Origin of the sequence: Nocardia carnea NBRC 14403 (genome assembly GCF_000308515.1) — a bacterium.
In the GTDB taxonomy this organism is placed as follows: domain Bacteria; phylum Actinomycetota; class Actinomycetes; order Mycobacteriales; family Mycobacteriaceae; genus Nocardia; species Nocardia carnea.
The window spans coordinates 1-56641 of sequence record NZ_BAFV01000046.1 but is presented as its reverse complement, the minus strand read 5'-3'; the positions used below and the strand labels follow the sequence as shown (position 1 = coordinate 56641).

Below are 56641 nucleotides of genomic sequence, written 5' to 3'. Positions count from 1 at the left end.
GGCGTACCGGTGCATCAGCTACTCGGTGGAGCGGTCCGCGACCGGGTACGCGTGTACGGCTGGGTCGGCGGCGACGAACCGAACGAGGTCGCCGATGCCGCCCGCGCCCAGATCGACGCCGGTCTGACAGCACTGAAGATGAACGCGTGCGGACGATTCGGCCGGTTGGCGACGCCCGCGGAACTGGATGGCGTCGTCGCGCGCGTCGGTAAGGTCCGGGATGCGATCGGCGACCGCAACGATATCGCGGTCGATTTCCACGGGCGCGTCGGAGTTGCCGACGCGCGCCGGCTCGTACCGATGCTCGAGCCGATGCGGCCGCTGTTCGTCGAGGAACCGGTCCTGCCCGAACTGAGCCACCGGTTACGCGATGTGGTGGAGTCGACGACCGTGCCGATCGCGACCGGTGAGCGCCTGTACTCCCGCACCGAATTCCTGCCGGTGCTCGAGTCGGGCGTCGCGATCGTACAACCGGACCTCTCGCACGCCGGCGGTATATCCGAGGTCCGGCGCATCGCGGCCCTGGCCGAAACCTTCGGCGCCCTGCTCGCCCCGCACTGCCCGCTCGGCCCGCTGGCGCTGGCGGCCAGCCTGCAGGTCGCGCTCGCGACACCGAACTTCCTGCTGCAGGAGCAATCCATCGGAATCCACTACAACGAGGGCAGTGCCGAGCTGCTCGACTACGTCCTGGACCGCTCCCCGTTCCAGTTCGTCGACGGGCATATCGAGCGCTGGGACGCACCGGGTCTCGGGGTCACGATCGACGAGGCCGCGGTCCGTGCCGCCGACGCGGTCGCCACCAGCTGGCACGGACCGATCTGGCGCCACCCCGACGGGTCCTTTGCCGAATGGTGACCCCACCCGGCGGCAGCCGGCGATACGAGAACCGACGAAATCGAGGCATCTGATGACCCTGCTCGACGACCTACGCGCACACCGGCTCCTCGGCATCATCCGTGGCACCGACGCCGCCGCGTCCATCGATACCGCACTGGCGCTCGCCGACGAAGGCCTCCGGCTGTTCGAGGTCTCCCTCACCTCGGTCGACGCGCTGCGGGTGATCGAGGAGGTCGCGACGAGGCTCGACGGACAGATCCAACTCGGCGCGGGGACCGTCCTCACACCCGGCGACGTGATTCGGGCGCGGGACGCCGGCGCCACCTACATCGTCACACCGGGCCTGGCGCCTTCGGTGCCCGCCGCGATCGAAGACGGCGTCCCGGTGCTCTGCGGTGCCCTGACTCCTACGGAAATCATTACCGCGGCGGGGCTCGGTGTGGACGCGGTGAAGATCTTCCCGGCGTCCACGATGGGACCCGGGTACTTCAAGGATCTGCGCGCACCGTTCCCCGATATCCCGCTGATCCCGGTCGGCGGGGTCGGCGCGGATACCGTGCCCGCGTATCTGGCCAACGGCGCGGTCGCGGTAGGCGTCGCGAGCCCGCTGTGCGGCGACGCTCCCAACGGCGGGGACCTGGCGGCGCTGCGGCTACGGGCACGGTCGTTCCTCGAAGCTGTGCGGGAGCAGGCATGAGCGGGTCAGGCCCGGAGGCGGTAGCGAAGCATCACCACGCGGGGCCTTCGCTCATGCCCGATAGACAGAGCGTGAGCGCGGCTCCCGAACGAGCTCTCGACGTCGTCACCATCGGCGAGACGATGGTCGCGGTGCGCGTCGCGGACCGGATCCGGTTCGGTGGTGACGCCACCCTGGCGGTCGCCGGTGCGGAGTCCAATGTGGCGATCGGTCTCGCCCGCCTCGGCCACGGGGTGCGGTGGGGTGGCAGACTGGGCGCCGACGAGTCCGGGGAACTGGTACTGCGTACCCTGCGCGCGGAGAACGTCTTCGTCGACACCGTCTCCCGCGATACCGACCGGGCCACGGGCCTGGTGCTGTTCGAACAGCGGCTACCGGACGTGACCCGCGTCGAATACCACCGCCGCGATTCCGCGGGATCCCGCGTTCGGGCGGCGGATTCCGTTGCGGCGCTGACGGAGATGCCGCGCGTCCTGCATATCACCGGCGTGACACCGTCCTTGTCCGCGAGCGCCGCCGAGGCCGTGACCGAGGCCGTACGCATCGCCCGCGGCGGCGGCGCGCTGATCTCGTTCGACGTGAACTTCCGCTCGCGGCTCTGGGATCCGGATATCGCCGCGGCAACGCTGCGGCCGCTGGCCCGCGCCGCGGACGTGGTGATCGCTTCGGAGGACGAACTCGGTCTCGTCGCACGTGATCCCGCGGAGCTCATCGGCTGTGGCGTATCGGAGGTGGTGATCAAGCTCGGCGCCGACGGAGCCACCGCGCACACTGCCGCGGGCGTGACCACGGGCGAAGGACACCGGGTGAGTGTCGTCGACTCGATCGGTGCCGGTGACGCCTTCACCGCCGGATACCTGTCCGCGCTGCTCGACGGCGGCGATATCGCCGAACGGCTGGCGCGCGCAAACACCCTGGGCGCATTCGCGGTATCGAGCCGCGGTGACTGGGAAGGGCTGCCGAGCCGGGACGAGCTGGCCCTGATCACGGCCGGCTCCGGGGCGGCACTGCGATGAGCGCGGTGGGCGAGTGGACCGCGCTGGGCGGGGCGCGATACGAACTCGGTGAGGGGGCGCGGGCGACGGACGACGGATTCGTATTCGTCGATCTGCTGGCGGGAAGGCTGTTCGAAACCGACGGCGAGACCGAAACCGGTGCGGCACGTGAACGACTGCGGCTCGATATCCCCCTCGGGGCCGTCGCCCCGTGTGCCGGCGGCGGCTGGATCGCCGCGGCGGGCACCGGTATCGCGCTGCTCCACGTATCGAATGGTGCCGAACCGAGCGCCGCTGACGTCGATATCGACTGGCTGGCAAAGCCGTTCGACAATACCTCCGTTCCGATGCGGATGAACGACGGTGTCGCCGACCCCCGTGGCCGGTTCTGGGCCGGCGCGATGCCCTACGACGGCACCCCTGGAGCCGGCCGGCTGGTCCGGGTCGATCCCGACGGCAGCGTCCACGTGGTTCTCGACGGGCTCACCGTCCCCAACGGTCCGGCGTTCGGCGCTGACGGTGCCACCATGTACCTCGCCGACAGTGCACGTGGCGTGATCCTGCAGTACCGAGTGGGGGAGGACGGCGGAATCGACGAGCCCGCGACGGTCTTCGCCACGGTCGACGATGCGAGCCCTGACGGTATGACCGTCGATGCGGACGGATATGTGTGGTCGGCATTGTGGGGTGGCCGCAGGCTGCACCGATACAGCCCCGATGGCGAGCTGATCGATGTGGTGCCTGTCCCGGCGGCCCAGCCGACGAGCATCGCATTCAGTGCTCGTGCTCCGCACCGGCTGCTGGTCACCACCGCGACTCACGGGTTGACCGAACCGGGTCCGCTGGACGGCGCCACGCTGGTCGCTTCGACGACAGTCGCGGGACTGCCCACAGCGATCTTCGGCGCTTAGGTGCGAGTGATCGGAGCCGGAGTGCCTGCTCGGTAGCAGTACTGCTCGAGGCTGCGGCCGCGATCCCTGCGAGGATCGGCCTTTCAGGAACTTTCAGCGGATAATTCAGCGGCGCGCAACCTCGCCACCCTGAGACGGGTCCCGGTCAGGTCAGCAACTTTGCCCATCGCTGGGCCGAGGCGGTGAGGTCGCGGCCGACATGATCGAGGAAATCGGCCATACCGGCCAGCCTTTCGCCCGCGGCCGTGGTGGCGCCGACCTCCGCTGCGCCGCTGCGGGCCGCGGACGCGATCGCCGCATTCTGGCGCACCCCCGCCATAGTGGCGCGGGCCCAGGCGGTTTCGTCGATGATGTAGCGGTCGCGGCGCCGGGGTGTGTCTTGTTTCCGGTAGATCAGTTCCTGCGCTTGCAGATACCCGATCGCGGCGGAGATGGCCGCCGGACTCACCCGCAGTGTCGCGGCGAGTTCGGCGGCGACCGAGCTGCCGTCGTCCGCGGTCATCAGGCACGCCAGCACGCCGGCGGCGGTGCGCGGCATCCCCGTTTCGACGAACAGCGAAGTGAGACGGTCGATAACGGGTAGTGCGCGGCTGTCGACGGTGCTGTGTGCGTGGTCAGGATTCGCCTGCCTGCGGGATCGTTGCCGACTGACTCGGTGTGCCCGGTCGGGACGGTAACGCCCGGGGCCGCCGTTGCGGTTGACCTCCCGGCTGATCGTCGACGTCGGCCGGTCCAGCTGCCGTGCTATTGCGGCGTAGCCGATTCCGGCTCGCAGGCCGACGGCGATCTCTCGGCGGTCCTCCGCGGACAGTCTGGATCCCGGCATCGGGAGGGGCCCTCTCTGTGTGGCATCCGGTCGACAACAGCGTTCATCGGCAGTGCATTGCAACGATAGCTCGCCGGAGGGAGCATTAACCCGCACAGCAATTGCAACCAATTTACCTGAACTGAGCTGCATATTGTACAAATTGCGCAGATTTATCGTTGAGCACAGGCTTAATGCAACTTAGCGTTCGCCTTGATCTGAACGAAACGGTGAGATCGGGAGCGACGATGACACAACCACCAGAAACAGCTGAGAACACCGCGGCGGCGCTGCACACTCGGAGACCACCGGGACGACCCTTCGATCCCCCGATCGAACTATCGGAGCAGCGCGAAAAGTGTCCGCTCACACGCTGGACCTTCCCCGACGGTCACCACGGCTGGCTGGCCACCGGCCATACCGAAGTCCGGGCCGTGCTCGCCGACCGCCGGTTCAGTTCCCGATACGAACTGATGCACAACCCGGTAGCCGATCTGGGGCCGCTGTCACCTGCTCCGATCGGCGATCTCCTGGGTGTGGACGCGCCGCAGCACACCCGGTATCGCAGCCTGCTCATCGGCCGGTTCACCGTACGCCGGATGCGTCAGCTCACCGCCCGCGTCGAGGAGATCACACACTCCTGCCTGGATGCGATGGCGGACTCGGGAGGGCCGCTGGACCTCGTCGAAAGTTCGCGTACCCGATTCCGGCGCAGATGATCTGTGAGCTGCTCGGGGTACCGTTCGCCGAGCGGGCGACTTTCGAACACCATGCGCTCGCCGTCAACAGCGTCGACAGCAGTCAAACCGATCAGCTCACTGCCTTCGCGGCGATCGAGGAGTATGTGCGCGGTCTGGTCGCCGCCAAACGAGCGGCTCCGACCGACGATCTGCTCAGTGATCTGACCGCCACGGATCTCGACGACGACGAACTCGCCGGAATCGGCACGTTTCTCCTCGGCGCCGGGCTGGACACCACCGCGAATATGCTCGGTCTGGGGACCTTCGCCCTGCTCACGCACCCGGACCAGTTCGCCGCGCTGCACAACGATCCCGGCCTCGCGGATAGTGCAGTCGAAGAACTCATGCGCTACCTGGCCATCGTGCACACCAACTCGCGTGTGGCACTCACCGATATCGAGCTGGCCGGCCGGACGATCGCCGCAGGCGAAACCGTTGCCCTCTCACTACAGACAGCGAACCGGGACGCCCGCCGGTTCGATGACCCCGATACGTTGGATATCCACCGCAACGCCACGGGGCATCTGGGCTTCGGCTACGGCCCGCACCAATGCCTGGGGCAGCAACTCGCCCGCGTCGAGATGCGAGTAGCGCTACCCGCCCTGGTATCGCGCTTTCCGGAGCTTCGCCTCACGGTTGCGCCCGACGCCGTAGCGCTGCGGCACGGCGCGGATGTCTACGGCGTGCACAACCTGCCGGTCACGTGGTGAGCCGGATGCGGGTCTCGGTGGACCGCCGGTCGTGTATCGGTGCGGGTATGTGCGTACTGGCCGCATCGGAGGTTTTCGAGCAGGCCGACGACGGCAGGTCGGTGGTGCTCGACACGGACCCACCACCCGAGCTGCACGTCAGGGTGCGGGAGGCCGAACAGGAGTGCCCTGCTGCCGCGATACGGCTCGCCGAGAGTGCCTGACCGCCCGCTGTTATCGGGGCCGTGCCGGATCGGGATGATGAGGTGGTCATCCGGCGCCGCCATGCGGCAGCAGACGGACGGTCGAGCGTGCCGGGGTGGTGCTGCGAGGCCGGCCGTCACCGCTCGGACGGGGCGGGGCGCGCGGAACGCTCTGCCGCAAGGCTCTGATACAGGCCGGTGAGGTCCAGGGAATCGGCCGGACCGGTGCGTACATGGCCGGTGCGGTCCACCTGGCGGTGCAGCGCTTCCATCTTCTCGTCGAGCTGGGTGGCGACTTCGGCGGCCTGGGCGAGGTCGCTGCGCAGGTTCGGGGGCACTTCGCCCCGGTACTTGTAGTAGATCTTGTGTTCCAGGCTGGCCCAGAAATCCATGGCGATGGTGCGGATCTGGATCTCGACCGGTATCCGTTCGGTGCGTGCGGAGCGAAACACCGGGATGGACACGATCAGGTGCAGACTCTGATAGCCGTTCGGCTTGCGGTGGGTGATGTAGTCGCGTTCTTCCAGGACGGTGATGTCTTCCTGGCCGGCCAGCATGTCCCGGATCGCGGCGATATCGGAGATGAAGCTGCAGACGACCCGGACCCCGGCGATATCTAGCACATTTTCCCGGATCGCCGCCAGGTTCATCGGGTAGTTCTTGCGCTGCACCTTTTCCAGCACGCTTTCCGGCGATTTCAACCGCGATCCCACATGTTCGATGGGGTTGTACTCATGGGTGCTGTTGAAGTCCTCGCGCAGAATATTGATCTTCGTGGTGATCTCGTCGATCGCGAACTTGTAGCCCAGCATGAAGTCGACGAACTGTTCGCGCAGCGTCTGGACATGCTCGATATCGATTCGCCCCGGTGCGCCGGATGGGCCATCGACGGCGGTGGTGTCCGGATGCCAGGGCTTCATTGCGCCCATTGTGCCCTCACCTGCGATTTACCCGCCACTTCGAGTGATATCCACCATGTCTCCGGCCCGTCGCGCATCGGCCGATCATCGCCCGGGGCCCGTGGCCTTTCGTTTCGCTGCGCTGGTGGCTGCTCTTCGGTGGCGAGGCTCTCCGCTAGCTCTGACGTGCGGATTTCAGCTTTCACTAGACAAGTGTCAAGTGAAAATGCAATCCTGCTCACAGAGCGCCGCAGGTTATGGGGACCGGCGGTTGTGGTCGCGCAAGGAGTGTTCATATGCAGTTCCAGAACAAGGTCGTTTTCGTCACCGGTGCCGCTTCCGGGATGGGCGCGGCGACAGCTGCGGCGTTCGCCGCGCAGGGGGCGATCGTCTACGGGGCCGATATCTCCGCCGAGATGTCCGTTTCAGGTGGACTTTTCGGATAGGTCGATCATCGACGTGGGTTCCGAAAGTTTGATGCGGGTTTTCCAGGGTCGGCGTGTTCGGGTCTATATTTCGGATTTGGTGGCGCGGGCGGCTGCTGCTTGGGCAGGAGGGTGCAGGTCGGTCGTGGGTGCTGGATTCCGGTCCGGTGGTTGGGCTGGAGGGGTTTGCTGTCGGAATCGTCCTGGCGGGCAGCCGAATTCGCTCTTGAACGCGTGGGCGAACGCAAATTCGGATGCATAGCCGGCGTGTCGGGCGATGATCGAGATCGGGGTGTCGGTGTCACGCAGTTGCCGAGCGGCGAGGGTCATGCGCCACCAGGTGAGGTAGGCGATGGGCGGTCGGCCGATCAATGTGGTGAATCGGCGGGCGAAGCTGGCCCGCGACAGTCCGGCGTGATCGGCGAGTTCAGCGATGGTCCAGCCGTGTCCGGGCGAGCTGTGGATCGCCGATAGCGCGGTCGCGACGGCTGGGTCGCGGAGTGCGGCGGACCACCCGGCGTCGGTGCCGCTGTCGGCGTGCTGGTCGAGCCAGCTGCGCAGGATGTGTAGCAGCAGAGCGTCCAGCAGCGTGCGCAGCATGGCATCGCGCCCTGGGTGGTGATTGCCGATGAGTTCACCGTCGAGGAGGTCGACGATTGTTCCCGCTGGGGTGTGGCGCGTTGTCGGGGCGGGGAGGTGAATGACCTCGGGAAGATCGGCGAGCATCGGGTGTGACCGGCTTCGATCGAGCAGGTAGGCGCCACACAGCAGAACGGTTTCCGGCCGCAATTCGGATGCGGGTGCCGACGATTCAGCCTGTCCGGGGTTCACTCGGCGCAGCGTCGTCGTGGCTGCGTGTAGTGGTGTAGCCGGGTCGTCTGCGAGGGCATGGGTGCAACCGCCGGGGAGGAAGACGATGTCACCTGGTCGCAGCACGATGGGGTCGCCGGTGGGTGGCAGGAACCAGCACGTCCCGGCCAGCACGACATGGAATCCGGCGGCGTCGACTGCGGGCAACTGCCAACCGAACGGTGCGCGATGGGTGACCCGTGCTGAATGTGGCTCGCCGATGCGCATCGCAGTGACCACGTCCGACAGGGGATCCATTGGGCAAGACTATCAACTTCTCATGTCATCGAGACGAATTCGTATAGATGGAAGATTTTGTCGCATTGAACGTCTCATGTGATCGGTTTTAAGTTCGATGTGCTGCGTAGTCGCGCAGTCTGGCACGAATCAGGAGTCGATATGGTCATCGCTGTCTATGGCGCCAACGGTTATCAGGCCAAGCTCATCCTCGCCGAGTTGTCCCGACATGAAGCGCAGGTCCGGCTCATCGGCCGTGACCTGCAGCGGCTCGAAGACGCGGCGGCCCAGGTCGGCATCCCCGATGCCGACCGCCGGGTCGCTGGCGCCGACGACCACGCCGCGTTGGTCGCGGCCTTGACCGGTAGCAATGTCGTCATCAATTGCGCGGGGCCGTTCACCGTCTCCGGGGCGGCGGTGGTCGCCGCAGCGATCGATGCCCGCGTCCACTATGTCGACACCGCAGGCGAGCAGTCGTATGTGAAAAGCATCTTCGACACCTTCGCCGATGGCGCCGAGCGTGCGGGCGTCACGGTGGTGCCGGCGACCAATGACGGCTGCTTGCCGGGGGATCTGCTCGCCCACCTTGTCGCCGAGCAGACCGGGCCGCTGGCCGAGATCACGGTCAGCCACCTCATCACCGGTGGTGGCGGTCCCTCGCGGGGATCGTTGCGTTCGGCGTTGGCGACCATCGATGCGATGACCGCAGGCGGGCTGACCTATCACGACGGGTTGTGGCGCGCTGGGATCGCGCCACGGCACGAGGCGATCGTGCTGCCCGACGGCGCGTCCGTGGCGATGGCAACGCTGCCGCTGTGCGAGGTCGTCACCATTCCCCGGCATGTTCATGTCGACCATGTCGAAAGCCTGGTCGAGGCCACTCTGAAGGCCAGGCTCGCAACACCGGTCACAGCAGAGCTGATCGAGAGTCTTCCCGAAGGCCCGACTGACCGCGACCGCGCCGCCCAGCGTTTCACCTACCTTCTCGACGCGACCGACCACCACGGCCTCCAGACCCGTGGGGTGATCCGCGGGACAGACACCTACGGCACCACCGCTGTCGTCGCGGTCGAAGCAGCCCGGCGACTCGCAACAGGCAATGCCGCTGCCGGAGTGCTCAGCCCAGCACAGGCATTCGACCCCGCCGACTTCCTCGCAACCTTGTCCGAACATGGCCTCGATTGGACGATCAAGACGACCTCGACGGTGGGGTGACACAGATTGTCGCGTGTTCAGCGGAACCTGAACTTCCGTCGGCGGCGAGGGCCAGGTGTGAAATAGGGGCGTTCGCTGACCGACCAGGGCCGCGGTTGCGATTCCGGGCGCGGTTGGGTCCGTTCCGGCCAGGGGGCAGGCTCGACAGCGGTGGCGAGATAATCCGATGGCGCCGGGTGTGGGCGGATGAAATCGAAGGATCCGACCGTGGGCCCAGTCGAGTTCGGGCCGTGTTCGGTGTGGACCTCGCGGACTGTCGCTATCGCCGACAGCGCGGTTTCGAACAGCACCTGTTGCTCGGACCAGTCTCGGAGGATGACCGGTGCCAGGGTGCGATGGTGGAGCATGGCGTCTCCTCCGCAGCGGTGCTGTGCGAACCAGGCGGCGCTGGTGAAGCGGGCTTCCTCGTTCTTCGTGTGGGGTTTGCGATAGCTGGGGCCGCCGAATGTGCGCAGGCTGCGGTAGTCCTGCAGGGGCAGGCTCGGGGATCGCCAGCAGTCCTGGTCGATCCAGTGCGCGACGGCATCGTTGACGATCTGCGGCCGATAGCCGGGTTGGCCGAGACGAGGTCCGATCGCGGCGGCGAATCGTCGCTGCATGTCTAGCCCACCTGCGGCCAATCTCCGCCAATGCAGTGGCCCCAGCAGCTCGGCGAGGCTGACGGCTTCAGGGTAGGTAACGGCGAACAGTCTTGAGGCGCTGAAGGTTTCCAGTTCGGTGCCGGACGGGATCAGTAGCTGCCCCCGCCGGGCCCACCGATGCCGGGCATCGCCGGGCTCGGGCTCGCGCCGAGAGGTCCATCGGTGCGCGCAGATGAGGAACCCGGTCAGCACCGCGTCGAAGGTCGCCGCCGGTCCGAGGCGGCGCATCAGCCGTAAGTGGGCGCGTTGTGCGGCAACAACTTCCGGCAACTGCGTCAGGTCCGGTTGCGGCAAGCCGGTCAGATCCGGTGGCCCGATCCAGATCCGGTGTCGCAGGCAGACCCAGTGGTGGTGTGCCAGCAGCTGCAGCACTGGCCCGCCGGGATGGGCGGCGGTGCAACGCCAGCACCCGCGTTGGGGTTCGTGCCGCATTGCGAGCCAGTCCGGTTCTGGAGATCGAAGTTCGATGATTGCGCGGGCCAGTCGCGCGCGGGGCTGGTCCACGACAGCCGCGAACAGATCCGCGTCGATTCGGCGTGTGCTGGTGCCGTTGCGCGGTCGGCTGACCTGGGTCCAGAGCTCGGTGAACGGCATCTCGTGCAATGTAGCCAGCCGGGTGAGGTAGGAGACGGCGATCTCGTTGGTGGCGGGCCGGACGCGGATCGGCAGTCGTGCCACCATCAGGCGCTGGCCTCGCCGCGGGCGATGATGGTGCGGCGGCGTGGCGGACTGCTGCTTGTGGCGGCGTAGTCGACGGGGATCTCATCGAGCAGAGCACGAGTGATCTTCTCGCCGCCATCGTCGATGGCCAGGATCGCCGCGCCGCGAATCAACTGGGACAGGCTGCCGATCATGCCGCCGGTGCGCTGGTAGAGGTATTCGGCCAGCCCGACGAGCGTGCCGGGCTTGTGCCGGTGCAGCACCAGCATGCCCTCCAGCGAGGCGACCAGGGCGCACCAGGCGGCGCGTTGCTCGCTGGTGCCGTAGGCGAACGGCGTCGCGCTGATGAGGGTGAATCGTCCGGCGATCTGACGTCCGCGGACTCCCGCGAACAAGCCTTGGGCTTCGACCTCGATTCCGGCGTAAGTGAATGTGGCGGGCAGGCGTTCGGCGAAGTACTTCAACTGGTCGGAGACCTCTGCGCCGGCGCGGGTGGCCAGGTTCAGATTGTGTATCTCATCGACCAAAACGAGCTCGACGCAGGTGCGGGCCGCGGTCGCGCAGACGGTGTTGACGATGTCGGGCATGTTCGCGCGGCTGCCGAATTCTAGGCCGAAGAACCGCGCGAACTCGACCGCGAGCATCCGCGCGGTCGCCGCGGGCGGAACGGTCACGTAGACGACCGGGATCCGGTTGCGCCCGGCGGGTCCGGGGTGGCGTTTGCGGATCGCCCGTTCGTGGGTGCGGCCCAACTGCGTCAGCGCTGTGGTCTTCCCGGTCCCGGAGGCTCCCGACAGGATCACACCGCGGCGGGCGGAGACCTGGCCACGGTTGAGTTGGACCAGCAGCCGTCCTGTGCGCAGCACCTGCCGGATCGTCGGGGTATTCACCAACGGCAACTGGCCGTGATAGTCACGCCTCGCCTCGTCGAGAGCGATGCGCTCAGCCCGCGACAACGCCGTCAACGCAACGTGATCCGGCTGTGCGGGTGTTTCGGGTTGGTAGTCGACGAACCGGCGCCAGCCCTCCTTCGTGGTCAACGGTTCGTCGGCGGGCAACTCGTCGGCGTTATCGCTGGGCTGGCCGGTCATATCCATCTTTCTGCTTCGGCGTCGGCGTCGAAGACACCGAACGGGATCACCTCGGCGGTCTCGGATTTGGCTTGTTGTTGCGGCGCCGCCTGGTCCGCTTCGGTCGCGGGCGGCGGTTCTGGCCGGCGAGTGGCTGTGGCGGCGCGAGTGCGGGCGGCGATCTTGCGGCCGGTGGCGTCCGGGCCATGCTCTGCGCGGGTCAGCAGGGCGTCGAGGGCGCGGGCGATTTCGGTTTCAGTGACGTCACGGCCGGATTCGGCGACCAGGCGGCGGGCGTGGCGCCAAGTGAAGTCGGCGAACGGTGCGGCGACCATCGGCAGATGCGTCCAAGAGGCGGTGATCCAGCCGCCGTCGTGGTGGTTGCGCACGAATACCCGTGACAGGTCGTAGGGGTCGTAGTGCACCTCCCACAACCCTCGCTTGCCCGCCAGCCCGGACGGCTGACGCCGATATCGGCCAAACTCTGTGCAGTCGTAGATGCGGTTGTCGATGCGGACGCCGTAGTCGTTGATCTGCCGCCATTTCACCGGCAGCAGCTCCAGATAATCGGTGCCCGACAACGTGAGCGGCAGATAACCGGCTGCCGCGACCAGGGCGGCGTATTTTTCGTTCGGCGACAGTTTCCGTCGCGGCGCGGCCGGATCCCGTAGCGCGTCATGGCCGCGGTGCTGCCAGTAGATGACCCACTCGTCGAACAGATCCTGTAATTCCCCGATCGTCCAGACCGCCTCGATACCGGGCCCGCGCAATGTGGGGTTCGCGCCCTTGAATCCGGCAACGTGTTGCGCGAACAGAGTTTTGATTGCCGTGAAGGTTGCCTCGACGATGGCCTTGTCGGTCGGGGTGTCTTTGCGGGCGGTCTGGATCGAGATGCCCAGTCGATCGCAGGCGCGTTCAAATACCTCGGAGACGAACACTTTGCCGTGATCGATGACGACCTGATCCGGGACGATCACCGGCCGAGCCGCTGCCTCCCGCATCCGCGCATCGATCGACACCAGCCGCTCGTGTGGCAGCACCGACGCAGACATCCGCAACGATGCGGCCCAGCCGGGCCGCATCGGCTCGGGCACCATCATCTTCGCCAGCAGCAGCGACGCATCGACCGCTTTCGTGCCGACCGGCCGCAGCACCGCTGCGCAGAGACTTCGGGTGGCGACGTCGACCGCGATCGTCAGATCAGCGCGGACCGGCACCCCATCCTCGGCCAGCACCATCACATCGATCGGGGTGGAGTCGATCTGGACCTGCTCACCCGGCCGCATCGCGAATGTCGGTGTGAACATCCCGTCCGGACGGTTGGCCAGTTGCCGCCGTGTCACCGCCGACCCGAACGTGTGCCGCCCGACCGACAACCGGTCGATCAACGCATAGAACGTGGTCTTACCTGGCAACGGCACCACCCCAGAGCCGTGGATTTCCTCCAGCTTCTTCACCACCCGGCGGATCAGCCGCGACCGGGTGCCGGTGGACTGGCCGGTCTCGGCATCGAGCATCTCGCGGATCACCTCCACCAACCGCGGATCCGCGCGGCCGGCGAGATCGAATGTCCGTGTCACCCGCTGATCGACCAGCCCCCACAACCCCTGCGACGCATAGCGAGCGCGCCGATTCTCGATCGTGCGCGTCGTCACCCTCAGTTCGTCCGCCTTCGCGCGCTGCCGCTCGGCTAGCGACGTGACCGCCGGGTCGTAGCCTTCTCTCGGGCGGGCGCCCGGCGGCGGATCCGGCGGCAGCCCGGTCTCGACCTCGACCACGTGCTCGCACCATTGCTGCGCTGCCGCGACCGCGTCGGCGGGCAATGCCTCCAGCAACCCGTGCGGCTCCACCGACGGCAACGCTGTCCCGTCGACCACCACGAAATCCGCCGCACCCATCAGATGTGACGCCAGCACCACCTGCTCGACACCCGAGTCGGACCGCAACCGCACCGACGTCCCCGACAACCCCACCACCACATGCTCGTCACCGTCGAACACGACCCGATCACCCACCCGCAGCACCGGACGCGGCAAACCCATCAGCCCGCCACCACCCTCCGCGCATCGGCGGCGACGACCTCGGTGTCAGCAGATAGCGGCACCGACAGATCCGCCTGCAGCCGATGACGCCACAGCAGATAGAACAACACCGGCAGCACCGCGATCGTGTCGCCCACCGATTCCGCCCCGGACATCAACTCGGCCGGTTCAGCGAACGCGTCCAACAGTGCGCCGGTGACCTCGGGCAGGTCATAGCGCCGGTGCCGGTAACCCGACAGCCAGCGCACGTTCGCCATGAAGACCGGATCCGGTGCACCAGCCACCTCATACCACCAGCCGAGTAGCGCGCACGCCGCCTGCGTTGCCGAGAACGCCTCAGCGTCACGCGGTTTGATCCGATCCAGCGGACGGCAGTCCAGCACCAGCGCACCGCCATCCGCGTGCCGAGCGAAGTAGTCCGGTGCATGCGACCGCGGCTTGCCATCCGGTTTCGTCCAGAACAGCCAGAAAGGCTGAGCCGCGATCCCGACTACGTCCGGATCGAAATCCAACAGCTGCAACCGATCCCGCTCCAACCACGATTCGTAACCGACGTGACCTCCGGTCGTGGCCGTCCACCAGCGACCGACATGATTGCGCTGGCCCTTGTAAGACGGGAACCCACGCACAGGCAGACAGTCCTCCAACGGCACCGCCCACGCATCCGTCAACGCCAGCCGCCGCTCACCGGACTCGACATCGACATAGGCGATCGCGAACTCCCCGCCCTCGGGCGACGCCGCCGCGCCGCCCGGCACCACACTCAGGCTCGACACGGGCACGGAGTCTGCCCGCCAGGACCCTCCGACGTCCCCAGAATCCGAAAACTATGTCCGAACTCCGCAACCACCTACGAAAACTAACCCCGAACGCCGAAACCTATACCCGAACAGGACACGAGAGTCTGCAACGCGCGCTCGCGGCGGTGCCGAACGCGCACGCCGTGCCGCTCGATATCGCCGATCCCGATCCCGATCCCGATGCCGTCCGCGCCGCGTTCGAGCGGGTGGGCGATGAGCAGGGACGCCTCGATGTCCTGGTCAACGCGGCGGGCGTCAACACGCCGACCAAGGCCGCCGGTGCCGCGCTCAACGCGGAGAACTACCGCGGATTCCTGGCAGCAAAGGAAGGGCGGCAATACAATCCGGAATTCCTGGAAACGATCTCCGACGAGGATTTCGACCGGGTAATGAAAATCAACCTGTACGGCCCCTTCTACACGACCCGGGCCGCGGTGCCCCTCCTGAAGAAAGCCGGCGGCGGCGCGATCGTGAACTTCTCTTCATCCGCCGCGCTGATGGCGGTGGCGATGCCGGCGTACTACCCGGCGTCCAAGGCCGGTGTTCTCGGCTTGACCCGTGAGGTCGCCACCGAGTTGGCGCCGTTCGGTATCCGCGTCAACGCGCTCGCCCCCGGTGCGGTGGATACGCCGCTGTTCCGGCAGACCGAACCCGAGTTCAACGACTTCCTCATCTCGTTGCAGCCGATCAAACGGGTAGCCACGCCCGAGGAGATCGCCCGCACCGTCCTGTTCCTCGCGGGCGAGGAAGGCGGTTACTACACCGGCCAGACCTTCTCGCCCTCCGGTGGCCTGGTCATGTGACCCCCGTCGACCAGAACAGCCAGCGAAGAACAGGATTCACCATGAGCGGAATCGACCGTACCGCCCTGACCCGGCTCACCGACGAAATCCACCGCGATATCGACTCCGGCGCCTACGACGGCGTCAACATCGTCCTCGCCCGCCACGGCGATATCGTCGTCGACGAAACCATCGGCTTCGCCGAACGCGCCACGTCGACCCCGCTGCGCCACGATCACGTCTTCCGCATCCTGTCGATGACCAAGGCCTTCACCAACGCGCTGGCCTACCGTGCGCTCGGCGAGGGCAAACTCGCGCTGTCGACGCGGGTGGTCGATGTGATCCCCGAGTTCGCCGGCCCCGATATCTTCCGCTCCGTGCGGAAGGACCGGATCAACCTGCACCATCTGCTGACGCATCGGTCCGGTATGCCCGCCACCCCGAACCCGGGCCTGGGTCCGGCAGAGTTCGGTGTGCTCGCCGATGTCATCGCCGCGCTGTGCTCGGTCGATGTGGTGAATGAACCCGGCACCGATCTCAACTATGCGCCGGCGATCAATCACGCTTTGATGGGTGAGATGGTCCGGCGGGTGTACGGGTACTCGTCGTTCCGGGACCTGGCCCAGGACCTGATCTTCGGGCCGCTCGGTATGACGAGGACCAGGTTCGGTCTGCCCGCCGACTGGAAAAACGATGCCGTTCCGTTGAAAGCCTATGTTCCGGATACCGGATGGCTGTCCCCGGACGATATCGAATGCCTCAACGACGCGATTTCCGAGGACGCCGAGATCCCCTGGGTCGGCGCGGTCAGCACCGTCGACGATATCTTCACTTTCGCGGAGATGTTCCGCCGCCGCGGCGAGCTGAACGGTGAGTACCTGATCGCGCCCGCGATCATCGACCAGGCGACGACGCTGCAGACCGGCGAGATACCCAATGACCTGTACGCCGGTATCGCGGCAGCCCGTGGCTGGGATATACCGCCCGGCAATTTCGGGCTCGGTTTCTCCCTGTCGGGCACGGGTGCGCATGCCTCGTTCTTCGGCCCGTTCACCTCACCGCGCACCTTCGGTAACTACGGTGTCGGGTCATCGCTGTTCTGGGTCGACCCCGCGCTCGACCTGACCTTCGTATTCCTGTCCGCAGGCTGCATGGAGGAAGGCGACAATGTCGCCCGCTTCCAGAAGCTGTCGACCATGGCCGCCGCCGCGGCCATCTGAACCGAATTCGCCGTCCACACTTTCCGGCCACGGGCCGGGAAGGGAGTTCTTCATGACCAGTACCCCTGAGGCGGTGGCCGCCCGCTGTCCGATCGCGCACGGTTTCGACGCGCTCGGCGACGACTACTTCGCCGACCCGGCAGCGCATTTCGCGCGGTTCCGCGACGAGCTGCCAGTGTTCTTCTACCCGCATCTGAACGCGTGGATCGTGACGCGCCGCGATGATGTCGAAACCGTCCTGGCGGACTGGCAGCAGTTCGGTTCCGGTGGCAACAGCGGCACGATCGACGTTCCCGAACAGTTCCGTGCCATCATGCCGTCGGACCTGATCACCCAGATCCTCGTCGGTTCGGATCCGCCGAGCCATACCGACCATCGATTCGTCGCCCAGCGCGGTTTCACGAAGGCCCGGATGGAAGCGTTGCGGCCGGAGATCGAGGCACGCGCCCACCGCATCATCGACCGGTTCGAGACGGCGGGCTCGGCGAACCTCGTCACCGACTACGCACTCGAACTCACCACTGCGACGATCATGGCCCATATGGGTCTGGGCGTCGAGCACGACGCCATGATGCGGCAACTGCGCGACGACTTTGCCCTGATCCTCGCGTCGGCGGCCGAGCCGATGGCCGAACCGCTGCGAACACAGGTGTGGCAGCGCTATATCGACGCGACCCTGGTACTGCGCCGAATTATCGACGAACGCCGCGAGCGTCCGGGTTCCGACCTGATCTCGGATATGGCGACCGCCGTCGGCGCCGACGGCCGCCCGATCCTGTCTTCCGCTCAAATCGCCGTTCACCTCACCGAATTCGCCATGGCGGGAGTCGATTCGACGAGTCAGGCGGTCTCGAACGCGGTGCTGTTCCTCGCACAGAATCCCGATGTGCCGGCCGAGGCCCTCGCCGATCCGCAGCTGTGGGCACGCGTATTCGAAGAAACCGTGCGCCGCCGGCCTTCCTCGACGTTCGCGGCGCGCCAGGCGCAGCAGGACACCGAGATCGGCGGCGTATCGATCGCACAGGGCGATATGGTGTGGCTCGCGCTCGCCAGCGCCAACACCGACCCGGCGCGGTGCCCCCATCCGTTCGATTTCGATATCCACCGCCCGGACCCCGAAGACCATCTCGCCTTCACCCGCGGCAGGCATACCTGCCTCGGCCAGGCCTTGGCCCGGGTTCAGGGTGCGACGGCGCTGCAAGTGCTGTTCGAGCGGCTGCCGTCACTGCGTCCCGCCGCCGACGTACCGTTGGACTTCTTGCCGATCGCGCTGCTGCCGGTGCGCCGGAACCTACCTGTGACCTGGGATGTCGGTGACGTCGAACGGGCGAAGCAAGTGGTTGCCCGGCAATTCGTACTGACCGTGCTCGACCGGCGCACAGCAGCTGACGGGGTCGTATCGCTGATTCTCGGGCACCCGGACGGTGAAGATCTACCCGGCTGGAAACCCGGGGCACATATCGATGTGCACCTCGGTGACGGGCCGGAGGCGCTGGTGCGCCAATATTCACTGTCCTCCGCGCCGGCGGACCGCGCCCGGTGGCGTATCGGGGTGCTGTCGACCGCGGATTCCCGTGGTGGGTCGCGGTTCGTTCACGAGCGACTGCGGACCGGGTCGACCGTGACGGTCGGACTGCCGCGCAACAACTTCGCGCTGCGCCCGGCCGCGCGTTATGTGTTCGTCGCCGGCGGGATCGGGATCACACCGATCCTGCCGATGATCGAACAGGCGGCGCAGCAGGGTGCGCAGTGGTCCCTGCTCTACGGCGGCCGGACCCGCAAGTCGATGGCGTTCCTCGAGGAACTCGCTCGCTACGGCAACCGGGTCACCCTCCGCCCTCAGGACGAATACGGCCTGCTCGACCTGGCCACAGTGCTCGCCGACCCCGCCGACGACACACTCATCTACTGCTGTGGCCCCGAACCACTGCTCCGAGCCGTCGAGGAAGCGAGTGCGCACTGGCCGATCGGCTCGCTGATCACCGAACGGTTCGCCGCGAAGCCGCGTACGAATACCGGGCCGGACACAGCGTTCGAAGTCGAGTTCGCCGCTTCCGGTCGCACTGCCACCGTCGGGGTGGGCCGCACGGTTCTCGACGTCGCCGAAGAGAACGGTATCGGTGTGCTCTCGTCGTGCAAGGAAGGTACCTGCGGCACCTGCGAAACCCGCGTTATCGCCGGCCGCATCGACCACCGGGACTCCATCCTGACGCCGGCCGAACAAACGGCGAGCGAGACGATGATGATCTGCGTCTCCCGCGCCGCCGAAGGTTGCTCGCGACTGGTTCTGGACTGCTGATCGTCCGGCGCTCGCCTCTCGGTGCGACGACTCTATCGGGCAACCACCCGATAGAGTCGTTTCTTCGATGTGATCGACGAGAGGCACAGTTGTGGCGGTGGCGAGACGGATGACCCGCCTCGAACAGAAACAGGCGACGCGCACGGCACTGATAGACCGTGCCCGCGAACTGTTCACCGAACATGGATACACCGCCACCACCGGGGATATGATCGCGAAAGCGGTCGGCGTATCCCGTGCCACGTTCTACCTGCATTTCCGGTCCAAGGCCGAAGTCGTGCGCGAACATATGCGTGCCCGCGAAGGGGCGATCCTGGCGGCGTACCAGGCGCTCGACAATATCGCGGACCCCACCCTCGCGGACGTGACCGGCTGGCTCTCCGGCCATATCGACTATTGGCGAGGACACCGCGCCGAATTCGCGGTGATGGAGCAGGCGCTGGCCCACGAGCAGTCGGTATCCGACGAATGGTTCGCCATGCTGGGTCGAGTCTCCGCCCGGATGCGCAACCTACTGGCCCGGCAACCGGACGAGGAAGCCCGGGAACTCGCGCGCGCCCACGTGATGTCGATGCTGATGTCCACCGACCGCAACCTCCAGTTCGCGGTAGTCCAGGGGCACGACGACGATCTCGGGGCACTCGTCCGGGTACTGGCCGAACAATGGCTGCACTGTATGCGTCGCTGAGTGGTCCCGGCCTCGACGCCGACTGATCACGGCTTCGCGCACCAGCGTTCGCGCCGGTTTCTCTGTCGTCCCCCAGGATTTCGCATGTTGCGGGTTCACTCTCGGCTGTGCGCACCCTCGCCACTCGCGCGAACACCGGCGTCCGGTCGTGGTCTGTGCCGCGACACGCCGTCGTGTCCTGGCGGAGTAGCCGGATTGGGTTCCGCGTGCGGGGTAGCGGCGACGCCTGGGGGCCGATATCCCACCGTTTGGCCAGGTCAGACGACAGAATGTGGCGATGCGAACCTATACCCGTGTGCTGCCGGCGGTCTTCGCCGGAGTGCTCGTCGTCTTCGCGCCTACCGTCGCGGCCGCCCCGGTTCCGGGGGGCTCGGCTCAGCTGCCGTTTCCGCTGACTCCCCAGCCGGAGGGCGTACAGGCGCCCGCGGCGGCGCTGGCGGAGGCCCATACCGGATTGATCGTGTGGTCGCGGCAGCCGGACACCCGGCTGCCGATCGCCAGCCTCACCAAGGTGATGACGGCCGTGGTCGTGCTCGAATCGGGTGATCTCGAACGGCCGGTCACGGTGTCGCAGGCGGCCGTCGACTCCGCCGCCGCCCACGGGGGCAGTACCGCGGGCCTGGTGCCGGGTGAAGTGCTCACCGCGCGGCAGCTGCTGTACGCGATGATGCTGCCGTCCGGTTGCGACGCCTCCTACGCTCTCGCCGAATCGTTCGGACCCGGCCGGGACGGTTTCATCGCCGAGATGAATGCCACCGCGCACCGGCTGGGTATGCCGAATACGCATTTCAGCGACCCCAGCGGTCTGCCCGTCCCCGACGATTTCGCCACGTACTCGACGCCCGCGGAGCTGGTGCGGCTGGGCCGGCACGCGATGGCGAATCCGGTGTTCCGGCAGATCGTCGGAACACCGGTGCAGCATCAGCCGGCCGGGCCCGCGAACCGGCATCACGTCTGGGAGAACACCAACGGGTTGCTCGAGGAGTATCCGGGCACCGCCGGTATCAAGACCGGATCCACGAACGCCGCCGGGACCTGTTTGCTGTTCGAGGCGACCCGCGGCGGCCAGCGGCTGATCGGGGTGGTCCTGAACAGTTCACCCCACGACCTGGACGCCGCGACGGCCGACGCCCGGCGCATCATGGACTGGGGTTTCGTCCCGATCCTCAGCTCGCTGCCCATCTGACCAGGCGCACCGGCTGCCATCCCGGCCTCGGCTGCCCAGGCGGTCGAGGCCGGGCTCGTGTCAGCAGTGATGCCGGTCGCTGCCGCGGCGATCCATCGGCCAGTGAGGGCCGCCCGGCGGTCACGTCGAGGCTCATGCATTTCTGCGGGGGCCTGGGCTCAGTCGGCGAACTGGCGCCGCAGCTCGTGTTTGAGAATTTTTCCCGTGGCATTGCGGGGTATTTCCGGCAGGGAGTATACCGTTTGGGAACTTTGTAGCGGGCCGGCCGCTCACCGAGGAACGCAGCAATATCTGTGTCGATACCCTCGAATCCGTCGTCCGGCACGATCGCTGCGACACCGATCTCGCCCCATTTATCGTCCGGTGCACCGAATACCGCGCATTCGCGCCCCCAGGCATCTCCAGCAGCGCGGCCTCCACTTCGGCCGGGTAGATGTTCTCGCCGCCGGAGATGATCATGTCCTTCAGCCGGTCGACGATCCGACGAAACCCTCGTCCTCGGCCATCCCGATATCGCCGGAGCGAAACCAGTGCTCGTCGCGGAACCGAGTCTCTGCTCGACCTCATGGCAGCGCGCCGGGGCCTGTTTCGGTGAGCACGTATCCCTGGCACATCGGAATCCCGCGCGCGGTGAACGCGCGCAGCGTCCGGGGTGGAACGGGTGCCGCCGCGACAGTGACGAAGCGCAACGACGACAGATCGCGGTGCGGCCAATCCGGGTGCGCGCTCATCCCGAACGACTGATTCGAAAGCGGGGGCCGCCGGAGCCGATAGCCCGGCCCGGGCACCTCCTAAGCACCCAATCGGCTCTGCCGGTACCGGACAGGGCGCCGCTGGGCGGTACCGGAGCGGGGCAGGTCCAGCCGCCTTCCGATTTCGGCCGCCGCGGTCTGCACCGACAGGTGTATCCGCTGGTCCGCGCGGATCTTCGCGACCGAACCGAAAACCGAGACCGCGGCGGGCTCGCCGTGACCCATCGTCCCGATCGGCGCCGCGACACAGCTGAAACCCTTCATGCACCGCTCGTGCTCGTAGACCATGCGCAGTTCCCGGGCCCGGTCGATATCCGGTGAGCCGGCATGGGCGGGCCGGTCGAGGGCGAGCAGGGCCTTGCCGATCGCCGAGGTCTCCGCGCGCATCCGGCTGCCGACACGCGACCGGATACCGGTGACCAGTTCTCCGCCGACCTTCTCCAGATAGACCACCTCGTCGCCGTCGAGTACCCCGAGGTGCACGATGCAGCCGGTCACCCGGTGCAACCAGTGCAGGCTGGGGAGCGCGGCCTGACGCAGCGCGTTCTGCTGGGAAGCGGCCGAACCGAGCTCGATGATGCGCATACCCAGCTGGTATTTCTTGCCGTTCCGGTGCACCCAGCGCAACGTGACGAGCTGTTCCAGCGCGCGATGCGCCGACGACAGCGGTAATCCGGTGGCCGCGACGATCTGCGACAGGTTCATGGGTTCGGCACCGTCGAGTACGTCGAGGATCGAGGCCGCGCGCTGCATGACTCCGGTCGGGGTCTCGCGGGGATTCTGCGACCGCATCCGGTCTCCTTCCTCATTCGGCCGATGCGACGGGATAACTCCATGTCAGGGGGCCGCATCGCCCACGCACCATAGAACGCGGCGGGGGCGGTGGGGACGAATACTTCCACTGTCCGGAAACTCCGCTGTCGGACGCTGTGCCGGCGGGTTGTAATCCGTGGATGACCGATCTCTGCTCATTCCCTCCCGGCGCGCTGCTCGCGGGCCGGCGGGCCGTGGTCACCGGTGCTGCCGCCGGTATCGGCGCCGCCGTCGCGCGGGCATTCGCCGCGCACGGTGCCGATGTCCTGGTCGCCGATATCGAGCCGGTCGGTTCGGTCGAATTCGATCCCGCCGCGGGCGGCTCGATAACGCAGGTGGAATGGGATGTGCGGGTATCGCCGTGCCCGTCCGCAATCGTCGAGCACCGGCCCCACGTACTCGTCAACAACGTCGGCCACTATGTGCAGCCGCCGCATACCTTCGCCACCAACGCGCCCTCGCTGTGGGGCGAACTGCACGACATCAATTTCGGGCACGTCCTGCGCCTGACCCATGCGCTGCTACCCGGGATGACCGAGCGCGGCACCGGTTCCATCATCAACCTCACCACGGTCGAAGCCCACCGCGCGATCCCCGGCCACGCCGTGTATTCGGGGTACAAAGCCGCACTGACCGGGTTCACCCGGTCACTGGCTGCGGAGATCGGTCCCGCCGGTATCCGCGTGAACGCCATCGCCCCGGACCTCATCGAATCGGTCCAGGTGCCCTACGCCGAGCTCGTTCCCGAGGAGGATCGGCATCTGTGGCCGACCTGGTCACCGCTCGGCGGTCCCGGACAGCCGGACGATGTGGCCGGTGTGGCGCTGTTCCTCGCCTCCGACCTGTCCCGCTTCGTCACCGGCGGCACCATCCATGTCGACGGCGGAACCCACGCCGCCGGTGGCTGGGTGCCACGCCACTCCGGCGGTTGGACCAACCGTCCCCGCAACCCCTGACCCCACGCACCGAAAGTTGTCTCTGCTATGAAAATTCTGATCATCGGCGGCACCGGCATGATCGGCGCGCACGCCGCGCTGCACCTGCGCGAACACGGCGACGACGTCACCATCGCGGCACGGGGCGAGATCCCCGAGAACTCGCCGGTCGCCGGTTTTCCGTTGCTGCAAGGCGATTACACCGTTCCCACCTTCACCCGGGAACAACTGTCGCAGTTCGACGGCATCGTTTTCTCCGCCGGGCAGGATGTGCGGCACAAGAAAGCCGACGACGACCCGGGGCAGTTCTGGGCGGATACCCAGATCGTAGGCGTGCCGCGGTTCGCCGAACTCGCCAAACAAGCCGGTGTGGGCCGTTTCGTACAGGTCGGCAGCTATTACCACCAGCTGCGTCCGGACCTCGCGGACAACAACCCGTATATCGCGGCCCGGAAGGCGGCCGACGAGGGGGCACGTGCGCTCGCGGACGAATCGTTCAGCATCTGCACGCTCAATCCGCCCTCGATCATCGGAGCGGTTTCCGGTGCGTCGGCTCGCCGTTATCGGCGGATGGTCTCGTGGGCGGCCGGAAACGAGCCGGATATCCCTGATTTCGCCCCGGCCGGCGGCACCAACTACATGTCCGCCGCCTCGCTTGCCCAGGCGATCCGTGGTGCCCTGGTCGAGGGGGAGTCCGGTGCGGCCTATCTCATCGGCGATCAGAACCTCTCGTACCGGCAGTTCTTCCAGATGATGGTCGACGCCGCCGGCGGCGCGCGGGAAATCACCGAACGCGACGAACAGCATCCGCTGCTGCCGGACGCCGCCATCATCCAGGGGCGCGGCAACACACTGGCATACGAACCCGATGCCGGCGAGGTGCAGCGGCTGGGTTACACCCGCAACGACTGCGCTCGCGCCGTCGCAGCGCTCATCGACGTGGTCGTCACGGCCGCGCACTGAACCATCCGATTTCCGCGCGCCGGGCTACGGCGGGATATTCGCCGTAGCCCGGTCCGCGCCGAGGCTTGATCACCGACGCTGGAGCCACCGTGTACACAGAAAAACAACCGCCGAGAGCCGAATCCCCGTCGGGGGCAGAGGCACCGGCCGACAACACACAGTTGCGTAAAGTCGCGCTGTCGAGCCTGCTGGGCACCGTCCTCGAGTACTACGACTTCCTCCTGTACAGCACCATGGCCGCCCTGGTCTTCGGCAAGCTGTTCTTCCCGTCGTCGAACTCGGCGGCCTCCACCATCGCCGCCTTCGGCACGCTCGCCGCGGGTTACGCGGCCCGGCCCATCGGCGGCGTCCTGTTCGGTCATTTCGGTGATCGACTCGGGCGGAAATCGATGCTGATCGTGACGATGGTGATGATGGGCGGCGCCAGCTTCGTCATCGGCCTGCTCCCCGATTACGGGTCGATCGGTGTGCTGGCTCCGATCCTGCTGGTCGCGCTGCGCCTCATCCAGGGCATCGCGATCGGCGGCGAATGGGGCGGGGCGGCACTCATGGTGATCGAGCACGCCGACAAGGATCGCCGCGGTAGATGGGCCGGGATCATGCAACTCGGCTCACCGATCGGCTTCCTGCTCTCCACCGTGGTGGTCATGGTGGTGACCATGCTCCCGGACGAGAGCCTGTACTCCTGGGGCTGGCGACTGCCCTTCCTGCTCAGCGGTTTGCTGGTGGCCGTCGGCCTGTATGTGCGTTTGGGTGTGGTGGAGAGCCCGGTCTTCCGGGAGGCCCTGGAACAGGCCGAATCCGAATCCGTTCCGAAAGCCGCGACACCACTGGTCCGACTGCTGCGCAATCCGCGCCCACTCGTCCTGGCGTGCGCCGCCGGAATCGGGCCGTTCGCGCTGACCGCGCTCACCACCTCGCACATCATCGCCTACGCCACCGATACCGGATACGACGAATCCGAGGTGATGCGCACGCTGGTCGCGATGTCGGTGGTATCGCTGGTCTGTATTCCGCTGTTCTCCGCGTTGTCGGACCGGCTGGGTCGCCGGTCCGTCACCATGACCGGCGCTGTCGGCGCCGTGATTTTCGCGCTCCCGCTGTACGCCATGGTGAACACCGGCTCGGTCCTCTGGCTGACCGTCGGCCTGCTGATCGCACAGGTGGTGCAGAACCTCATGTACGCACCGCTGGCGCCACTGCTGGCGGAAATGTTCGGTACCGAGATGCGGTACACCGGTGTCTCGCTGGGCTATCAGATGGCCAGCCTGATCGGGGCCGGATTCGGTCCGCTGATCGCGAGCAGTTTCGTCGCCTCGACGGGTGGCTCCAGCCTGCCGCTCAGTGCGATCATCGGCGTCACCGCGCTCGTCACGGCCACGGCGATCTGGCGTATGGCCGAAACCCGCGGGCGTGATCTGACTGCGGAGTTCGTTCGCGGATAGGCAACGTGCGGGCCGGGATGCGAGGCCGGGCGCTCACCGGATCGAGCCGGCGTCCACCCTCGGTGGCGGTGTGCCGACCGATAACGGCGGGAGTTCGCCGTCGTAGCGTTCGGCCTCCACCAGGCAACTGTTGGCGGCGGGCCCCTGGGTCAGCGAACTGGTGCCGATATCGTTGGTCACCGTATTCGGATTCCCGTGCACATCGAGTGATTCGGGGTCGGCCGGGTCCAGCGGGTCGTACCAGGCGCCGGTCGCCATATGCACCACGCCGGGCCGTACCGCATCGCTGATCCGGACCCCCGCGAGCAGGGCGCCGCGATCGTTGTGGACTCGCACGATATCGCCGTCGCTCACGCCGCGCGCGGCGGCGTCGGCGGGATTCATCCGCAGCGGCTCGCGACCGCGGACCTTGGTTTCCCGGCTGGTCACGCCGTGATCGAGCTGGCTGTGCAGGCGGGTCGCGGGCTGATGGGAGAGCAGATGCAGCGGAAAGCGTTGTGCCGCCGGGCTGCCGAGCCATTCCTGCGGCGGGAACCATGCGGGATGGCCGAGACAGTCCGGATAACCGAATTCGGCGATGGTCCGGGAGAAGAGTTCGATCCGACCCGACGGAGTCCGCAGCGGGTGCCGTTGCGGATCGTCGCGGAACAGTTCGAGAACGTGGCGGGACTCCGGTAGCTGCGGCCGCAGATCGAGGGGCCCACCGGCGTGGAAATCCGCGTATCCGGGTAATCGGATACCGGCGGCTGCGGCATTGTCGACGGTGGTGCGCCACAGCTGCTCCACCCACTGCCGTGCGGTCCGCCCTTCGGTGAAACGTTCTGCGAAACCGAGTCGTTCGGCGAGACCGGTGAAGATCGCGTAATCGTCGCGTGCCTGCTCGTACGGTGCGAGGGCCTGAGGCATGGGCGTCATCCAGTGATCGGTGCGTCCACCGGTGAAATCCTCCCGCTCCGCGGACGCGGTGGTGGGCAGGACGATATCGGCCAGCCGGGCGGTCGCGGTCCAGCTGATCTCGTTGACGATCACCGTGCGGGGCCGCGACCAGGCCCGCCGCAGCCGGTTGAGATCTTGATGGTGGTGGAACGGATTACCGCCGGCCCAATAGATCAGGTCGATGGGCGGATAGGTGAGGACACGCCCGTTGTAGTCGACCGTGCCGCCGGGTCGTTCCAGCATCTCGGTGAGCCGGGCGACCGGAACGATATCGGCCACCGGGTTTCCCGGCTGCGGCAGCACACCGATCTCGAAGGGCAGATAGCGGCGCTGCAGATTGTTGGTCATCCCGACCCCGGTACCCATGAGCACCCCGCCGCCCGGCAACCCGATATGACCCAGCGCGGCCGCGAGCGCCCAAGCGGCCCAATAACTCTGCTCACCGTGCTCGGCGCGCTGCAGCGCGTACGGCAATCCGATCAGGCAGCGTTCGCGCGCCATCAGCCGGGCCAGCGCGCGGATCTCGGCTGCCGGGATCTCGGCGAGGCCCGCGGCCCACTCCGGTGATTTGGGTACGCCGTCGCTGCGGCCGGTGACGTATTCGGCGAGCCGGTCGAAACCGGTGCAGTAGCGGTCGAGGAAGGCTCGGTCGTGCAGGTCCTCGGTGATGAGGGTGTGCAACAGGGCGAACATTATCGCGGCATCGCTGTGCGGGCGGCACGGTATCCAGCGGGCACCGAAGGCCGGGTCGCAATCGTCGCGAACGGGTCCGATATGGACGATATCGATACCGGCTCCGCGCAGCGCAGCCTGCCGGTCCGGGCCCGGATGTGCCCCGATACCGCCGGGGTTGACCTGGGTGTTGCGTTGCGGGGCGCCACCGAAGAACACGATGCGGGTGCAGTGCCGGGTGATCTCTTCGGTACTGGGCGCCTGCCGGGCGGCGACGTAGGCGTTCATACCGAGGACGTGCGGAATGAGCACTTCGGCCGCCGCGAACGAATAGGTGTCCACCGAGGCGGTGTAACCGCCGAAGAGTTGCAGGAAGCGGTGGACCTGCCCCTGGGCGTGGTGGAATCGGCCGGCTCCGGCCCACCCGTAGGAACCGCCGTAGATGGCACGGTTACCGCCGGTCGCGCGGGCCGTGCGCAGTGCGTCGGCGGCGATATCGAGCGCCTCGTCCCAGTCGACCTCGACGAACGGTTCCTGTCCGCGGCGCGTGGGATCGGCAGCGGTCCGGTCGCGGTAATAGCCGAGGCGTATCGCCGGTCGGGCGATGCGGTGGGCCGGATCGTGCAGCGCGGCCAGTGAGCGCCCGATGGGGGACGGGTGCGGGTCGTCGCCGTGCGGTGTCACCGAGAGTGTTCCGTCGGCGGCGGTGTCGACGAGGTAGTTCCCCCAGTGGGTAGCGGTGGGTCGGGCCCGCGTCATCGTCATCCTTTCCGGCGCCGGGCGGCCGGTCAGCCCCTCGGTGGGCTGCGGTTCCGGCCCGGTGTCGCCGTCTGACACGCCCGAACCTCTCGGTGTCCGGCGTGTCTCGGGTTTCCAGTGTGCACGCGGGGCCCGGGTACCACGCATACGCGTCCGGAAGCGTGGGGAGTGCGGGCTGTGGTGTGCCGTCCGCTGCCCGGCGGTCGTTCGACTGGCCGAGCGGGCGCCGAGGCGGGGCCGCGTTTGTGGGTGGCGGGCGCGTTGCTATCTTGAACGTCGTTCAAGCTCGGTTGTTGCGAAGGATGGCGTCATGAACGGTGTCGAGGACTCGCGGGCGCCGAAGACTCGCATCACGGCGCGGGATATGGCGCAGATCGCGGTATTCGCCGCGCTCATCGCCGCGCTGGGCCTGCCGGGCGCGATCACGGTCGGCTTCAGCGGTGTGCCGATCACCGTGCAGACCCTCGGCGTGATCCTCGCTCCCGCCGTGCTGGGAGCGCGTAAGGGCACCGCGGCGGTCGCGGTGTTCATCGCGCTGACGATCATCGGCCTGCCGCTGCTGTCCGGCGGGCGCACGGGCCTCACCGCGCTGGCCGGGCCGAGTGCCGGCTATCTGGTCGGCTGGATACCCGCCGCCCTGGTCATCGGCCTGCTCACGGCGCGGATCGTGCCCAAATACCCGCTGGTCCCTGCGCTGCTGATCAACGCGGCCGGCGGTATCGCGGTCATCTACCTGTTCGGCACCCTCGGCCTGCTGCTACGCACCGACCTCGGAGTACTTGCCGCGATCCAGGCCAATGGGGTCTTCCTGCCCGGTGACCTGCTGAAAGTGGTCGTCGCGACGATCGTGGCCAAAGGTGTGCACCGCGCCTACCCGGGGTTGATCCGTGGATAGCGGAGCACTCGGCGGTGCCGCCGCGGCGCCCGCGCTCGCCCTCGACGGCCGCACTCTCACCTATGCCGAGCTCGACCGTGCCGTCGATCAGTGGATCGACCGGCACCCACCGGGACCGCGCGGTTACGACGCCTCCACGCTGCCGGTTGCCGACGCCCTCATCTGTATCTGCGCGGCCGCGCGGCTCGCAGTGCCGGTCGCGGTCGAGGATCCGGCCGCCCGCCCGCACCGATTCACCTGGCCCGCGGAGGCGTTCCTACTGGTTGCCACCTCCGGCTCGACCGGCCGGCCGCGGCCGCTGGCTCGTACCGCCGCCTCCTGGTACGACAGCTTCCCGGTTTTCACCGAGATCACCGGGGTGACCTCGCAGGACCGTGTGCTGCTCACCGGCCCACTGCACGCGACCATGCACCTGTTCGGCGTCCTGCACGCCCTGTGGTGCGGTGCCTGTGTCACCGACGACCCGGCGCGGGCCACCGCTGTGCACGCCGTTCCTGCGGTCCTGCGTGAGTTGGTACCGCGGGCGCCGCGGCTGCGGACCGCGATCGTGGCCGGGATCGCGGCCGATCCGGGGGCGCTGGCCGCGGCCCGCCACCTGCGTGTCGTCGAGTACTACGGTGCCTCCGAAGTATCGCTCGTCGCGGCCCGGGAGGTCCCCGCACCACTGCGCGTGCTGCCCGCGGTCGAGACGAGGATCCGGGAAGGGTTGCTGCACGTGCGGTCCCCGTACACCGTGCTCGGGGCGCCGGAGTGGTTCTGTGTCGGTGATATCGCCGAACTCGGCGACGACGGTGAATTGCGGGTGCACGGCCGCGGGGAAGCGGTGATCAATGTCGGCGGCACCACGATCGTCGCGGAGGATGTGGAGCGGGTGCTGGGTGGTATCGACGGCGTCGCGGTGGCGGCGGTGATCGGCAGCCCGCATGCGGTATTCGGTGAAACCATCACCGCGGCAGTCCAATTGGACGGCGCCGATATCGACGAGGTCCGGCGGCGGGCACGTGGACTGCTCACCAGGGAAGCGATGCCGCGGCGCTGGGTGCCGGTCCGGGAAATGCCCACCACGGCCGCCGGGAAGATCGCCCGCGGCCGGTTGAAAGACTTGCTCGTATGAACCTCGACCCCGTATTCGTCGCCGCCCGGCGCACCCCCATCGGCACGGCCGGTCACGGGTTTGCCGATCTCACCGTCACCGATCTGGCGGCGCCGGTGCTCGCCTCCGTGGCCGGCACGCTGCGCGACGCGGGTGTGGACCTCCCGATCGACGATGTAGTCCTCGGTAACTGCCTGGGGCCCGGCGGGGACCCGGCGCGCGTGGCGGCGTTGCAGGCGGGACTCGGTTCGCAGGTACCGGGGGTGACCGTCGACCGGCAGTGCGGTTCCGGGCTGGATGCGGTGATCCAGGCGGCGCTGCGGATCCGCAGCGGCGCCGACCGGCTCATCCTGGCCGGTGGCGCCGAATCGGCCAGTACCGCACCCTGGCGGTTCTGGCCGCCGGTGGCCGGTGCCGATCCGGTGCGCTACACCCGGGCACCGTTCGCCCCGGCCGGTTTCCCGGACCCCGATATGGGTGTCGCCGCCGATGATCTCGCCCGCATCCAGGGAATCTCGCGGGAACGCCAGGACGAATACGCGGCCCGCTCGCACACACTGGCCGCAGCCGCCGATTTCACTCCGGAGATCGTGCCGGTGGCCGGAGTGCACCGTGACGAACGGATCCGCGCCGGGATGACCACCGCGCGCCTCGCCCGGCTCCGGCCCGGTTTCGGTCCCGACGGCACTGCGACAGCCGGAAACTCCTGCGGTATCTCCGACGGTGCGGCCGTGGTCGCGGTGACGACCGCGCAGGAGGCGGCCGGGCTCCCGGCGCTGCGTATCGTGGCCACCGCCGTCGCCGCCGGTGATCCGGCCCTACCCGGCCTCGGCCCGGTACCGGCGATCCGGGCGGTCCTGCGCCGGGCCGGCCGCACGGTATCCGATGTGGGCGTCGTCGAGATCACCGAGGCCTTCGCCTCGGTGGTACTGGCGGTGGCGGACGAGCTGGATCTCGACGAATCGCTGATCTGCCCGGACGGTGGCGCGATCGCCATGGGGCATCCGTGGGGTGCCTCGGGCGCGGTCCTGCTGGTGCGGCTGGCGAGCCGCATGCTGCGTCCGGACGGTCCGGCACTCGGCCTGGCCGCCTGCGCCATCGGTGGCGGTCAGGGAGTCGCGATGCTGGTGGAGCGTGCGGCGTGAGTGAGATCGTTTTCGACTCGGTGCACCATTCGTTCGGTGAGCGGCAGGTGTTGCGGGGTATCGACTTGCGGATCGAGGAGCGGCGGGTCGGGATCGTCGGCGCGAACGGATCGGGGAAATCGACTCTGGCCCGCATGATCAACGGCCTGCTCACCCCGACCTCCGGCACCGTGACCGTGGACGGGGTCGACACTGCCCGCAAAGGGGCGAAGGTCCGGCGCAAGGTCGGGTTCGTGTTCACCGACCCCGATACCCAGATCGTCATGCCCACGGTCGCCGAGGATCTGGCGTTCTCGCTGCGCCGCAGCGGTCTGGCCAAAACGGAGGTCGCCGCGCGGGTGGCCGAGATCCTCGACCGGTTCGGGCTCGCGGGACATGCCGAGCATCCGTCGCATCTGCTCTCCGGTGGGCAGAAACAGTTGCTCGCCCTCGGGGCGGTATTGATCCGCCGGCCGCAGGTGATCGTCGCCGACGAACCCACCACCCTGCTGGATCTGCGCAATGCCCGGATCATCGCCGAAGCGCTGGACGCCGTCGATCAGCAGGTGATCGTGGTGACCCATCAGCTGTCGCTACTGGCCGGTTTCGACCGGGTGATCGTCATCGACGACGGCGCGGTTGCCTTCGACGGCGATCCCGCCGCCGCGCTCCCGGCTTATCGGGAGCTGGTCGAGTGATCGGGCTCTACCGGCCCGGTGATTCGCCGGTGCACCGCACACCGGCGGGGAGGAAACTGGCGCTGCTGCTGGGACTCATCACCGCGGCGACGGTGTTCGTGCGCACCCCGCTACACCTGGGTGTGGCCGCCCTGGTAGCGGTGGGACTGTTCGCCCTGGCCCGGATCCCGTGGCGCATCGTCCTGGAACAGTTGCGCCCGATGGTGTGGATGCTGGCGATCATCGCGGTCTTCCAGGTGCTGACCACCTCGCCGACGCGGGCGATCGTGGTGTGCGGATTGCTGCTGTTGTCGGTGGCGCTGGCCGCGCTGGTCACGCTCACCACCCGGGTCACCGACATGCTGGACGCGGTCACGCGGGTGCTGGGGCCGTTGCGGCGGGTCGGGGTGGATCCGGACCGGATCGGTTTACTGCTGGCACTGGCGATCCGCTGCGTTCCGCTACTGGCGACGATCGTGCGGGATGTCGCCGAAGCGCGGCGGGCCCGGGGCCTGCAATGGTCGATGACCGCGCTGGTCACCCCCGTGCTGGTGCGCTCGTTGCGGACCGCCGACGCGATGGGAGATGCGCTCGCGGCACGCGGGGTCGACGATGACTGATGAAGGTAGCGTGCAGGCCCGGCCGTGCCGCCGACGGGACGTCGATGAACTGCTCGCCGATCGGATCGCGCGCCAGGCGCGGTCCCGGCCGGCCGTGCGCACCGCGGACGCGGGCGTCGACTACGCCGAATTCTGGACTCGAGTCTGCCGGGTCGCCGCGGGGCTGGCCGGTATGCGGCGGGTCGCGGTGTTGCCGACATCGGATATCGACTCGCTGATCACGGTGGTGGCAGCGATGCGGGCCGGAGTCTGTGTAGTGCTGCTGCACCGGTATCTGACTCCGGATCAGCTACAGCGGGTGCTCACTGTGACCCGACCCGGCGCGTTGGTGGCTGTGGCCGCGCAACATCGGCGCTTGCGGCGAATGGGATTCGGCGGTGTTCCGCGCACCGCCGCCGGACTGGAGAGTGACGGGGCGGGCGGCCGTGCCGGGCCCGACTCCGAGCTGCTGGTGGGGGTCACCTCCGGAACCACCGGTGAGCCGAAACTCTTCGTCCGGGATCAGGCGTCCTGGGCGGCCACCTTGAACCGATCCGACCGGACGTTCTCCATCGGGCCGGGCGATACGGTCGCGGTGCCCGGGGTCCTGGACCATACCCATTTCCTCTACGGTGCCCTGCACGCCCTGACTCGCGGCGCGACAGTCGATCTGCGGCCGGCCCCGGACGCGCTCGCCGACGGCGCGACCCACCTGTATTCGGTGCCGACCCTCGCCTGGGATGTCGTACGTTCGGCGAGCGGGCCGTACCGCGATGTGCGGGAAGTGCTGTCCTCGGCGGCACGGTGGCCCCGGAATGGGCGGGCCGCCATGCGGGAAGTGTTGCCGAATGCGACGATCACCCATTTCTACGGTGCCTCCGAACTCAGCTTTGTCTCGTTCGACCGGGGTCTGGGCGGAGCCGATGAGTACGGCACGCCCGCAGTCCGCGAACGCAGCGCGAACGGAACCGGCGACGCCGGCGCCGCCTGCGGCGGGGACGTGGACAGTGGAGCCGGGCCCGGCGACGAATATTCGGCGGGGGAGTTGTTCGATGGGGTCGAGGTGGAGATTCGCGACGGCCGGGTGTTCGTGCGCAGCGATATGGTTTTCCGGGGTTATCTCACCACGGCCGGTGTCGTGGACGGCCCGGTGAACGGGTGGGTCTCGGTGGGGGATCGCGGTGCCCTGGACGGCCGGCGGCTGCGGTTGTTCGGCCGGGACAGCGAGATGTTCATCCGAGGGGGTCTGAATGTGGAACCGGCGGCAGTGGAGGCCGCTCTGACGGCGATTCCCGGTATCACCGAGGCCGCCTGTCTCGGCGTCGCGGACGACCGCTGGGGGCAGGTACCGGTGGCCGCGGTGGCCGTGGACCGGCGGGCACCGGATCCGGCCGAGATACGCCGGCGATTGCGCGCGGTACTGCCGGGTCCGAGTGTGCCGGTGCGGATTCAAGTGCTCGACGCACTCCCGCGGACGCCCCGCGGCAAGGTGGACCGGCCGGCGCTGCTCGCCGTGCTCGGGGCGCGAGGGCGCCACGACCATGACTCGCCGTGACACGTTGCGATTTTGCAGCGATTGTCATTTTCGACACGCCACATCTATTGCCAAGCTTGGGTAGTTCTTTACTATAAGAGGAGTTGACGAACAGTTGCGCCGCGCGATGGCCACCGGGTTCCGGCCATCCGTGCAGATTATGTTCGTCAACTCATAATCTCCTGCTCTGCAAGTGTTTTCGGCGGTACTCGGGTTCGGAAGCGATCGGACGATGTGGTTCGGTGAGATATCACCAGCAGTGGAGGCGCCCTCTCAGGCTTTGCTAAGTCTTTACCATTACCGTGGCTACGGTTTAAGTCTCGGCCCGTTGCTGTGCCGGGACCTACTTCACCGCGAGATGCCGGTTCGCGGTCAGTGCCCAACTGGACATATTGATCGTCAACCGACCTCGGCTCCGGCCGAGTCGGCGAAGGAGAGCGATGGCAACCAAAAGCTCGAATCCACCTGGTACACAACCTGGTCCGGATCCGGAGGGCCCGCCGCCCGCCGGATCCGGCACCCGTTTCAGATCCCCCCGCATCACCTCGATCCTGCGCCATGACGTACCGGCCTCGATCGTGGTGTTTCTTGTCGCGCTGCCGCTTTCGCTGGGTATCGCGATCGCCTCCGGCGCCCCCGTGGCCGCCGGACTCATCGCCGCCGTGATCGGCGGTATCGTCGCCGGTTCCCTCGGCGGCTCCGCGCTGCAGGTGAGCGGTCCGGCCGCGGGCCTCACCGTGATCGTCGCCGAATCGATCCATCAATTCGGCTGGAAAGTAACCTGTTTCATCGTTGTCGCCGCCGGTGTCCTGCAGATCGTCTTCGGGCTGAGCCGGATCGCCCGCGCGGCACTGGCCGTGGCCCCGGTGGTGGTGCACGCGATGCTCGCGGGTATCGGTATCACCATCGCGCTGCAACAGTTGCATGTACTGCTGGGCGGCGAATCCAACAGCACCGCCTGGAACAACCTCACCGACCTTCCCGCCCAACTGCTTTCGCTGCACGGGCCCGCCACACTGCTCGGCCTGATAGTCATCGCCATCATGCTCGGCTGGAAATACCTGCCCCAACGGGTCCGGGTCGTTCCCGGTGCGCTGGCCGCGATCGTCGCGGCCACTGTGCTGTCGCTGGTGCTGTCCATGGACGTCAAACGGGTCACCATCGACGGGTCGCTGTTCGACGCGATCGGCCTGCCCGAACTGCCCCGCAGCGACTGGGCCGCGATCGTGGTGATGATCCTGACCTTCGCCCTCATCGCGAGCGTGGAGAGCCTGCTGTCGGCCGTCGCCATCGATAAGATGCATACCGGCCCGCGCGCCGATTTCGATCGCGAGATGATCGGCCAGGGGTCGGCGAACGTCCTGTCCGGCCTGCTCGGTGGTCTGCCCGTCACCGGTGTCATCGTCCGTAGTTCCACCAACGTCGCTGCCGGTGCGCGCAGCCGTGCCTCGGCCGTACTGCACGGTGTCTGGCTGCTCGTCTTCTCGGTGGTCCTGGTCTCGCTCGTGGAACAGATCCCGCTGGCCGCACTCGCCGGTCTGCTGATCGTCATCGGCGTGCAGCTGGTGAAACTGGCCCATATCCGGCTCGCCCACCGCACCGGCGATCTGCTCGTCTACGCGGTCACGCTGCTGGCGGTGGTCTTCCTGAACCTGCTCGAGGGCGTGCTCATCGGTCTGGCGCTGGCCTTCGCGCTGCTGATCTGGCGCGTCGTACGGGTCGCAGTCACCGTCGAACCGCTCGGCGGCACCGACCGCTGGCTCATCCGGATCGACGGCTCCTGCACCTTCCTGTCGCTGCCGAAACTGTCCACCACATTCGCGAAGGTGCCGCAGGGCGTTGCGGTCACCGTGGAGATGACCGTCGACTTCCTCGACCACGCCGCCTACGACGCCATCACCGACTGGGCCCGCCAGCACGAGAGCAACGGTGGCACAGTCGACTTCGTCGAAATCGGGGAAGCGCGGATGGCGCGTGCCGAGGCGGCACCGCCGTCGCGCAGCCTCGGCCGGGTGGTCCTCGACGACGTCCTCGGGCCGTGGCGGGTCGATCGCAGCGGATCGGCGGGGGCCGGTGACCACGATGATCCACTGGTCACCGGTATCGCCGCCTACCACCGCGGCCACGCGCACCTGATGCGGCCACACCTGGACGAACTCCGCGACGGGCAGGACCCCGACTCGTTCTTCCTCACCTGCTCCGACTCCCGGATCGTGCCCAATGTGATCACCAACAGTGGTCCGGGCGACCTGTTCACCGTGCGCAACGTCGGCAACCTGGTACCCCAACACGGGGACGCTTCCGTCGAAGCCGCCCTCGTCTTCGCGCTCGAGAAACTCAACGTCCGCTCGGTGGTGGTGTGCGGGCACTCGTCCTGCGGTGCGATGAATGCCCTGCACTCGGGTGAATCCGCCGGCCCCGGAATCGACAACTGGCTCGAACACGGGCAGCCCAGCCTGGCCCGCTACCACGCCGGCCACCCGGTCGGCCGGGCCGCCGAAGCCGCCGGCTTCGGACCGGTGGAGCAGCTGAGCATGGTCAACATCGCCGTTCAGCTGGAGAACCTGCACCGGCATCCGTCGGTCCGCCGCGCCGTCGAGGAACGCGGGGTCGCCGTTTCCGGGCTGTTCTTCGATATCGCCAGCGCCCGCCTCATCGAGGTCCGTGTGGACGGGATCGCGCCGATCGAGAACGACGGTGTGCTCGAACAGTTACATCGCGAACCGGCATCGGCCGGGAAGTAGTATTCGGCAACACGGTGAGGCCGGGATCTTTCCACACAGCGGAGAAGGTCCCGGCGTCCGTGAGCCCGGAAGACTGCCCCGGTTTCCGGGGACCGACCGGGGGAAGGCGGGGCGCGGCGCTCCGCATCTACGCCGCGCCATCGACCAACGGTCGGCTCACAGCGGTGCTGTGGTCCCGGCGTACCCACGCGCTAAGGGTTTCCAGCGCATCCGAGCGCTGAGGCCTGGCTGCCGTACAGCTCGGCGTATCCGGCGTCGCGGGGTTACGGCCCGGTGGACAGGCCGAACCTTCGTGCTGTGGCCCGGCACGGACAGACCGAACCTCGGCTGGTTCGTTTCGCTGGTGGCGGTGACCGGCGAGGCTGGTGCGGGTTCGGTCGGTGGAGGGCAGAACCCGATGGTTGCCGAGTTGGTACGGGGCCGCTACTCCGAGTTGGGGATCGGGGTGGGAGGCCTCGTAGGCTGGTTCCGTGGAGAACTCTTCCGAGACTGCGGTCGGGCGGGGCGCCGGGAGCGCCGAGGTCGCGTCGACACCGGGGACCGAGTCGGCTGTGGGAGATGACGGCGGGCCGGAGCAGTCGGGACCCGCCTTCTGGCGTGCCTTCCGTGGGCGGATCGCCGGGCGGCCCACGCTCGAGCTGGTCTACCGGGTCGGGGTGGCCGTGGTCGGCACGGTGGTGTTCGTCGTCGGGGTGATCACCATTCCGTTCCCCGGGCCCGGATGGGCACTGGTCTTCGCCGGTATCGGCATCCTCGCCACCGAGTTCGCGGTGGCGCGGCACGCGCTGGTCTGGTTGCGGGACAAGTACCGGCGCGGTATGGCCTGGTATATCTCCCGCGGTCCGTTGATGCAGGTACTGGCGTTCCTGGCGACCTGCGCGGTGGTCGTGGCCACACTGTGGATACTCGGCACGTTCGGATTGGTCGGCGGCTGGATCGGAGTCGAATGGCAGTGGTTGCACAGTCCTCTGATGTCGTGAAAGCGGCGCCGGGGCAGATGCTGGCGGACGAAACGTGGCTGGCGGCCCGGATCGCCGACCTCAACGCGTCCTGGCGTACCGATTCGATGCGGGTGGGCGCCACGCTGTGGTGGTGTATGACTGCCTCGGCGCTGGTCGAACCGGTGGTACGGGCACTGGTCCGGGATACGCCGATCGCGCCGCCCGCGCTGAACCGGCTGGAACTGTCGTTACGCCCCGACGGCACGGTCGAGAAGGTGCGAATCCTCGATGCCGATGCCGATGCCGATGCCTTGCGCTCGAAGCATCGGCGGACCGCTGGAACGCGCACTCCGCGTAACCGCGCCGCCGGCGATGACAGACCGGCGGCGGGGAATAGCGACGGCCCTGACTCCGGAAGGAGCACGGCGACGGTGCATGCCGCCCAGCCGTGCGGTACGGCCGGGCAAACCAGGGTGTGCGACCAGGTATCGCCGGAATTCGGTGACGTCCCGGGGGCACTGCGCGCCACTCTCGCCACAGTGATCGATCGGCTCGCCGCTGTCTCCGGAGTGCGGGCGCCGGCGCTGTGGGCCGTCGTCACCGATGTCGTAGCCAGTTGGGCGGTCGACGCGCGGGCACCCGAGATCGGGCAGCGGCTGGCCGCTGAACTCGGGCCCGCCCTGCCTGCGCCGCGGTTCGTCGATATCGCGGGCCGGACTTTCGTGCGCCGCGCGTCGTGTTGTCTCGTCTACGAGGCCCCGCGCTGCGAAAAATGCGTCAGCTGCCCCAAACGCCCGCCCGCCGAACGTGCAGCCCTGCTCGCGGACTACACACGGCACTCCTGACACCGAGCAGCGTGCTCTCGGTACCGAGCCGTGCTCGTGACACGGAGCGGCGCAACCGCGGCCCGTGGGCGGCGTCGGGGAGCGCGGCGAACCGGTTGGCAGACGCGTGTAGCCGGGACCGTGCTCGCTGAGATCGGGTTCTTACGGCGCGGCCCGCCGGAAGCGCTCGGGGCGTGTGGGCGAAGCCGAAGTCCCGAGCCCCACGGCACCGGGACGCGGCCGCCGACGACAAGGACCCACCGCGAATATCGTGACTGTGCGGGGGCCGTGCAGGGTGTCCCGCCCGGTCCATCGACACGCGTCCGGGTGTGTCCCGATAGCATGGTCGCGGCCGGGCACTGCCCCGGCTACCGATCGACGGACGAGCCGTCACCGCACCGGGTAGCCGGGAATGGCGGTCCGTCCGAAGCCGAGCGAGCCGGAGCGGATCCGGCCGCGGAAACCCGAGGAGAGCGCCACCGTGACCACCACAGCCCCCCGCAGCCCAGTCACCCCCGTCCGGGTGCCGGCCGGGACTACGGCGGGCGCCGCGGTTCGCGAGGCGGGTTTGCCGACCAAGGGCCCGGAGTCCGTGGTGGTCGTCCGGGATGCCGCGGGTGATCTGAAGGATCTGTCCTGGGCTCCGGAACTCGATACCGAAGTCGTCCCGGTCGCCGCGAATACCGAAGACGGCCGCAGTGTGATCCGGCATTCGGCCGCGCATGTGCTCGCCCAGGCGGTGCAGCGGGAGTTCCCCGAGGCGGTGCTGGGCATCGGACCGCCCATCAAGGACGGCTTCTACTACGACTTCCGGGTCGACCGCCCCTTCACTCCCGAGGATCTGGCGAAGCTGGAGACCCGGATGAAGAAGATCGTCAAGGGTGCGCAGCGCTTCTCCCGGCGTGTGGTCGAGGTGGATCAGGCGCGTATCGAACTGGCGAAGGAGCCGTTCAAACTCGAACTGATCGGGGACAAATCCGGGATCGACGATCCGGAGATCATGGAGGTCGGCGGTAACGAGCTGACCATCTACGACAATCTCGACCCGCGCAGCGGCGAACGTATCTGGGGCGATCTGTGCCGCGGTCCGCATATCCCCACCACCAAGTTCATTCCGGCCTTCAAACTGACCCGCAGTTCCGCCGCCTACTGGCGCGGCGACCAGAACCGTGAAGGCCTGCAGCGCATCTACGGCACCGCCTGGGAATCGGCGGAGGCGCAGGACGAATACCTGACCCTGCTCGCCGAGGCCGAGAAGCGCGATCACCGCAAACTCGGTGCGGAACTGGATCTTTTCTCGTTCCCCGACGAGCTGGGTTCGGGCCTGCCGGTGTTCCATCCGAAGGGCGGCATCATCCGCAAGGAGATGGAGGACTACTCGCGGCGGCAGCATGTCGAAGCGGGCTACGAGTTCGTCAACACCCCGCATATCACCAAGGCGCATCTGTTCGAGACCTCCAAGCACCTCGAGTGGTACGCCGAGGGCATGTACCCGCCCATGCATCTGGACGCCGAGCTGAACGAGGACGGCACCGTCCGGAAACCGGGCCAGGACTACTACCTCAAACCGATGAACTGCCCGATGCACAACCTGATCTACCGGTCGCGGGGCCGGTCGTATCGGGAACTGCCGCTGCGGTTGTTCGAATTCGGTTCGGTGTACCGGTACGAAAAGTCCGGTGTGGTGCACGGCCTGACCCGGGCCCGCGGCTTCACCCAGGACGATGCACATATCTACTGCACCCAGGAACAGGTCGTCGAGGAACTGACCGGCACCCTGCGGTTCGTGCTCGACCTGCTGAAGGCCTACGGCCTCGACGATTTCTACCTGGAACTGTCCACCAAGGACCCGGAGAAGTACGTCGGCTCCGACGAGCTGTGGGACGAGGCCACCGCGACCCTGCGCCAGGTCGGTGAGGCCTCCGGGCTGGAACTCGTCCCCGATCCGGGCGGCGCCGCGTTCTACGGCCCGAAGATCTCGGTGCAGACCCGGGATGCGCTGGGCCGCAACTGGCAGATGTCGACCATCCAGCTCGACTTCTTCGAACCCGGCTTGTTCGACCTCGAATACACCGCCTCCGACGGCACCAAGAAGCAGCCGGTGATGATCCACCGCGCGCTGTTCGGGTCGATCGAACGCTTCTTCGGTGTACTCACCGAGCACTACGCGGGCGCGTTCCCGGCCTGGCTGGCGCCGGCGCAGGTGGTCGGGATCCCGGTCGCCGATACCTTCGTCGAACATCTCGACGGTGTGGTCGCGCAGCTGCGGTCGGCCGGTGTCCGCGCGGAGGTGGACCGCGGTGACGACCGGATGCAGAAGAAGATCTTCAACCACACCGCGCAAAAGGTGCCGTTCATGCTGCTGGCCGGCGCGCGGGATGTGGAAGCGGATGCGGTGAGCTTCCGGTTCCGCGACGGAACCCAGGTCAACGGGGTGCCGGTGGCCGATGCGGTACGACTGGTCGTGGACTGGGTGCATCGCCGGGACAACACCTCACCCACCGCGGAATCGGTACGTCCACTGGTGGACGGTGCGGGCGGTGCGCCCGAGTGATACCGGGTCCGCCCGGGCGGGGAAAGGGTATGGATTATGAGTGAGCGCACGGTGCCGGACGGTCTGACCGGATCGGAAACCGCTGCGGCCGAGCGGGCCGAGGAGATCGTGGACCGCGGTGCGGGCGAACCGGACCGGTTGCAGCGGTTGTGGACGCCGTACCGGATGTCCTATATCGCGGAGGCCGCCACGTCGGCGCCCAAGGGCGCGACCGGTCATCCCTTCACCGATATCCCCACGATGTCCGATGAGGACGGGCTGGTCGTGGCCCGCGGTGAACAGGTGTACGCGGTGCTGAACCTGTACCCCTACAACCCCGGGCACATGATGGTGGTGCCGTATCGGCGGGTGGCGAATCTCGAGGATCTCACCGCCGCCGAGGCCGCGGAGCTGATGGAGTTCACCCAGCGCGCCATCCGGACGATGAAGAAGGTGTCGCGGCCGCACGGTTTCAATGTGGGGCTCAACCTGGGCGGGGTCGCCGGTGGTTCGCTCGCCGACCACCTGCATCAGCACATCGTGCCCCGCTGGGGTGGGGACGCCAATTTCATCACCGTGATCGGTGGAGCGAAGGTTATGCCGCAATTGCTCCGCGAAACCCGGGCCTTGCTGGCCGCGGCCTGGGCGGAGGCGTAGATGAACAGCTGGGGGCGTAGGTGCTGAGCATCTTCGGGCGGGCGACCTTCGCCAAGGCCACCGCGCCGCTGGGGAAGGCGCTGGTGAGTACCGGGCTGACCCCGGACGCCGTCACGCTGATCGGCACCGCTGCGTCGATCGCGGCCGCTGTCACGCTGTTCCCCACCGGGCACCTGTTCTGGGGGACCATGGTGATCTGGCTGTTCGTCATGTTCGACATGCTCGATGGCGCGATGGCCCGGGCGCGTGGCGGCGGTACCCGCTACGGCGCCGTCCTCGACGCCACCTGCGATCGGGTGGCCGACGGCGCGATCTTCGGGGGTCTGGCCTGGTGGGCGGTGTACCACGAGCAGAGCAAACCGCTGTTCGTCGCCACCCTGGTGGTGCTGGTGACCTCGCAGGTCATTTCCTATGCGAAGGCGCGTGCCGAGGCCAGTGGCCTGTCCGCCGACGGCGGGCTCATCGAGCGGCCGGACCGCCTGGTGATCGTGCTCGTCGGGGCCGGGCTGACCGGTATCGGCGGCTACTGGGGGATCGAATGGCTGACCTGGGCGGTACATGTGGCCATGTGGATTCTGGCCGTGCTCAGTATCGTCACCGTGGCCCAGCGGGTGCTGGCGGTGCGTAATTCGCCGGGTGCCCGCGAGATCCTGGGCGCATCTAATTCGGGAACGGAGCAGCCGTCGTGAGCGGGTGGCGGGCAAATCTGAGTGACCGCGGGTATGCCGCCGGCTGGCGCCTGGTGCGGGCCCTGCCCGAATCCGTAGCGCGCACAGTGTTCGACCGCGGCGCCGATTTCGCGGCTCGTAACGGCGGGCCCGCGCAGTTGCGGCGCAATCTCGCCCGCGTGCTCGGGACCACGCCCGAAGCGGTGCCCGGCGAACTCGTCCGGGCGAGTATGCGTTCCTATGCCCGGTACTGGCGGGAAGCGTTCCGGTTACCGGCCATGGATCACCGGGATCTGGTGGAATCCGGCCGGGTCGTCGTCGAGGGCCTCGAGCATCTCGATGCCGCGCTGGCCCGCGGCCGGGGTGTGGTGTTCGTCCTGCCGCATTCGGGGAACTGGGATATGGCCGGGACCTGGCTGGTGCAGAACTACGGAACCTTCACCACCGTCGCCGAACGGCTGAAACCGGAATCGTTGTTCGAGCGCTTCGTCGCCTACCGGGAAAGCCTCGGATTCGAGGTGTTCCCGCTGACCGGCGGCGAACAACCCCCGTTCGGCGCGCTGGCCGAACGACTCCGCGCGAACAAAGTGGTGTGCCTGATGGGGGAGCGCGACCTGACCGGGCGCGGGGTCCCGGTGACCTTCTTCGGCGAACGCACCTGGATGCCCGCGGGGGCAGCGAAACTCGCGATCGAAACCGGTGCCGCGCTGATGCCGGTGCACGTCTGGTTCACCGTCGACGACACCGGCCGCGAAGGCTGGATGGTGCGCACACAGGAACCACTCGATGTATCCGGTGGCGTCGACGCCGCGACCCAGGCGCTGGCCGATTGTTTCGCCGCCGGCATCGCCGACCACCCTGCCGACTGGCATATGTTGCAGCCGCTGTGGGAAACGGATCTGTCCGAGGTGCGGCTGGACCGGATCGCCGCCGAACAGGCGCGGCGCGGTAGCAGGCCGGTCGGCTCCGAGGAAGATTTCGCCCGATGAAGATCGGCATGGTCTGCCCCTATTCGTTCGATGTTCCGGGGGGCGTCCAGGCGCATGTGGTGGAACTGGCGCAGGTTTTCCGGGAGCGCGGGCACAAGGTGAGCGTGCTGGCGCCCGCGTCGGACAGTACCGAGCTTCCCGATTTCGTGGTGTCGGCCGGACGTGCCGTCGCCATCCCGTACAACGGGTCGGTGGCCCGGTTGTCGTTCGGGCCCACGGCATATACGCGGATCCGGAAATGGATCGAGGGCAACGATTTCGATGTGTTGCATATCCACGAACCGAACGCGCCGAGCCTGTCGATGCTGGCCCTGAAGGTGGCCGAGGGGCCCATCGTGGCCACCTTCCACACCTCCACCACGAAATCGCTGTTACTCGCCACCTTCCAGGGTGTACTGCGGCCGTATCACGAGAAAATCAGTGGGCGGATCGCGGTTTCGGAACTGGCCCGGCGCTGGCAGGTCGAGGCGCTCGGCTCGGATGCGGTGGAGATCCCGAACGGCGTCGATGTGCAGGCATTCAGCCGGGCACCGCTGCTGCCCGGTTATCCGCGACCCGGGCGGACCGTCCTGTTCCTCGGTCGCTACGACGAACCCCGCAAGGGAATGCAGGTTCTGCTGGGCGCACTACCGGCCCTGGTCGCCCGCCACCCCGATGTCGAGATCCTCGTCGTGGGCCGCGGTGACGAGGCCCGGCTGCGCCGGGAGGCCGGACCGCTGGCCCGGCATCTGCGCTTTCTCGGACAGGTGACCGATACCGAGAAGGCTTCGGCCATGCGGAGCGCGGATGTCTACGTGGCGCCGAACCTGGGCGGGGAGAGTTTCGGCATCATCCTGATCGAGGCCATGGCTGCCGGGACCGCGGTGATCGCCAGCGAACTGGACGCGTTCCGGCGAGTCCTGCGCGACGGTACGGCCGGTGTGCTGATTCCGACCGGTGATTCCACCGCGCTGGCCGGTGCGCTCGACGAGCTGCTCACCGACGATTCCCGCCGGGCGGATCTGGTGCGTACCGCGACCCAGGTGGTCGGGTCCTACGACTGGCCGGTGGTGGCCGAACAGATCCTGCGGGTCTACGAAACCGTGGTGGTCGGCGATCTGCGGGTCCGGGTGGCCGAATGATCACCTTCTCCGCGACCACCGTCCTGGTTCTCGCGCTGATCGCCGGGCTCGTCGTGGCGCTGGGTGTCTGGGCCTACTCCACGGCGAACCGCCTGGACCGGCTCCATGTGCGCACCGATCTCGCCTGGCACGCGCTCGACGGGGCACTGGCGCGCCGGGCCGTGGTGGCGCGCGCGGTCGCGGTCTCGCTGTCCGGTCCCGCCCTGCCCGACCCCGGCGCAGACCCGAAACCCGCCGAACTCGCCCGCCGTCTGACCGTCCTCGCCGACCGGGCCGAACGCACCGGACGTGACGACCGCGAAGCGGTGGAGAACCAGCTGGCCGTCACCCTGTCGGCCGTGGATATCGCCGGGCTGCCCCCTCAGCAGGTCGCCGAACTCGCCGACGCCGAAGCCCGCGTGCTGATAGCCCGCCGGTTCCACAACGACGCCGTCCGCGACACCCTGGCACTGCGCACACGCCGTCCGGTGCGCTGGCTGCGCCTGGGCGGTACCGCGCCGATGCCCACCTACTTCGAGATCGCGGAACGTGCCACCCCGGCGGCCGCGACCGGCCTGGACGTCGACACCACCCGGGTCTCGGCGCGGGTCGCGATCCTGGATGAGCAGGACCGGATCCTGCTCATGCGCGGCCACGACCCGATGCTCCCGGAGGTGTCGTTCTGGTTCACCGTCGGCGGCGGTGTGGAACCGGGGGAGAGCCTGCGGGCGGCGGCGGTCCGCGAACTCCACGAGGAAACCGGCTACACGGCCGATCCGGCCGCTCTCCGCGGCCCCCTGTGGCGCAGGGTGGCGGTCTTCCCGTTCAACGGCGACCTGATCCGCTCCGAAGAACTCTTCTTCGCCCTGCGGGTCACCGAGTTCGCGCCCGAAGCCACCGACCTGACCTATGTCGAACAGCGTTCGATCACCGGCAGCCGCTGGTGCGGTCCGGCCGATATCCGGGCCCTGGACGCCGCCGGGGAAACGGTGTACCCGTACCACCTCGACGAGTTGCTTCCCGAAGCCGCTCGGGCCGCCGATGCGGATACCGACCCGGAAGTCCGCTCCATCCGTTGACCCGGACACTCCCGGACCCGCGCGCACGCAGTACTGTGACGGGTTTCACTCGGCGTGATAACGTCAGCGCAGTTTGACGCACCGAGGTTGTGTCGATTCGGTGTGTGGAGGTGAAGAAGTGTCCTACATCCTGTTCGATTACCTGTTGCCGATTCTCGGACCCAGCGCCGCTGAGTACTGGGCGAAGCTGCTGGTGGTCAACCCGATCTGAGTCGGTTTTCCATGCCCCGCCGGGCCGGTGTCGCACCGGCCCGGCGGTGTTTTATCCGGTCCAGTTTTCCGGGTGGTGCGCATAACAGCAGGTCGTGATCAGTCCAGTGCGCGCAAACTGGATATGAAGGCCGTTTCGGGGCGCCCCTAGAATCGTGGTGTTCATCGACGATTTCCCTGCACCGGACACAGGAGCTGCCGTGACCACGCCCGAGACCGCCCAGACCACCGAAGCGACCCGCGAGGCCGGTACCGCCCGGGTGAAGCGCGGTATGGCCGAGATGCTCAAGGGCGGGGTGATCATGGATGTGGTCACCCCGGACCAGGCCAAGATCGCCGAGGACGCCGGCGCCGTCGCGGTGATGGCGCTCGAACGGGTGCCCGCCGATATCCGTGCCCAGGGCGGCGTCTCCCGGATGAGCGATCCCGACATGATCGACGGGATCATCGAGGCCGTATCCATCCCGGTGATGGCCAAGGCCCGGATCGGGCATTTCGTCGAGGCGCAGGTCCTGCAGAGCCTCGGGGTCGATTACATCGACGAATCCGAGGTCCTCACCCCCGCCGATTACGCCAATCACATCGACAAATGGCAGTTCACCGTGCCGTTCGTCTGCGGTGCCACCAACCTCGGTGAGGCGCTGCGCCGGATCACCGAGGGTGCGGCCATGATCCGCTCCAAGGGCGAGGCCGGTACCGGCGATGTCTCCAACGCGACCACTCATATGCGTCAGATCCGCCAGCAGATCGCCCGGTTGGGCGCGCTGCCGGCCGACGAACTCTACGTCGCCGCCAAGGAACTGCAGGCGCCCTACGAGCTGGTTCGCGAAGTCGCCGAAACCGGGAAGCTGCCGGTGGTGCTGTTCACCGCGGGCGGTATCGCCACCCCCGCCGATGCCGCGATGATGATGCAGCTCGGCGCCGAGGGTGTGTTCGTGGGCTCGGGCATCTTCAAATCCGGCAACCCCGAACAGCGCGCGAGCGCCATCGTGAAGGCCACCACCTTCTACGACGACCCCGATGTGCTGGCCAAGGTCTCCCGCGGTCTCGGCGAGGCGATGGTCGGTATCAACGTGGAGGACATCGCCCAGCCGCACCGGCTGGCCGAACGCGGCTGGTAGCGGGTCGCGCTGTCATGCCCTCGCCTCGGGATTCCGGCGTGAGGGCGTGGCCTACTCGTTCTCGGCGATGCTCTTCATCGCCTTCCATCTGTGGGTGATGCCGCCGCCGGCGTGCAGGGCGGCGGCGACCATGACCGCTTCGGCGATATGCAGAACGGGCATTGCGTGGTCACCGCGACCCCGACCGCGATCAGCTCACGCGTGGCGAGATCGAGGTTTCCGGTGTTCTTGCCGAACACGGCTTTGTCGAACCCGAAGAACGCCGACACCATTTCGCTCAGCTGGAGCTTGTGCGCAGGGCCGGACGGTCCGGGTGGTCCCAGCGGACGAAATAGTCCGGAGGGTCGGGGTGTTCGCGGTCGTGGGCCAGGAGTGCGGGGACGGTCCATACATCCGCTGCCGGTGTGCCGCGGCTGAGCGCGGCCGGGCTGAGATCGAGCCGGACAGTGAGGTCGAAAGGGAGGTCGCGGCCCAGCAGCATCGGGCCCGCGACGAACACCACGGTGCCCGGGCGAGCGCGGCGGCGGACCGCGCGGGCGGAGCGGTCGGCCGCTTCGTCCCAGAGCGCGGGCAGCCACTGCCTCTCCGTGCGCAACGGGTCGAGGACTTCCCGCCGCAGCGCCGCATAGTCGAACCAGCCGGTCCGGTAGGCGATGTCGTCCCGGCCGAATTCCATGCGCAGCGAGGCGGGCCGGACGAAATCGTGCAGCGAAACCGTTTCGGCGGGAACGCCGTCGGCGCGGAGGCGACCGGCAGTCAGCCGGGCGAACGCAACCGGGTGCGCGGCATCGGCGCCGTCGACCGCGACCAGTTGCCCGCCGGTATCGCGTAACCGCCGGGCGACCTGCTCGGCGAGCGCGTCCTGAGTGATCGGGGTGAAACGCGGCATCGGTTCATCAGAGCAGGTCCGGCGGTGCGGGCGGTGACCGGGATTACCCGCCGGTGAATCATGGGAAATAAGGCTCTTCGGGCTAATCTCAGCGAATGGCGACTATCGAAGAGGCATTGGAGCTCGAACGCCTCGAACGCGATATCTTTCGCGGCGCGTTCCCCAAGACCCAGCTCCCCCGCACCTTCGGCGGGCAGGTGGCGGGTCAGGCGCTGGTCTCGGCGGTGCGCACGGTGGAGCCGCGGTTCCAGGTGCATTCGCTACACGGCTACTTTCTCCGTCCCGGAAACCCGGAAGCACCCACGGTCTACATGGTGGACCGAATCCGGGACGGCCGTTCCTTCTGCACCCGCCGGGTCACCGGTGTCCAGGACGGGGACGCGATATTCACCATGTCCGCGTCCTTCCATATCGGTGACGAGGGTCCTTCGCACCAAGACGAGATGGCCGATGTGGCACCGCCCGACGATCTCCCCGACGCCGAGACCTCCATGGATCCCGAGCGCCTGTGGGCGATGCGGGAATGGGAGCACTGGGATATCCGGCCGGTCCCGCAGGAGCAGGTGACCCAGCGCCCCGGTGTGGTGTCACCGCAGCAGGTGTGGTTCCGGTACCGGCATCCACTGCCCGACGATCCGCTGTTCCATGTGTGCACGCTCGCCTATATGAGCGATATGACGCTGCTCGGTTCGTCGAAGGTCACGCATCCCGACGAACCCACACAGAACGCCTCGCTGGATCACGCCATGTGGTTCCTGCGCCCGTTCCGCACCGACGATTGGCTGCTGTACGACCAGTCCTCGCCGTCGGCCGGTTTCGGCCGGGCGCTGACCGGCGGGAAGATCTTCGATCGCAGCGGCCGGCTGGTCGCCGCGGTGGTTCAGGAAGGGCTGATCCGCAACCTGCGGAAGTGAACACCGGTCAGAGCTCGGCGTGACCACGCGCACACCGGCCCGCCTCGTAAGCTGGCACGAGTGAACGATACTGCGGTTTCCCGGGACAGCCGGCCGGATGTCGATGTCGTGGCGTCCACCGACCGGCCCACCATCGGCGTGCTGGCGCTGCAGGGCGATGTCCGCGAGCACGTCGCGGCGCTGGACCTGTGCGGCGCCGATCCGGTACTGGTGCGCCGTCCGGCCGAGCTCGCCGCGGTCGACGCGCTGGTACTGCCGGGCGGGGAATCGACCACGATCAGCAAACTGCTGCAGGTATTCGAACTGCTCGAACCAGTGCGGGAACGGCTGCGCGACGGTATGCCCGCGTTCGGGTCGTGTGCCGGCATGATCCTGCTGGCCGACGAGGTACTCGATACCCGCCCCGATGCCCAGCACCTGTCCGGTATCGATATGACCGTGCGCCGCAATGCTTTCGGCCGGCAGGTCGATTCGTTCGAAACCGATCTCGAGTTCGCCGGGGTGGACGGCGGTCCGATGCGGGCGGTGTTCATCCGGGCGCCGTGGGTGGAACGGGCCGGTGACGAGGTCGAAGTGCTGGCCCGAGTGCCCAGCGGGCCTGCCGCCGGCCGGATCGTGGCGGTACGCCAGGGCGCTGTGCTGGCCACCTCGTTCCATCCCGAGGTCACCGGCGACCATCGCGTGCACCGGCTGTTCGTCGATCTGGTTCGCGACCGCTGAGCTGCTCACCGGCCGCCGTGCGAGTAGGGTGACGGAATTGTCCGCCCGGCCAGCCGGTAGCGTGAACCAGCAGACCAGCCATCGACCTGAAGGAAGTAGGGAATGAGCGGCCACTCCAAATGGGCCACCACCAAGCACAAAAAGGCGGCGATCGATGCGAAGCGCGGCAAGCTGTTCGCCAAGCTGATCAAGAACATCGAGGTGGCGGCCCGCACCGGTGGCGGCGATCCGGAAGGCAACCCGACTCTGTTCGACGCCATCCAGAAGGCGAAGAAATCCTCGGTTCCCAACGACAACATCGAGCGGGCACGCAAACGTGGCGGCGGTGAAGAAGCCGGCGGCGCCGACTGGCAGACCATCATGTACGAGGGCTACGGCCCCAATGGTGTCGCGGTCCTGATCGAATGTCTCACCGACAACCGGAACCGGGCGGCGGGCGAGGTCCGGGTGGCGATGACCCGCAACGGCGGCAATATGGCCGATCCGGGTTCGGTGGCGTATCTGTTCCACCGCAAGGGCCTCGTCACGCTGGAGAAGAACGGTCTCTCCGAGGACGATGTGCTGATGGCGGTGCTCGATGCCGGTGCCGAAGAGGTCAACGACCTCGGTGAATCGTTCGAGATCATCAGCGAGCCCGGCGATCTGATCGCGGTGCGTTCGGCCCTGCAGTCGGCCGGTATCGACTACGACTCCGCCGAATCCGGCTTCCAGCCGTCGGTGAGCGTCGCGGTGGACGTCGAAGGTGCCCGCAAGGTGTTCAAACTGGTCGACGCGCTCGAGGACAGCGACGATGTCCAGAACGTGTACACCAATGTCGACCTCTCCGACGAGGTCCTCGCCGAACTGGACGACTGATCCGGGGCGATCGGTTCAGCCTCGGCTCATGGCCGCCCTCGGGTTCACAGCGGTAGAGCGTGCCCGGGCTGAGCGGCTACACGAACCGGCTCGCGGGGTCGGACCGCAGCCGGGTTCGTGTTCGGTCGTGAGCCGAGGGTCTTCGGCCGGTCTCCTCGGCAGCCGGTCGGCTGTTGTCTCCGCTCACGATCGTCGTGTTCGTGCCGGCGGCAGCCGAGGCCGGTTCCTGCTCCGGGTGATTCCGCCGTACCGGCCGAAGCCTCGTGCGTGCACGCTTTCTGGGTCGTCAAGACCGGGGCAGCGTGCAGAGCGGGGCGGCGTTGTGCGCACTTCGCGTGCGAACAGGCGATCCGGTCATGCCGGGCTCGCGTTCACGTAGTAGTCCCGCATGGCGGGGTAGTAGTCGCCGAATTCGGGAAGGTCCGCGCCGATGAGTGCGCTGCCGAGCATATCCAGGTAGTACTCCCAGCCGGGGCCGGCTTCGCCGGCGATCTCCGGCGCTGTCAGATGGTGGGTGAACACCAGCCGTCTGCCCGTCGCGTTCGGTCAGCGCGGCCTCGAGATGCCAGCTGCCGTGTTCGTCGACGGTGCGCAGGGAGAGGTGGTGCGGCGGAGTGCAGGCGTCGATCGTGAAGTCGGCCCACGGCTGTTCTTCTTCGTAGGCCAGCTGGACCTGGATGGTCCGGCCCGGCCCCGCTTCGCCTTTCCACGGTCCGAACCAGCGGGCGGTGCGTTCGGATTCGGTGATACTTGCCCACACATCGGTGATGGGGGCGCGGTAGGTGCGGGTGAGGATCAGATCCTGTCCGTCCGGTGTTTTCTGCAGGCGTCCGCTCGGTCGGAGGGTCATGCGGAATTCTCCTTGTGTTCGGGTGTATCGGGTTCTGCGGTCTGCCGACCGGGCATTTCTTGTTCGGCGCGGTGCTCCCGGCGGGCCCGGTAGACCTCGGTGGTCAGTGCGTCCAGGCGGTGTTCCCAGCCGGTGGGCCGGTCGAGTGTGTCGATCCAGGAGCGCAGTTCCCGCAATGGCGCCGCGTCCAGGGAGTAGTACCGTTGCCGGCCCACCAGATCGTCGTGCACGAGTCCGCTGTCGCGGAGCACTCGCAGGTGGCGGCTGATCGCCGGCCGGCTTATCGGGAACTGTGCGGCAATCGCGCCGGCCGTGAGGCGGGTACCGCGCAGCATCGTCAAGATCTCGCGCCGGATCGGGTCGGCGATTGCCGCGGCTGCCTCGTCCACAGCAAAAGCGTAACCATCTAGTTACGCATCTGTCCAGACCTTCGAGGTATCGATCGGATGAGGGTGCGTGTGCCGCGCCGGCCGGATACCGGCCGCGGTTGCACAATGACGGCATGGTGGCTGTGACGGTCGTACGCGGAGATATCACCGAACAGCAGGTCGACGCGGTGGTCAATGCCGCGAACTCCGAACTGCTGGGTGGTGGCGGCGTGGACGGTGCCATCCACCGCCGCGGCGGGCCCGCGATTCTCGCCGAATGCCGGCAACTACGGGCGACCGAGTACCCGCGCGGCCTACCCACCGGACAGGCCGTGGCAACGACAGCCGGTGAACTGCCGGCGCGCTGGGTCATCCACACCGTCGGCCCGGTGTGGTCGGCCCGCGGGGACCGCGCGGCGCAGCTGGCACCGCTGCTGGCGTCGTGTTACCGCGAATCGCTGCGGGTCGCCGTGGAACTGGGAGCCAGAAGTGTGGCGTTTCCGGCGATCTCCACCGGCGCCTACCGCTGGCCCATGGACGACGCGGCGCGTATCGCGGTCGGCACTGTCCGAGAGGAGAGCCCTGCCGCGATCGAGGAAGTGCGCTTCGTGCTGTTCGACGCCGCAGCATACGATGCCTTCTCCGGTCAGTTGGCTCGCTGACCCCACCGGGGGCCGCCGGTGGGGAGGCGGGGGCCCGTGTCACTGTCGTCCGGAAATCCCGCGCTGCACTAGACTTCGAACAACTGTTCGTTCTGGGAAAGGTTGTGCGGGTGCGGGTGATGGGCGTCGACCCCGGGCTCACCCGGTGCGGGATCAGCATGGTCGAAGGGGGATCGGGTCGTACCGTGCGCGCCCTCGCCGTGGACGTGGTGCGGACCCCGGCCGAAATGGACCTGGCCCAGCGGCTGCTGCGGATCGCGGACGCCGCCGAGGACTGGATGCGGACCCATCGGCCGGAGGTGGTGGCCATCGAGCGGGTCTTCGCCCAGCACAATGTGCGTACCGCCATGGGGACTGCGCAGGCGGGCGGAGTGATCGCGCTGGCAGCCGCGCGCCGCGATATCCCGGTGATGTTCCATACTCCCAGTGAGGTGAAGGCCGCCGTGACCGGTCACGGCGGGGCGGACAAGAAGCAGGTGACCGCCATGGTCACCCGGATCCTCGGGCTCGCCGAGCCGCCGAAGCCCGCCGATGCCGCCGACGCGCTGGCGCTCGCCATCTGCCATTGCTGGCGGGCGCCGCTGATCGAGCGGATGGCGGCTGCCGAGGCCCAGGCCGAACGGGCCCGCCGGCAGTACACCCAACGACTGGAACAGCAGCGGAAGGCGGTGCGCGGGTGATCGCGTCCATTCGCGGCGAGGTTGTCGAACTCGCCCTCGATCACGTGGTGCTCGAATCCGGCGGGGTGGGCTACCAGCTCAATGCCACTCCGGCCACTTTGGCGGCCCTCACCCGCGGCGAAGAGGCCCGGCTGCACACCGCGTTGATCGTGCGCGAGGATTCGATGACCCTCTACGGGTTCGCCGATACCGAAGCTCGTGATCTGTTCGGCCTGCTGCAGACCGTATCCGGGGTGGGCCCGCGCCTGGCCATGGCAGTTCTGGCGGTCCTCGAGCCCGAAACTTTGCGTAAGGCGCTGGCCGCCGGTGATATCGCGGCACTCACCCGGGTGCCCGGAATCGGGAAGCGCGGAGCCGAGCGGATGGTCGTGGAGCTGCGGGACAAGGTGAACCTGGTGCCGGTCCCGGCGGATTCACCGGGCATCGCGCCGGCCCCGGTCCGCACCCCGGTGCGCGAACAGGTGGTGGAGGCCCTGATCGGCCTCGGTTTCCCGGTGAAACAAGCCGAGCCGGCGATCGACGCGGTCCTCGCCGAACAACCGGACGCGGACAACTCGACCGCGCTGCGTGCCGCGCTCGGGATGCTGGCATGAGCGCGCCGGGCCCCGCGAAGACAGCGAAACGTCGCCACCGACGGCCCCCGAGCCTGTCCGGGGGATACGACGTGAGCGCGCCGGGCACGGCGGTGGTCGCGAAGCGTCGCCACCGCCGGCCTTCGCGAATGCCCGCTCTGCACGGCGAGAATCGTTAGGCAGTCATGGATTACGACAACTCCCCGGGAGCGGAGGATTCTCCGGTCAGCGCCGGCTACCTGCCCTCGGACGGCGATATCGAAACGGGACTGCGGCCCACCTCGCTGGACGGTTTCATCGGCCAGCCACGGGTGCGGGAACAACTGTCGCTGGTACTCCGCGGCGCCCGGGCGCGCGGCGGCACCCCGGACCATATCCTGCTGTCCGGCCCACCCGGCCTCGGTAAAACCAGCCTGGCCATGATCATCGCGGGCGAACTCGGCACCGCGCTGCGGATCACCTCCGGCCCGGCACTGGAGCGGGCCGGAGATCTGGCCGCCATGCTCAGCAATCTGGTGGCCGGGGATGTGCTGTTCATCGACGAGATCCACCGGATGGCGCGGCCGGCGGAGGAGATGCTGTATCTGGCGATGGAGGATTTCCGGGTCGACGTGGTGGTCGGCAAAGGTCCCGGCGCGACGTCGATACCGCTGGAGATCGCGCCGTTCACCCTGGTCGGGGCCACCACCCGGTCCGGTGCACTGACCGGGCCGCTGCGCGACCGGTTCGGTTTCACCGGGCATATGGATTTCTACGAACCGGACGAACTGCTGCTCATCGTGCAACGGTCCGCGCAGATCCTCGGGGTGGATATCGACCCCGACGCCGCGGCGGAGATCGCCGGACGGTCCCGCGGTACGCCGCGTATCGCCAACCGGCTGCTGCGCCGGGTTCGCGATTATGCCGAGGTGCGCGCCGACGGCTGGATCACCCTCGCGGTGGCCCGGGCCGCGCTGGAGGTCTACGACGTGGATGTGCTCGGCCTGGACCGGCTGGACCGGGCGGTGCTGAGCGCCCTGGTCCGCGGTTTCGGCGGGGGACCGGTCGGTGTGTCCACGCTGGCGGTCGCGGTCGGGGAGGAGGCCACCACCGTCGAGGAGGTATGCGAACCGTTCCTGGTGCGGGCCGGGATGGTGGCGCGGACGCCGCGCGGCCGGGTCGCCACCGCAGCGGCCTGGTCCCATCTCGGGTTGACACCCCCGCCGGATCTCACGTTCGGCGCACTCGAGGTCCGCGGTCGCGAACCCCAGCCCACACTCGACCTCTTCGACCGGTAACCACCGGTAGCACTCCGCCGATCGCCGCGGCGGGTCACCGGCACGTGGGGCGCCGTCGGATGCAGCGAAGCCGCGGACGCGGCGGATACCGCGAGCGTGGTGCGCGTGACGATCGGCGGCCGGGCTGCGACGCTACAGGCGGCCCGGGGAGCAGGGCTACCGCCGCGCGGGGGCTGGGTGCACAGGCGGTTCGTTGCCGTGGCGGCACCGGGCCCGACACGATGTGCACCCTCGCCGCTCTGTCGCTTTACGCTTGGCCCGCCACCGGGGGGACGGCTGCATGCTCTGCCGACCGGCACCCTCTCGGCCTACGCGACGGGCTCGCCGAATCCGGCAGACCGCACCGGTTCGATATCGGACCACCGAGGGGCGGCGACGGCGGCGCAGGGCGGGCTGACCGCCGGCCGATGCGGCAGTTCAGACTCCGAGTTCGGCCCGGACCCGTAGCAGGAAAGCGTCCACCTCGTCGGGATCGTAACCACGGTTCAGCCAGGTACCGCCCGGCCGGAGCCCGCCCCGGAGTCGTTCGGCGCTGAGGGGGGCCCGCCCGGCCAGCACCGCAGCGATATGGTCGAGCAGATCGTCGACATCGTCCATCCGATAGCCGCGGCGGCCCCACGGCGCGGTCGTGAACGTGATGTGGTGCACATCCTCGGGCGTCATGCCACGATTATGTCCGTAACCGGTTGCCCGGCAGTTGGTTCGCCGGGATCGTGGTTGCACTCACCGCATGGGCCGGCCGCGGCCGGATCCCACTTTTCCGGCGTGCGGGTGTGGCGCCCCGCCGAGGAACTGGCAGACTGTGTGCGTACCTGTCCCTCTCCCACCAGATCAGGAACTGACTTCGACCATGGATTTCCTGTTTCCGCTCATACTGGTTGCGCTGCTCGTGCCGATGTTCCTCGGTATGCGCCGCCAGAAGAAAGAGGCCGACAAGGTCACCCAGATGCAGGACAGCCTGAAGGTCGGTGACCGTGTCACCACCACCTCGGGCCTGCTCGGGACCGTGGTCGAGGTCGACGACACCACCGTCGATCTGGAGATCGCCGAGGATGTCGTGACCACATGGTTGCGGCTGGCGGTCCGGGATGTGCGCAGCGATGACGAGGCCACCGACGAGGCCACCGCTGCCGATGCCGCCGGCGACGATGCCGCCGTGACGGCCGATTCCGCGCCCCCGGTCGAATCCGCTGCGTCCGTCGCGGAGGAAACCCCGAAGCAGACCGAGACCCGGCTGACCAAGGACTGAATTCCACGGCCCGGCCACCGGACCGGATACCCGGGCGACCGGTGGCCTCGGCGTGTGCCCAGCCGATCGACGCGGGCGCGCCCGTATCGGCCGGCCGTTCCACCCAGAACTTCCGCCTAGGAGATGACGACCTGTGCCACCGTCCCAGGGATCGGCGCATCAACTCCGCTGGCTCGCCCTTTTCGGCGTGCTGGTGGCCGCGATCTACGCGCTGGTGTTCTTCACCGGTGACAAATCACCGGCGCCCAAACTCGGCATCGACCTACAGGGCGGTACCAGGGTCACGCTGACCGCCCGGACACCGGACGGTAACCGGCCCAGCCAGGACAGCCTGACCAAGGCCCAGGAGATCATCGAGAACCGCGTGAACGGCCTCGGTGTTTCCGGTTCCGAGGTCGTGATCGACGGCGACAACCTCGTGATCACCGTTCCCGGTGACGACAGTCAGCAGGCCCGTACGCTGGCGACGACCGCCAAGCTCTATATCCGCCCGGTACTCCAGGCGGTCCCGGCGCCCGGCAGCCCCCAGGCCCAGCAGGCGCCCGGCCAGCCCACCGCGCCGGCCGTTCCCCAGGCTCCCGCGCCCGCTCCGGCCCCGGAGGTACCGCCCGTCGGCGACGGAGCCGGCGCACCGGCCGTGCCCGAGCAGCCG

56 protein-coding genes and 2 pseudogenes (1 of these 58 cut by a window edge) are annotated in these 56641 nt (G+C 67.9%); 42 read left to right on the top strand and 16 right to left on the bottom strand.

Going from position 1 to position 56641, the window contains the following annotated elements:
• The 4 genes from dgoD to ON22_RS16400 all read left to right on the top strand — a co-directional run.
• Window positions 1–855, top strand: partial view of a galactonate dehydratase gene (gene dgoD / locus ON22_RS16415; RefSeq protein WP_033241536.1) — the 3' portion only. It extends 294 nt beyond the left edge of the window; 855 of the gene's 1149 nt are visible here — the last part of the coding sequence; the start codon falls outside the window, past its left edge; the stop codon is at window positions 853–855.
• A gap of 52 nt (window positions 856–907) precedes the next feature.
• Window positions 908–1534, top strand: coding sequence for a bifunctional 4-hydroxy-2-oxoglutarate aldolase/2-dehydro-3-deoxy-phosphogluconate aldolase (locus tag ON22_RS16410; protein ID WP_033241537.1), 627 nt, complete (start codon window positions 908–910; stop codon window positions 1532–1534).
• Window positions 1535–1605: 71 nt separating this feature from the next.
• Window positions 1606–2550, top strand: a complete 945-nt coding sequence (locus ON22_RS16405; protein WP_197039604.1) for a sugar kinase — start codon at window positions 1606–1608, stop codon at window positions 2548–2550.
• Window positions 2547–3440: an SMP-30/gluconolactonase/LRE family protein gene (locus tag ON22_RS16400; protein ID WP_051157705.1), complete on the top strand. Its 894-nt coding sequence runs from the start codon at window positions 2547–2549 to the stop codon at window positions 3438–3440. The genes ON22_RS16405 and ON22_RS16400 overlap by 4 nt, the downstream gene beginning before the upstream one ends.
• Window positions 3441–3585: 145 nt before the next feature.
• Here ON22_RS16400 and ON22_RS16395 read toward each other — a convergent pair whose 3' ends face one another.
• On the bottom strand, window positions 3586–4266 hold the full coding sequence (locus ON22_RS16395; RefSeq protein WP_033241538.1) for a GbsR/MarR family transcriptional regulator: 681 nt from the start codon (window positions 4264–4266) through the stop codon (window positions 3586–3588).
• A 227-nt stretch (window positions 4267–4493) separates the two neighbouring features.
• Here ON22_RS16395 and ON22_RS38430 point away from each other — a divergent pair, with 227 nt between their 5' ends.
• Genes ON22_RS38430 through ON22_RS16385 form a run of 3 tightly spaced genes read left to right on the top strand, consistent with a single transcriptional unit; the run spans window position 4494 to window position 5898 of the window.
• Window positions 4494–4964 carry a cytochrome P450 family protein gene (locus ON22_RS38430; RefSeq protein WP_306306601.1) on the top strand — a complete coding sequence of 157 codons (471 nt, stop codon included), beginning with the start codon at window positions 4494–4496 and terminating at the stop codon, window positions 4962–4964.
• On the top strand, window positions 4961–5695 hold the full coding sequence (locus tag ON22_RS38425; protein WP_306306600.1) for a cytochrome P450: 735 nt from the start codon (window positions 4961–4963) through the stop codon (window positions 5693–5695). The genes ON22_RS38430 and ON22_RS38425 overlap by 4 nt, the downstream gene beginning before the upstream one ends.
• A 5-nt stretch (window positions 5696–5700) precedes the next feature.
• Window positions 5701–5898, top strand: a complete 198-nt coding sequence (locus tag ON22_RS16385) for a ferredoxin (RefSeq protein WP_033241539.1) — start codon at window positions 5701–5703, stop codon at window positions 5896–5898.
• A gap of 116 nt (window positions 5899–6014) precedes the next feature.
• On the opposite strand, the gene ON22_RS16380 is transcribed toward ON22_RS16385, so the two are convergent.
• Window positions 6015–6797, bottom strand: coding sequence for a GTP pyrophosphokinase (locus ON22_RS16380; protein WP_373280867.1), 783 nt, complete (start codon window positions 6795–6797; stop codon window positions 6015–6017).
• A gap of 275 nt (window positions 6798–7072) precedes the next feature.
• Here ON22_RS16380 and ON22_RS36720 point away from each other — a divergent pair, with 275 nt between their 5' ends.
• Entirely contained in the window at window positions 7073–7222 is a 150-nt protein-coding gene (locus tag ON22_RS36720; RefSeq protein ID WP_269322761.1) for an SDR family NAD(P)-dependent oxidoreductase, read from the top strand.
• Window positions 7223–7285: 63 nt separating this feature from the next.
• Here ON22_RS36720 and ON22_RS16375 read toward each other — a convergent pair whose 3' ends face one another.
• Window positions 7286–8308, bottom strand: a complete 1023-nt coding sequence (locus tag ON22_RS16375; RefSeq protein WP_051157704.1) for an AraC family transcriptional regulator — start codon at window positions 8306–8308, stop codon at window positions 7286–7288.
• A gap of 141 nt (window positions 8309–8449) precedes the next feature.
• Here ON22_RS16375 and ON22_RS16370 point away from each other — a divergent pair, with 141 nt between their 5' ends.
• Complete coding sequence (locus ON22_RS16370; RefSeq protein ID WP_033242280.1) at window positions 8450–9502, top strand: saccharopine dehydrogenase family protein; 1053 nt, start codon at window positions 8450–8452, stop codon at window positions 9500–9502.
• A gap of 17 nt (window positions 9503–9519) precedes the next feature.
• Here ON22_RS16370 and ON22_RS16365 read toward each other — a convergent pair whose 3' ends face one another.
• Genes ON22_RS16365 through ON22_RS16350 form a run of 4 tightly spaced genes read right to left on the bottom strand, consistent with a single transcriptional unit; the run spans window position 9520 to window position 14673 of the window.
• Entirely contained in the window at window positions 9520–10824 is a 1305-nt protein-coding gene (locus ON22_RS16365) for a hypothetical protein (RefSeq protein ID WP_051157703.1), read from the bottom strand.
• A complete protein-coding gene (locus ON22_RS16360; protein ID WP_051157710.1) occupies window positions 10824–11894 on the bottom strand; it encodes a TniB family NTP-binding protein in 1071 nt (356 codons plus the stop codon). Before ON22_RS16360 ends, ON22_RS16365 begins: the two co-directional genes overlap by 1 nt.
• Window positions 11891–13915, bottom strand: coding sequence for a TnsB C-terminal domain-containing protein (locus ON22_RS16355; protein ID WP_033241541.1), 2025 nt, complete (start codon window positions 13913–13915; stop codon window positions 11891–11893). Before ON22_RS16355 ends, ON22_RS16360 begins: the two co-directional genes overlap by 4 nt.
• Window positions 13915–14673 (bottom strand): TnsA-like heteromeric transposase endonuclease subunit, encoded by a 759-nt coding sequence (locus ON22_RS16350; RefSeq protein WP_231507929.1) that lies wholly within the window; start codon window positions 14671–14673, stop codon window positions 13915–13917. Before ON22_RS16350 ends, ON22_RS16355 begins: the two co-directional genes overlap by 1 nt.
• 71 nt (window positions 14674–14744) lie before the next feature.
• Here ON22_RS16350 and ON22_RS16345 point away from each other — a divergent pair, with 71 nt between their 5' ends.
• The 5 genes from ON22_RS16345 (at window position 14745) to ON22_RS16325 (ending at window position 20890) form a co-directional block, all read left to right on the top strand.
• Entirely contained in the window at window positions 14745–15518 is a 774-nt protein-coding gene (locus ON22_RS16345) for an SDR family NAD(P)-dependent oxidoreductase (RefSeq protein ID WP_081595614.1), read from the top strand.
• A gap of 41 nt (window positions 15519–15559) precedes the next feature.
• Window positions 15560–16717, top strand: coding sequence for a serine hydrolase domain-containing protein (locus ON22_RS16340; protein ID WP_033241542.1), 1158 nt, complete (start codon window positions 15560–15562; stop codon window positions 16715–16717).
• Window positions 16718–16769: 52 nt separating this feature from the next.
• Window positions 16770–19016, top strand: a complete 2247-nt coding sequence (locus ON22_RS16335; RefSeq protein ID WP_033241543.1) for a cytochrome P450 — start codon at window positions 16770–16772, stop codon at window positions 19014–19016.
• A 97-nt stretch (window positions 19017–19113) separates the two neighbouring features.
• A complete protein-coding gene (locus tag ON22_RS16330; protein ID WP_156052193.1) occupies window positions 19114–19704 on the top strand; it encodes a TetR/AcrR family transcriptional regulator in 591 nt (196 codons plus the stop codon).
• Window positions 19705–19981: 277 nt separating this feature from the next.
• Window positions 19982–20890 carry a D-alanyl-D-alanine carboxypeptidase family protein gene (locus ON22_RS16325; RefSeq protein WP_033241545.1) on the top strand — a complete coding sequence of 303 codons (909 nt, stop codon included), beginning with the start codon at window positions 19982–19984 and terminating at the stop codon, window positions 20888–20890.
• Here ON22_RS16325 and ON22_RS38000 read toward each other — a convergent pair.
• The 3 genes from ON22_RS38000 to ON22_RS16315 form a co-directional block, all read right to left on the bottom strand.
• Window positions 20871–21215, bottom strand: coding sequence for a hypothetical protein (locus ON22_RS38000; protein WP_342446986.1), 345 nt, complete (start codon window positions 21213–21215; stop codon window positions 20871–20873). The two genes, ON22_RS16325 and ON22_RS38000, sit on opposite strands and share 20 nt — an antisense overlap.
• Window positions 21216–21453: 238 nt before the next feature.
• A complete protein-coding gene (locus ON22_RS37995; protein ID WP_231507930.1) occupies window positions 21454–21621 on the bottom strand; it encodes an AMP-binding protein in 168 nt (55 codons plus the stop codon).
• Window positions 21622–21681: 60 nt separating this feature from the next.
• Window positions 21682–22434, bottom strand: coding sequence for an IclR family transcriptional regulator (locus tag ON22_RS16315; RefSeq protein ID WP_033241546.1), 753 nt, complete (start codon window positions 22432–22434; stop codon window positions 21682–21684).
• Between the two features lie 161 nt (window positions 22435–22595).
• On the opposite strand from ON22_RS16315, the gene ON22_RS16310 reads away from it, so the two are divergent.
• From ON22_RS16310 to ON22_RS16300, 3 genes are all read left to right on the top strand, one after another.
• On the top strand, window positions 22596–23411 hold the full coding sequence (locus tag ON22_RS16310) for an SDR family NAD(P)-dependent oxidoreductase (protein ID WP_033241547.1): 816 nt from the start codon (window positions 22596–22598) through the stop codon (window positions 23409–23411).
• A 27-nt stretch (window positions 23412–23438) separates the two neighbouring features.
• On the top strand, window positions 23439–24353 hold the full coding sequence (locus tag ON22_RS16305; protein ID WP_033241548.1) for an NAD-dependent epimerase/dehydratase family protein: 915 nt from the start codon (window positions 23439–23441) through the stop codon (window positions 24351–24353).
• A gap of 89 nt (window positions 24354–24442) precedes the next feature.
• Window positions 24443–25798, top strand: a complete 1356-nt coding sequence (locus ON22_RS16300) for an MFS transporter (protein ID WP_033242285.1) — start codon at window positions 24443–24445, stop codon at window positions 25796–25798.
• Between the two features lie 33 nt (window positions 25799–25831).
• On the opposite strand, the gene ON22_RS16295 is transcribed toward ON22_RS16300, so the two are convergent.
• Window positions 25832–28243: a molybdopterin-dependent oxidoreductase gene (locus ON22_RS16295; protein WP_231507931.1), complete on the bottom strand. Its 2412-nt coding sequence runs from the start codon at window positions 28241–28243 to the stop codon at window positions 25832–25834.
• 232 nt (window positions 28244–28475) lie between these two features.
• On the opposite strand from ON22_RS16295, the gene ON22_RS16290 reads away from it, so the two are divergent.
• From ON22_RS16290 to pdxS, 16 genes are all read left to right on the top strand, one after another.
• Window positions 28476–29060 carry a biotin transporter BioY gene (locus ON22_RS16290; RefSeq protein ID WP_033241549.1) on the top strand — a complete coding sequence of 195 codons (585 nt, stop codon included), beginning with the start codon at window positions 28476–28478 and terminating at the stop codon, window positions 29058–29060.
• Window positions 29053–30174 (top strand): AMP-binding protein, encoded by a 1122-nt coding sequence (locus ON22_RS16285; RefSeq protein WP_033241550.1) that lies wholly within the window; start codon window positions 29053–29055, stop codon window positions 30172–30174. Before ON22_RS16290 ends, ON22_RS16285 begins: the two co-directional genes overlap by 8 nt.
• Window positions 30171–31298, top strand: coding sequence for a thiolase family protein (locus ON22_RS16280; protein ID WP_033241551.1), 1128 nt, complete (start codon window positions 30171–30173; stop codon window positions 31296–31298). The genes ON22_RS16285 and ON22_RS16280 overlap by 4 nt, the downstream gene beginning before the upstream one ends.
• Window positions 31295–31975 carry an energy-coupling factor ABC transporter ATP-binding protein gene (locus ON22_RS16275; protein WP_033241552.1) on the top strand — a complete coding sequence of 227 codons (681 nt, stop codon included), beginning with the start codon at window positions 31295–31297 and terminating at the stop codon, window positions 31973–31975. The genes ON22_RS16280 and ON22_RS16275 overlap by 4 nt, the downstream gene beginning before the upstream one ends.
• A complete protein-coding gene (locus tag ON22_RS16270) occupies window positions 31972–32574 on the top strand; it encodes an energy-coupling factor transporter transmembrane component T family protein (protein ID WP_033241553.1) in 603 nt (200 codons plus the stop codon). The genes ON22_RS16275 and ON22_RS16270 overlap by 4 nt, the downstream gene beginning before the upstream one ends.
• Window positions 32567–34108 carry a class I adenylate-forming enzyme family protein gene (locus tag ON22_RS34675; protein WP_051157702.1) on the top strand — a complete coding sequence of 514 codons (1542 nt, stop codon included), beginning with the start codon at window positions 32567–32569 and terminating at the stop codon, window positions 34106–34108. The genes ON22_RS16270 and ON22_RS34675 overlap by 8 nt, the downstream gene beginning before the upstream one ends.
• Window positions 34109–34527: 419 nt before the next feature.
• Window positions 34528–36831, top strand: a complete 2304-nt coding sequence (locus ON22_RS16255; RefSeq protein ID WP_033241554.1) for a SulP family inorganic anion transporter — start codon at window positions 34528–34530, stop codon at window positions 36829–36831.
• A 470-nt stretch (window positions 36832–37301) separates the two neighbouring features.
• Window positions 37302–37811 carry a TIGR02611 family protein gene (locus tag ON22_RS16250; RefSeq protein ID WP_051157701.1) on the top strand — a complete coding sequence of 170 codons (510 nt, stop codon included), beginning with the start codon at window positions 37302–37304 and terminating at the stop codon, window positions 37809–37811.
• Entirely contained in the window at window positions 37778–38617 is an 840-nt protein-coding gene (locus ON22_RS16245; RefSeq protein WP_033241555.1) for a (2Fe-2S)-binding protein, read from the top strand. The genes ON22_RS16250 and ON22_RS16245 overlap by 34 nt, the downstream gene beginning before the upstream one ends.
• 460 nt (window positions 38618–39077) lie before the next feature.
• Entirely contained in the window at window positions 39078–41150 is a 2073-nt protein-coding gene (thrS, locus tag ON22_RS16240; protein WP_033242290.1) for a threonine--tRNA ligase, read from the top strand.
• Window positions 41151–41186: 36 nt separating this feature from the next.
• Window positions 41187–41786 (top strand): ATP adenylyltransferase, encoded by a 600-nt coding sequence (locus ON22_RS16235; RefSeq protein WP_051157699.1) that lies wholly within the window; start codon window positions 41187–41189, stop codon window positions 41784–41786.
• A gap of 20 nt (window positions 41787–41806) precedes the next feature.
• Complete coding sequence (gene pgsA, locus ON22_RS16230) at window positions 41807–42475, top strand: phosphatidylinositol phosphate synthase (RefSeq protein ID WP_033241556.1); 669 nt, start codon at window positions 41807–41809, stop codon at window positions 42473–42475.
• Window positions 42472–43443 carry a phosphatidylinositol mannoside acyltransferase gene (locus ON22_RS16225; protein WP_051157698.1) on the top strand — a complete coding sequence of 324 codons (972 nt, stop codon included), beginning with the start codon at window positions 42472–42474 and terminating at the stop codon, window positions 43441–43443. The genes pgsA and ON22_RS16225 overlap by 4 nt, the downstream gene beginning before the upstream one ends.
• On the top strand, window positions 43440–44564 hold the full coding sequence (locus tag ON22_RS16220; protein ID WP_033241557.1) for a glycosyltransferase family 4 protein: 1125 nt from the start codon (window positions 43440–43442) through the stop codon (window positions 44562–44564). Before ON22_RS16225 ends, ON22_RS16220 begins: the two co-directional genes overlap by 4 nt.
• On the top strand, window positions 44564–45622 hold the full coding sequence (locus ON22_RS16215) for an NUDIX hydrolase (RefSeq protein WP_033242293.1): 1059 nt from the start codon (window positions 44564–44566) through the stop codon (window positions 45620–45622). The genes ON22_RS16220 and ON22_RS16215 overlap by 1 nt, the downstream gene beginning before the upstream one ends.
• A gap of 410 nt (window positions 45623–46032) precedes the next feature.
• A complete protein-coding gene (pdxS, locus tag ON22_RS16210) occupies window positions 46033–46953 on the top strand; it encodes a pyridoxal 5'-phosphate synthase lyase subunit PdxS (protein ID WP_033242294.1) in 921 nt (306 codons plus the stop codon).
• A gap of 179 nt (window positions 46954–47132) precedes the next feature.
• On the opposite strand, the pseudogene ON22_RS38545 reads toward pdxS, so the two are convergent.
• A pseudogene (locus ON22_RS38545) lies at window positions 47133–47225 on the bottom strand (hypothetical protein); the annotation flags it as partial.
• 5 nt (window positions 47226–47230) lie between these two features.
• Complete coding sequence (locus ON22_RS16205) at window positions 47231–47842, bottom strand: nucleoside/nucleotide kinase family protein (protein WP_033241558.1); 612 nt, start codon at window positions 47840–47842, stop codon at window positions 47231–47233.
• Between the two features lie 95 nt (window positions 47843–47937).
• On the opposite strand from ON22_RS16205, the gene ON22_RS16200 reads away from it, so the two are divergent.
• The 3 genes from ON22_RS16200 (at window position 47938) to ON22_RS16190 (ending at window position 50331) form a co-directional block, all read left to right on the top strand.
• The gene (locus tag ON22_RS16200; protein WP_033241559.1) at window positions 47938–48756 is read left to right on the top strand and encodes an acyl-CoA thioesterase; all 819 of its coding nucleotides are present in this window, start codon (window positions 47938–47940) and stop codon (window positions 48754–48756) included.
• A gap of 108 nt (window positions 48757–48864) precedes the next feature.
• A complete protein-coding gene (pdxT, locus tag ON22_RS16195) occupies window positions 48865–49476 on the top strand; it encodes a pyridoxal 5'-phosphate synthase glutaminase subunit PdxT (RefSeq protein WP_033242295.1) in 612 nt (203 codons plus the stop codon).
• Window positions 49477–49578: 102 nt separating this feature from the next.
• The gene (locus ON22_RS16190) at window positions 49579–50331 is read left to right on the top strand and encodes a YebC/PmpR family DNA-binding transcriptional regulator (RefSeq protein WP_033241560.1); all 753 of its coding nucleotides are present in this window, start codon (window positions 49579–49581) and stop codon (window positions 50329–50331) included.
• A gap of 286 nt (window positions 50332–50617) precedes the next feature.
• Here the strand turns inward: ON22_RS16190 and ON22_RS16185 are convergent, their stop codons facing one another.
• Window positions 50618–51181 carry an SRPBCC domain-containing protein gene (locus tag ON22_RS16185; RefSeq protein WP_255218537.1) on the bottom strand — a complete coding sequence of 188 codons (564 nt, stop codon included), beginning with the start codon at window positions 51179–51181 and terminating at the stop codon, window positions 50618–50620.
• Window positions 51178–51570 (bottom strand): metalloregulator ArsR/SmtB family transcription factor, encoded by a 393-nt coding sequence (locus ON22_RS16180; protein WP_051157697.1) that lies wholly within the window; start codon window positions 51568–51570, stop codon window positions 51178–51180. The genes ON22_RS16185 and ON22_RS16180 overlap by 4 nt, the downstream gene beginning before the upstream one ends.
• 113 nt (window positions 51571–51683) lie before the next feature.
• Between ON22_RS16180 and ON22_RS16175 the strand changes: the two genes are divergently transcribed.
• From ON22_RS16175 to ruvB, 4 genes are all read left to right on the top strand, one after another.
• The gene (locus ON22_RS16175) at window positions 51684–52211 is read left to right on the top strand and encodes an O-acetyl-ADP-ribose deacetylase (protein ID WP_033241561.1); all 528 of its coding nucleotides are present in this window, start codon (window positions 51684–51686) and stop codon (window positions 52209–52211) included.
• A gap of 110 nt (window positions 52212–52321) precedes the next feature.
• Window positions 52322–52891: a crossover junction endodeoxyribonuclease RuvC gene (gene ruvC / locus ON22_RS16170; RefSeq protein WP_033242297.1), complete on the top strand. Its 570-nt coding sequence runs from the start codon at window positions 52322–52324 to the stop codon at window positions 52889–52891.
• Complete coding sequence (gene ruvA, locus ON22_RS16165) at window positions 52888–53484, top strand: Holliday junction branch migration protein RuvA (protein WP_033241562.1); 597 nt, start codon at window positions 52888–52890, stop codon at window positions 53482–53484. Before ruvC ends, ruvA begins: the two co-directional genes overlap by 4 nt.
• Before the next feature lie 164 nt (window positions 53485–53648).
• Complete coding sequence (gene ruvB / locus ON22_RS16160; RefSeq protein WP_033241563.1) at window positions 53649–54740, top strand: Holliday junction branch migration DNA helicase RuvB; 1092 nt, start codon at window positions 53649–53651, stop codon at window positions 54738–54740.
• A 417-nt stretch (window positions 54741–55157) separates the two neighbouring features.
• On the opposite strand, the gene ON22_RS16155 is transcribed toward ruvB, so the two are convergent.
• Window positions 55158–55403 carry a DivIVA domain-containing protein gene (locus ON22_RS16155; protein ID WP_033241564.1) on the bottom strand — a complete coding sequence of 82 codons (246 nt, stop codon included), beginning with the start codon at window positions 55401–55403 and terminating at the stop codon, window positions 55158–55160.
• A 187-nt stretch (window positions 55404–55590) separates the two neighbouring features.
• Here ON22_RS16155 and yajC point away from each other — a divergent pair, with 187 nt between their 5' ends.
• Both yajC and ON22_RS16145 read left to right on the top strand, forming a co-directional pair.
• The gene (yajC, locus tag ON22_RS16150) at window positions 55591–55989 is read left to right on the top strand and encodes a preprotein translocase subunit YajC (RefSeq protein ID WP_033241565.1); all 399 of its coding nucleotides are present in this window, start codon (window positions 55591–55593) and stop codon (window positions 55987–55989) included.
• Window positions 55990–56122: 133 nt separating this feature from the next.
• Window positions 56123–56641 (top strand): annotated as a pseudogene (locus ON22_RS16145) (protein translocase subunit SecD); the annotation flags it as partial.

Excerpts from the sequence above, each read along its gene's own strand:
- ON22_RS16395 (WP_033241538.1), bottom strand. The coding sequence starts at position 4,266 with ATGCCGGGATCCAGACTGTCCGCGGAGGACCGCCGAGAGATCGCCGTC.
- ON22_RS16400 (WP_051157705.1), top strand. The coding sequence starts at position 2,547 with ATGAGCGCGGTGGGCGAGTGGACCGCGCTGGGCGGGGCGCGATACGAA.
- ON22_RS16155 (WP_033241564.1), bottom strand. The coding sequence starts at position 55,403 with ATGACGCCCGAGGATGTGCACCACATCACGTTCACGACCGCGCCGTGG.
- ON22_RS16325 (WP_033241545.1), top strand. The coding sequence starts at position 19,982 with ATGCGAACCTATACCCGTGTGCTGCCGGCGGTCTTCGCCGGAGTGCTC.
- ON22_RS16365 (WP_051157703.1), bottom strand. The coding sequence starts at position 10,824 with ATGGTGGCACGACTGCCGATCCGCGTCCGGCCCGCCACCAACGAGATC.
- ON22_RS16370 (WP_033242280.1), top strand. The coding sequence starts at position 8,450 with ATGGTCATCGCTGTCTATGGCGCCAACGGTTATCAGGCCAAGCTCATC.
- ON22_RS16340 (WP_033241542.1), top strand. The coding sequence starts at position 15,560 with ATGAGCGGAATCGACCGTACCGCCCTGACCCGGCTCACCGACGAAATC.
- ON22_RS16185 (WP_255218537.1), bottom strand. The coding sequence starts at position 51,181 with ATGACCCTCCGACCGAGCGGACGCCTGCAGAAAACACCGGACGGACAG.
- ruvB (WP_033241563.1), top strand. The coding sequence starts at position 53,649 with ATGGATTACGACAACTCCCCGGGAGCGGAGGATTCTCCGGTCAGCGCC.
- ON22_RS16205 (WP_033241558.1), bottom strand. The coding sequence starts at position 47,842 with ATGCCGCGTTTCACCCCGATCACTCAGGACGCGCTCGCCGAGCAGGTC.
- ON22_RS16220 (WP_033241557.1), top strand. The coding sequence starts at position 43,440 with ATGAAGATCGGCATGGTCTGCCCCTATTCGTTCGATGTTCCGGGGGGC.
- ON22_RS16360 (WP_051157710.1), bottom strand. The coding sequence starts at position 11,894 with ATGACCGGCCAGCCCAGCGATAACGCCGACGAGTTGCCCGCCGACGAA.
- ON22_RS38425 (WP_306306600.1), top strand. The coding sequence starts at position 4,961 with ATGATCTGTGAGCTGCTCGGGGTACCGTTCGCCGAGCGGGCGACTTTC.
- ON22_RS16305 (WP_033241548.1), top strand. The coding sequence starts at position 23,439 with ATGAAAATTCTGATCATCGGCGGCACCGGCATGATCGGCGCGCACGCC.
- ON22_RS16410 (WP_033241537.1), top strand. The coding sequence starts at position 908 with ATGACCCTGCTCGACGACCTACGCGCACACCGGCTCCTCGGCATCATC.
- ON22_RS34675 (WP_051157702.1), top strand. The coding sequence starts at position 32,567 with ATGACTGATGAAGGTAGCGTGCAGGCCCGGCCGTGCCGCCGACGGGAC.
- ON22_RS16375 (WP_051157704.1), bottom strand. The coding sequence starts at position 8,308 with ATGGATCCCCTGTCGGACGTGGTCACTGCGATGCGCATCGGCGAGCCA.
- ON22_RS16315 (WP_033241546.1), bottom strand. The coding sequence starts at position 22,434 with ATGCGGTCGCAGAATCCCCGCGAGACCCCGACCGGAGTCATGCAGCGC.
- ON22_RS16345 (WP_081595614.1), top strand. The coding sequence starts at position 14,745 with ATGTCCGAACTCCGCAACCACCTACGAAAACTAACCCCGAACGCCGAA.
- ON22_RS16245 (WP_033241555.1), top strand. The coding sequence starts at position 37,778 with ATGGCAGTGGTTGCACAGTCCTCTGATGTCGTGAAAGCGGCGCCGGGG.
- yajC (WP_033241565.1), top strand. The coding sequence starts at position 55,591 with ATGGATTTCCTGTTTCCGCTCATACTGGTTGCGCTGCTCGTGCCGATG.
- ON22_RS36720 (WP_269322761.1), top strand. The coding sequence starts at position 7,073 with ATGCAGTTCCAGAACAAGGTCGTTTTCGTCACCGGTGCCGCTTCCGGG.
- ON22_RS16355 (WP_033241541.1), bottom strand. The coding sequence starts at position 13,915 with ATGGGTTTGCCGCGTCCGGTGCTGCGGGTGGGTGATCGGGTCGTGTTC.
- ON22_RS16335 (WP_033241543.1), top strand. The coding sequence starts at position 16,770 with ATGACCAGTACCCCTGAGGCGGTGGCCGCCCGCTGTCCGATCGCGCAC.
- ON22_RS16235 (WP_051157699.1), top strand. The coding sequence starts at position 41,187 with ATGAGTGAGCGCACGGTGCCGGACGGTCTGACCGGATCGGAAACCGCT.
- ON22_RS16385 (WP_033241539.1), top strand. The coding sequence starts at position 5,701 with ATGCGGGTCTCGGTGGACCGCCGGTCGTGTATCGGTGCGGGTATGTGC.
- ON22_RS16255 (WP_033241554.1), top strand. The coding sequence starts at position 34,528 with ATGGCAACCAAAAGCTCGAATCCACCTGGTACACAACCTGGTCCGGAT.
- ON22_RS16380 (WP_373280867.1), bottom strand. The coding sequence starts at position 6,797 with ATGAAGCCCTGGCATCCGGACACCACCGCCGTCGATGGCCCATCCGGC.
- ON22_RS38430 (WP_306306601.1), top strand. The coding sequence starts at position 4,494 with ATGACACAACCACCAGAAACAGCTGAGAACACCGCGGCGGCGCTGCAC.
- ON22_RS16175 (WP_033241561.1), top strand. The coding sequence starts at position 51,684 with ATGGTGGCTGTGACGGTCGTACGCGGAGATATCACCGAACAGCAGGTC.
- ON22_RS16280 (WP_033241551.1), top strand. The coding sequence starts at position 30,171 with ATGAACCTCGACCCCGTATTCGTCGCCGCCCGGCGCACCCCCATCGGC.
- ON22_RS16200 (WP_033241559.1), top strand. The coding sequence starts at position 47,938 with ATGGCGACTATCGAAGAGGCATTGGAGCTCGAACGCCTCGAACGCGAT.
- ON22_RS16190 (WP_033241560.1), top strand. The coding sequence starts at position 49,579 with ATGAGCGGCCACTCCAAATGGGCCACCACCAAGCACAAAAAGGCGGCG.
- ON22_RS16290 (WP_033241549.1), top strand. The coding sequence starts at position 28,476 with ATGAACGGTGTCGAGGACTCGCGGGCGCCGAAGACTCGCATCACGGCG.
- ON22_RS37995 (WP_231507930.1), bottom strand. The coding sequence starts at position 21,621 with ATGAGCGCGCACCCGGATTGGCCGCACCGCGATCTGTCGTCGTTGCGC.
- ON22_RS16310 (WP_033241547.1), top strand. The coding sequence starts at position 22,596 with ATGACCGATCTCTGCTCATTCCCTCCCGGCGCGCTGCTCGCGGGCCGG.